Consider the following 54,800-nt stretch of genomic DNA (forward strand, 5'->3'; position numbering starts at 1 on the left):
AAGGTTTAGGTGAGGCTATTGCCACACAATTGTTAGAAAAAAATACAACTGTCATCTCTATTTCTAGAAGAGAAAATAAAGAGCTTACGAAACTCGCAGAACAATATAATAGCAATTGTGTTTTCCACTCTCTAGATCTTCAAGATGTACATAATTTAGAAACGAACTTTAACGAAATCATTTCATCTATTCAAGAAGACAGTGTATCTTCTATTCATTTAATTAATAATGCGGGTACAGTTGCTCCTATGAAGCCGATTGAAAAAGCTGAAAGCGAACAATTCATTACGAACGTTCACATTAATTTACTTGCTCCAATGATTCTTACATCTACTTTCATGAAATATACGAAAGAATGGAAAGTAGATAAACGCGTTATAAATATTTCATCTGGCGCAGGAAAAAATCCTTATTTCGGATGGGGCGCTTATTGTACGACGAAAGCTGGCGTAAATATGTTTACACAATGCGTTGCTACTGAAGAAGTGGAAAAGGAATATCCAGTAAAAATCGTCGCTTTTGCGCCTGGTGTTGTTGACACTAATATGCAAGCACAAATTCGTGAAACAAATAAAGAAGACTTCACAAATTTAGACCGCTTCATCGCATTAAAAGAAGAAGGAAAGCTATTATCACCTGAATATGTCGCGAAAGCTATTCGTAATTTACTAGAAACTGAAGACTTCCCTCAAGGCGAAGTTATTAGAATTGATGAATAACAAAAAGGCGCGCTATTTTAGCACGCCTTTTTGTTCTACTTCTCTAAAAATATAAGCACAGACTCCGCAATTTGTTCATAACCAATTTCTTGATAAATTTTATTCGATGTTGGATTTGCCAGGTCCGTATATAATGTCGTTGTTTTGTAACCTTCATCTAACATACGTTGACTAAGTGTCGCTACACAATTAGATGCGTATCCCTTTTTCCTTTCTTCTTTCGGCGTATATACGAAATTAACTGTTATATTATTTTTAGTTGGACGTGTTTTTGCTGCTACAGAAACAAGTTTTCCATCTACTTCTAGACCAAATAAACGATGATTAGTAATTAATGTATGTGCCGTTTGTTTTGCTTCCTCTTTCGTAGTAGGAAGATTCACATCTTCGCAAAATTGGTATATCCACTGTTCTATTAATGTTAGCTCATCACTACTTACTTCTCGAAAAAAAACATCCTTGCCCGGTTTCTTCTTCACTTCTTTCAACTCATATACCCCTTGCTCCATTACCACATTCGTTTTCTTATTTTCTAACACCGCAATCTCTTCTGCTAAGTGCTGTACAACTTTCTTATCACCAATTAACCCAGGAATATCCGGATATATTTTCGTTAACTCTTTTGCAAGCTCCTTGATAGCTACCCCCGAAATTTCAGAAGTTGCAACAATAATTTGTTTCTTCTCTTCTGTTTGAAGAAATACAACCGCAATTTCTTCTCCTTGTTTCGCTATCCCCATAAATATCGGTTGGTGGACCATTTGTAATACGCCTAATATGAGATTATTTTCCTGCTCATTCTTTTCTAGAAATGGTGTAACCTCTTCTTTAAAATTAACAATCTCTTCATATACATGCAATTGAATCATCGACAATCTCTTCTCTCTATTTATAGTTTTATTAAGGTATTGGCGATTAATTCACTAAATCCCTCTTTTACGATTCAATAATATTCGAAGCTAACGTATTCAAATTATTTTCAGCTTGTAAAATTCTCTGTTTTTCCTTTTCAAATACCTCTTCTTCTTGTCGAAATGACTCTTTTCGATTGTTAATCATGCGCTCCATTTCTTTTTTACTCGGCCCACCGTATACATTTCTTTTTTGTATAAAAGCTTCTGGCGATATAATTTCTTTCCACTCTTTTTCTAATAAAGTTATATTAAGTTTTTCTTGTAAGTACATATTCACATCTTTTAAATGTAATTCATGAAGCTCCTTTTTCTGCTCCAATAACATATTTGCAATAGCACTCGCTGCATGATGCGCATGCCGAAATGGAATGTCATAGTTTTTTGTTAAAGCATCTGCGAAATCAGTTATCGTAATTGCATGTTTATAGGAACGATTTTTCAACGTTTCTTCCTCAACCTTCATCGTTCGAATAACTGCATTCATAATAGAAAAAACACGAATAGTCTTTTCAATCCCTTTATATAAGTATGGCTGCAAGTCATCCTCTGTATCAACAATATCACCAAATGGTGTATTATGAATCATTTGAAATACTGTAAATGCTTCTCCTAAAGCACTACTCGTAATTGCACGGGCGTGTTCAATGGAAACTGGATTTCGCTTTTGCGGCATAATACTACTAATTTGCACATATGGCTTCGCCACAGTAATACCATCATATTCTTTCGTCGCTAATAGTAAGAAGTCATGGATCCATCTGCTCGTATTCGTCATCATTACCATAAGTAAAGAGCTAACTTCTAATAAATAATCCGCTCCAGCAACAGCATCATATGAGTTCTCAATTACATTTGTAAACCCAAGTAACTCGGCAACTCGCTCTCGTTTAATTGGGAAACTTGTTGTAGCTAGCGCAGCGGCTCCCATTGGGGACTGATTTAAAAGTTTGTACGTTTTTTTCATGCGTTCTAAATCTCTCTGCATCGTATCATAAATCGCTAACGTATAATGACCAAATGTCGTTGGCTGCGCTGGTTGTGTATGGGTATAAGCTGGCATAATCGTTTCCTTATGATCAGCAGCAAGTTGCAATATACTCTCTTGCAATAACAAATGATGTTCCATTAATCGTAATACATACCGTCTTAAACTCATGCGATACATCGTGACACCCATATCATTTCTACTTCTACCAATATGCATATTACTTACAAAATTGCTTTTTGCTTCTTGAGAAATTAAATGTTCCACTAAAAAAAAGAGATCTTCATGCTGCTCTGTATAGAGCAATTGCTCTTCTGGCATTCCCTCTACCTTTTTTAACGCGTGTAATATAACTTTAGCTTCTTCCTTTTTCATTAAATTTTCTTCCATCAGCATCGTAATATGCGCTTTATGCACTTGAAACATATCTTTCAATAAGTAATTTCGTTGAAAATGAAATACATGTTGTAATACACAATCCACATATGTTTTCCCAGGGAAATCAGCGCCTTCACTCTTTATAAACTCTTCTTTACTTTGTTTCATCACCTTTTCCCCTCTCACCTAAGTATTACTACCCATCATACCCAGAGATAGCAAAAAAGTGCTTGTACACAAAAATAAACTCGGTGCTCTCTGCACCGAGTTTATTTAATAAAAGTCGCATCATACTTATCACTTTGCAACACTTGGAAATGCAAGTTTGCTAAATGTTTCCGTATTTCTGCACTGTCGTCCTCATTTAAATTATTTGCTAAAAACACTATTTCTGTACAGTTCCCCCGTTTATCCATAGCATAAACTGCTTTTGTAACTGTCCATGGCGTATAGCCGTTTTTTTGCCCTGCATGTCTAAATGTTTTACGGTATTTCTTAGCGCTCATATCTGTTTCAACGATGTTAGCCCATACTTTTTCTTCTGCTTCTGTCAGTCCACCCTTATGATTTGCCTTTTGAAGCAGTACCATATAATCGTTTGCAGAAGCAGCTGGCAATCGATCTGACCAAATTTTATCGTAACGTTCCTCTAAATAAAGAGGAATTTCCTTCTGTAATAATGGTCCCTTCTTTTTTAAGCGCTCATGAATAATCATCGCATATTGACGATATTGCTCTTGAGACATTTCTTTTAACTTTTTCTCTATTTTATATTTCGGAACGTGTAGTTCTTTATGCAAATATCCTGGAATGTATAAAGATGAAACGATTGGAAATAGCGGCTGATGTGCTGGAAGCGATAAACTTTGTAAATTCCGATTAATATTATCTAATCCTAACACTTCCATTAAATATTCAGCATTCGCATTCGAACTAAACTTAACCATTCCTTTTGCCACTTCTTCTAAAGAAATCGCTCCTTCAGTTATCTTACCTGTCTTCTCCAAATACCTTTGCCATCTATCTTGCGCACCACCATCTGTATTCGGTACATAATACCGATTCACATCATTTATGGAAACAAAACTAGACGAATCAATTTTCCCTTCCGTAACTTGTTTCGTAAATTCAAGCGCCACAATTAATTTCATTGTACTAGCAACTGGCAATACAACATTCGGATTTACAGAATAAACGACTTTATCATTTCTTTTTACTAGAAGCGCGCTATTTTTTTCATCTTTATGTTCTTCAATAAAGGATGCGATATACTGCGCATCATCATTATTCGAACTCCAAACTTTTTTCACTAAAAAATTACCCGATATTAGCAAAACGAAAATACCCACAATCACTGCGCATACTATAGTTTTTTTCAAGTAAAATTCCTCTCCTATTGTGTAGCTCTTCTCTATCTATCTCTTACAAACAAAATAATGGAGATGATTATTTTAGTAATCATCTCCATTATTTTAACTTGTATTCTCCCATTATGTCTACGTCATAATTTTAACGAAATCTTCGAGGAATTTTTTATAGTGTAACGACCAACCAATTCGAACCCAATTCTTTAAAGCTTTTGCATCAGGTTGAGGACGAAAATCAGCAATACTCTCTCCTTTTGCAATCCCTACTGTATCTACATCGACACGGCGGTATACATAGTCCAAAATAGAGGGATTTGCCGCAACCATCATTGTAACGACGTCATGTACTGGACTCCCTGTTATTTTCGGATTTAATTTTCTATAAGCTTTATAATAATACGTAAAAATCGGTTCAATTAATTTATTAAAACTCGTTTTAGAATGTTTCGTAATGTACTTTACCATCTCTGGCGTAATTATAGCTTCAGATGTAACATTAAGCGGCACCAATGTCACATTCTTGGCATTTTGCATTACTAATTGTGATGCAATAGGATCACCATGAAAATTCGCTTCTGCGACTGGTGTCACATTGCCAGGCATTAAAAAAGCACCGCCCATTATATAATATTCCTTCACATACTTCATCAATGGTTTTTCTAAAATAAATGCTGTCGCAAGTGTCGTTGACCTACCAGCATCAACTATAATTAATTCTCCTTTATATTTTTCAAGTATGTCAAAAAACTCACAAAAAGGCTTTATATTTGGAGAAAGATTTTTTGGCGGTCGAATTGGTCCTAAACCTTCCGCCCCATGAATTTCTGGATAATACGTTGTAATATCTCCAGATAAAGGGATTTTCGCACCATTAATAACAGGTATGTCTTCCCGCCCTGCCAGTTGCAATAAATATGCCGCATTACTTGTCGCCTTTTCTTGCGTTACATTTCCATATCCAGTTACTACACCAACAATATCAATATCAGGATGTAACAATCCATACATAATTGCCAAAGAGTCATCAATTCCCGGGTCTCCTAAAAACAATACTTTTTTCATCACCCTCAACTCCATCCCCTCAATTGTTATTAATTTATGAATATTCACAGGATTACAGAATAAAAAGAACAAATTTATACGAAAAAACGCAGTCCTCTAAGGACTACGTTCTCCCACTAACCTATACTGTTTTCTTTACAGCACTCATACTTCCAACGATATAAGCGATAAGCGCAAAACAAATTGGGAAGACAACTGTATGTATACCGAACGGATTTGGATAGAAAAGATGGATACACATATATGAGCTTACCCCAACTAAAATAGATGCAAGCGCTCCTGTTGCATTTCCTTTCCTCCAATATAACCCTAATACGATCGGCCAAATGAATGCTGCTTCTAATCCACCGAAAGAAAATAAATTCAACCATATTAAAAAATCAGGTGGTTTAATTGCTGCTGCATAAACGAGCAGTCCTACGATAGCAGTAATCCATAAACTTCCTTTTCTAATCGTACTATCTGCCGCATCTTTATTTATGTAATTTACGTATATATCTTTAATGATTGATGAACTTACAAGTAGCAATAACGAGTTTACTGTAGACATAATCGCTGCCATTGGTGCAGCTAAGAAAACCCCAGCTAACCAAGGTGGCAACACTTCCATCGCGAGTAGCGGCATTACTTTATCTGGTACCGTTATACCTGGAAGTACGACTCGTGCGAACACACCCGTTAAATGCATACCAATCATAATTGTACCGACAACAATCGTACCAATTATTAACGCTTGATGCATCGCTTTTGAATTTTTATAAGACATGGCACGCACACTAATTTGCGGTAAACCGACAACGCCAATTCCAATTAAAATCCAAAATGATGTCACATATGATTTCGTTAAACTGCCATCCGCTCCAAATGGTGTAATTAAATTCGGATTGATTTGAACAAGTTCCTGCATAATCTTTTCAATTCCGCCACCAGCAACGACAGTAGCGATTAAAATGATTGTCGTTCCAACTAACATAATGATACCTAATAACGTATCTGATAAAGCAACTGCACGAAAGCCACCAATTAATACGTACACAAGTACAGAAAAAGTAAATAAAAATAGTGCTGTTGTATAAGAGAGACCCGTTAGTGACTCAATTAATCGACCACCGCCGACCCACTGAGCTACTGTTGCTGAAAATAAAAAGATAATAATACATAACGCAGAAAGTATGACGACTGCTTTATTATTGTATCTTCCCTTTAAATAATCAATAAGAGTAATAGCTTCCATCTTCCTAGCGATAATTGCAAACTTTTTACCGATAACTGTTAAAACGATATACCCTGTTACAACTTGAATCGCAGATAACAATACCCATCCAAGCCCCATATTGTATGCTATACCAGGGCCACCAATGAAGCTACTAGCACTACCGTACGTAGCAATCATTGTCATTGCTAATAATAAACCACCGAGCTCACGCCCACCTAAAAAATATTCTTGCAAAAATTTATTATGGGCAGTCGCTTGTACACGTCTTGAAGCATATACACCAATTAAAAATACAACGATAAACGAAATTATCATTGGAATGATTACATACCAATTCATCTATTATTCCTCACTTTTTTCTTCCTCATCGAGTGAAATATCTTGAAATACAAAACGAACAACTAAACTAAGTAAAATAACCATAACGATAAATCCAACGATACAGCTATAAAAAAACCATGCTGGAAAACCAAATACATATGTATATTCACTTGGATTTTTACTACCAAGCCCATAAGCAAATCCGTACCATATTATAAAATTGATAATAGCAAGTCCAAGACCAATTAACGCTTCTCTATGGGCGATTCGAAAGCGTGGATCATCATGATAATTCTTCATTTTTCTCCCTCCTCTCACGATGTATTATTGTACCATTGTTCTTCTAGTTTTTCCTACTAGAAAGCAAAAACAAGCAGGATTTTTTATAATCATATAGAAGACTTTCTTACATTACATATTTTTTACAATTGTAACACAAATGAAATTTGAATTTTCAGTATTTGTTAATTATGATTTTAATTAGAGGCTTTCCATCTAGTTTCCACATCCTTGATTTCGGAATAAACGCCGTCTCGTACTGCGTTTACATTATATTTTCAAGGGGGTTATACAATGAGTCAACTAGCTGTAAATCTTCATGAAAAGGTAGAAAAGTTTCTTCAAGGTACAAAAAAGTTATATGTGAATGGATCCTTTGTTGAAAGCGCTTCCGGAAAAACGTTTAACACACCTAACCCAGCAACTGGCGAAACACTTGCCGTCGTTTCTGAAGCTGGTCGCGAAGATATTCATAAAGCTGTAGTCGCAGCTCGTATGGCTTTTGACGAAGGTCCTTGGTCTCGTATGAGCACTGCTGAGCGAAGCCATCTTATGTACAAGTTAGCTGATTTAATGGAAGAACATAAAGAAGAGCTTGCACAGCTCGAAACATTAGATAACGGAAAGCCAATCCGTGAAACAATGGCAGCAGATATACCACTCGCAATTGAACATATGCGCTATTATGCCGGCTGGGCTACGAAAATCGTTGGTCAAACAATTCCTGTTTCCGGTGATTACTTTAACTATACACGCCATGAAGCTGTTGGTGTCGTTGGTCAAATTATCCCTTGGAACTTTCCACTTCTTATGGCGATGTGGAAAATGGGAGCAGCGCTTGCTACAGGATGTACAATCGTTTTAAAACCTGCAGAACAAACTCCACTATCTGCCTTATACTTAGCTGAATTAATTGAAGAAGCTGGATTCCCGAAAGGTGTTATTAATATCGTTCCTGGATTCGGTGAATCAGCTGGACAAGCTCTTGTTAATCATCCACTCGTTGATAAAATTGCATTTACTGGTTCTACTCCAGTCGGTAAGCAAATTATGCGCCAAGCATCTGAAACATTAAAGCGCGTTACACTTGAGTTAGGCGGTAAATCACCAAATATCATCTTGCCAGATGCTGATTTATCTCGCGCGATTCCTGGTGCACTTTCTGGTGTTATGTTTAACCAAGGACAAGTATGCTCTGCTGGATCACGTTTATTTGTTCCGAAGAAAATGTATGATAATGTCATGGCTGACCTTGTCCTTTACTCTAAAAAATTAAATCAAGGTGCTGGCTTAAGTCCAGAAACTACAATCGGTCCTCTCGTTTCCGAAGAACAACAAAAACGTGTAATGGGCTACATTGAAAAAGGAATTGAAGAAGGTGCTGAAGTACTATGCGGAGGAAGTAATCCATTTGATCAAGGATACTTCGTTTCCCCTACTGTATTCGCTGACGTTAATGATGAAATGACGATTGCAAAAGAAGAAATTTTCGGTCCAGTTATTTCTGCTATACCGTTTAACGATATTGATGAAGTAATTGAACGTGCAAATAAATCACAATTCGGCTTAGCAGCTGGTGTGTGGACAGAAAATGTTAAAACAGCACACTACGTTGCAAGTAAAGTACGTGCTGGTACAGTATGGGTAAACTGTTATAACGTCTTTGATGCAGCATCTCCATTTGGAGGATTTAAACAATCCGGTCTTGGTCGTGAAATGGGATCTTATGCATTAAATAACTATACAGAAGTGAAGAGCGTTTGGCTTAACTTAAATTAAAGAGAAAGAACCTGACCTATCCGGTCAGGTTCTTTTCATTATGTATGTATTTAAACTTGCAGTCCCCCACTCACATTTAATACTTCTCCTGTAATATAGGATGCGTATTCTGATGCTAAGAAGGCAGCTGCGTTCGCAATATCTTCTGGCGTTCCAATTCTACCAACCGGAATCGCGCCGACCATCTTTTCTTTCACTTTATCTGGTATCGTTTTTGTCATATCTGTATCCATAAATCCTGGGCAAATCGCATTACACGTAATACCGAAATTTCCAACTTCTTTCGCTGCCGTTTTCGTTAAACCTACAACGCCTGCCTTCGTAGCTGCATAGTTTGCTTGACCTATGTTTCCTTCTCTACTAATTGAAGATATATTAATAATACGTCCATACCCTTGTTGTCTCATGTAAAGCAGCGCTGGTTGCATACAATAAAAAACTCCAGTTAAGTTCACTTGTAATACTTGTTCCCAAGCAGACTTCTCCATTTTATGTAACATTGCATCCCTTGTAATCCCAGCGTTATTCACCAAAATATGTAATGTTCCGAATTTTTGAACCGCATATTCAATTAGCGACTTTGCTTCATTTTGATTACTCACATCACATCCATATAAGCTCACTTCATATCCTTCATCCAAGAACTCACGTGTCGTTTTTTGTAATTTCTCTTCATTTACATCGCTAATTAATACTTTCGCCCCTAGTTTTGCATAAACCCTTGCAATCTCTTTTCCAATTCCCTGTGCAGCTCCTGTTACAACAGCTGTTTTCCCATTTAAAAACTCCATCCCTATCCCCCATTTCTATTACTTATACTGTATATTTCGGCTTTTTCCTTTCCAATTCCTCTTTGCATAAAAAAGTCTATTTGTGTCAAACTAACTTTGCAACGTCGCATAAAGTGCAAGGAGATTGTGTCGAATGAACAAAAAAAATTTCAAACAAAACAAAGCTACTGATGGCATTGATGTAGAGTTCTCTCGTGAACTTGCTGACCACAATGACTTAGAAGCAAACGCACGTGCAAATGCCGCTGATGCACGTCAAAAACGCCAGTCAACAGAAAAATAAGGAAGCACAACCTTATTCTTTTCAACAGGGAACTACTACCGGGCAAAATAAACCGAGAGATATCTCTCGGTTTATTTTCTATATTTTTTTATATAATGTGCCAAAGTAAGTAAGGGATATATATGGGCGTAGCTATGATATCTAATATAAAACGCACCTGGTAAACCTGTTCCAGTAGGATATCTTTCATTCACATAAGGATTCGAAAGCAAATATGAAACACCTTTTCGAATAGCTGGCGTTTCTGTATCATAGTAAGAAATGAGAGCATCTAACGCCCATGCAGTTTGGGATGGTGTACTAAATGGTAAAGTAACGAACCTTTTCTCCACACTACTGTGGCATGATTCTCCCCAACCACCATCTTCATGCTGTATATGTTCAAGCCATAAAGATGCTCGTTTCAATGAAGGATTGCTAGACGGAATTCCGAGTGACCGTAAACCTGTCATAACAGCCCACGTACCATATATATAACAAATCCCCCATTTCCCATACCATGATCCATTTTCCTCTTGTGCATTCATTAACCAATTTATCGCACTTTGTTTTTGTTTCTCAGGTAATTCATTTTGCGTATATGTCCCGAAAAGCTCTAACACTCTTCCTGTAATATCTGGTGTGGAAGGATCTGTAATCATATCACTTGCATTTTCGATTGGTAAATTTGCTAATAATTTGCTCGTCACACCTTTTTCAAACGCTCCCCAGCCCCCATCATTATTTTGTAATCCTTTAACCCAATCAATCCCTTTCTGCCAAGCATTATTTACCTTTTCATTCTCTCTACTTCTTGCCAACACTCTTAGTACAGCGGTTGTATCATCAACATCTGGAACTGTCGTATTTACATCCGAAAAACCCCAACCGCCAGGAGTAAGTGCGGGAGCATGTACGCTCCAATCAGCTTTTTTTGTATGCTGTTTTTTTAATAAATATGTTATTGTCTGTTGAATCATCTTGTGATCTTTCGGAACGTGTGCCTCTTGTAACGCATAGCTGAGTAAAGCCGTATCCCATACAGTTGAAGGAGAGTTTTGCAAGTGACTCCCTCTTTCCATCTTCCATATATAAGATGTTATCCCAGCTATAGCCTTTTGAATCAGTGATGATTGAAGAGAATGCCCTAACGCAAGTAAAGCATAAATCATATAAAACGAGGCAGTTGCGTAACTATATAACGTTCCATTTTCATCAATACGCGCTTTCATAAATCGTTCGACTTCCTCATACCCTTTATGATGTAACGAGAGTGGATACGAGATAATTTGTTTTACATCACTTAATAACGTTTGAAACAACGGAGACCGATCCTCCCGAAACCATTCCCCGCCCCCGCCCGCAATGTGATTTAAATTTGGCAATAACTTTTTCCCTACTCGAAACCTTTTATTTAAACACAGCATCATCGGAATTAAATGGATACGTGCTGAACTACTCAATTCAAATATACTGAGGGGGGAATCATTCTGTAGAAACATGATTGGTGTTGGTACATGAAAGAGTGAAGGATATTCATATTCTCCATGAATTGCTAATAAAAACTTCGTCATAAAATGAGCACGCGCCACGCCTCCGCGTTCCTTAATAAAATTTTCCGCTCGCTTCATATTCGCATCTTCTTTTGTATATTTTTTCGATGCGAGTAAGGCGGCATAAGATTGAATGGTAGCTGATAAATTCCCTCCCACTTCATCTTCATACAATTTCCACGTTCCTTCATTTGTTTGAAGTGATGCTAATCTTTTTACAAACGGTTCTATCTCTTTATCTCTACCTAATAATTTTAATAAAAAAATCATATGGCAATCTGTTAATGGAGCTCCTTCAAAACAAAATCGCCACGTACCATCTTGCCGTTGCATCGTTTGAAGTGCAGTTGCTCTTCTCGCTATTTCTTCATGCACTTTTTCATATAATAACAAGTTACTCACCCACCCTTTCGAAATCCGTATAACGATATTCAAGAAAGTAGCTGAATATGTATGAATACAAAGAAAAGCAGAACATATAAGATGCTCTGCTTATAAACAATATCCTACTCCGACAATAATCCCTAATAAAGCACCAACTACTACTTCATACGGCGTATGCCCGACAAGTTCATTTAACTTCTTATATTCTGTTTGTCTACCGTGAAAAAACTCATTCAATATTTTCGCCTGTTTACTTACTGCCAGCCTTACTCCTGAAGCGTCATACATAACTATAATGGCAAAAATAGCAGCAATTGCAAATAAAGTACTTTCCACACCTTCCACAACGCCAACACCTGTCGCCAGTGCTGTAACAGTTGAAGCATGAGAACTTGGCATCCCACCTGAAGCGAAAAACTTTGCAAAATCAAATTCACCCGTTTTAAATAATTTAAAGACTACTTTCGTTAATTGTGCTAAAAACCATGAAATTACAGCGGCCATAAGCGGATCGTTATGTAAAATCGTTTCCACGTTCTCAGCTCCCTACTAGCTATAATGGAAATCCTATAGTATCAGTATAAAGAAAAATGCGTAGAAAATACTACGCATTACGATACTTTTGCTGATTTATTTTTTATAAATTTCGGTTGTTTCTGCACCAAGAACTTTGTTTTCGCTACCGAGAATACAACTAATGCAACCCATATACAGAAAAATGCAATCATATGAGTAGATGTGAAATGTTCACCAAATACGAATACACCTAAAATCAAACTAATTGTTGGTGCAATATATTGTAAAAACCCTACCATATAAAGCGGAATAAGTTGGGCTCCTTTTGCAAAATAAAAAAGTGGCAATGCTGTAACAATGCCCGCCCCTATTAATAGTAATGTCGATAACATTGAAATCGAGCCAAATGAGCCGAAACCATGTACTCCTGTCATTACTAAATAAATAATCGCAAACGGCGTCACTAACATCGTTTCCATCGTAAGTCCAATTGTCGCATCATAGTTTAACAATTTTTTCGTTAATCCATATAATCCAAATGAAAGGGCAAGTGATAAAGAAACCCATGGAATAGCCCCGAAACGTACTGTTAAAATGATAACCCCTACTCCAGCTAAACCAACTGCAACGTATTGCCAAAAGTTTAACTTTTCCTTTAAAACGACTGTACCAAGTAAAATACTAATAAGCGGATTAATATAATAGCCAAGACTTGCTTCAATGACATGATTATGATTAACGGCCCATATGTAGACAAACCAGTTTCCGCTAATCAAGACTGAAGCTATTGTTAACGACATTAATAATTTAGGTCGTTTAAAAAGATTCACGAACTCTCCAATAAACTGACGAAATCTCTTCGTAACACCTAATACGATTAACATAAACACGAATGCCCAAACGATGCGGTGTGCTAATATTTCATCTGCTGGGACTTCCTCAACCCATTTCCAATAGATTGGTAGTATTCCCCACATCGTATACGCACCAGCCGCATATATAATCCCTTTTTTTTGCTCTGCTGATTGACTCCCCATCTTCCTTTTTCTCCTCTTCTCATTTTTTCTCCATTATACGTTCCCACGTGCTCACTTTACCAATAATCAATCTGCATTTCTTTCGACATTTCTCATGCAACGAATAATAAACATACCGTTATTACAACAAGTAACGGTATGCCGAAAACAAATTTCTTTTTATGAGTTTTATGATGAAACATATACATACCAATCCAAGCTCCAACTGCTCCCCCAGCTGCTGCTGATAAAAACAACGTACTTTCTGGCGTTCTCCACTGCTTCTTCTTCGCTTTTCGTTTATCAAGCCCCATAAGGCTAAAAGCTATAACGTTAATCATAATAAAATAAATCCATTTCATCGCTTTCTCTCCCTATGAAAAATTCGCTTAATGGTAACATGAAAAAACGATGGAAACAACTGAAGAACACTTTTTATTAATTCGTTACCTTCATATTTACATAGCCAATCAAAAGACTAATTATAGCTATTAAATAGAAAGATGTTATGGGCAAGATCCTTATATTTCATTCCCTTCACCCACTACCATAGCATCGAAAAAACTTCTCTCAATCACTTTTTCATCAAAGTGAAGAACTACAATTAGCCCTACATATAAAGAAACGAAATTTAAAAACCATTCCCCATTATCATCCTTATTAGCTAAACATTTAAATATCTCTTGAAATTGCATACGCTCGTCTATAGCAACAACCGGTCGCACACCAAAATATTTCAATACGAAATGTAAATCAAGCTGCACGGATAAGGATAAAATATACTTTAATAGCTCCGTATAATGAGCAACATTTTTTTCACTATATAACTTCACAAGCTCTTGATGTAAAGTAGAAATCGATAATTCTTCTTTAGTCACTTTTGTTGCTTCTATCATTTCAATCATCTTTTTCATATTCATTACATTTACCCCTCCTGTTGCAAAACAAAAGCCAAAGTGTATTTATTTTATAATCAGCAATAATTGAGTATTTCTCGCCTCTCTTTCTTCTTCTTCACTAACTAAGTCATACTTTTTTAGAAGATGAAAGACATCATTTAATATTTCCTGTGAATGATTACCTTGCAAAAATCCCTTTACCTCTTTAAAAATCACTTCCGGTAAAAAACTCTTTTGGCTCTCAAGCTTATTCATTACATCTTCAATAGAATGATCGATATTACACGCCATAAAAAATTCCTCCTCTATCCTTTATAAATAATATCTTCTGCTAACGATGTAAACACTTCTCCAACAAGAGAATCTTCATCATATACAGATGAACCGCTATTTTCTTCACGTTTTGCAAAAGGTACTTGTGCGATTACTTCTGTTTGCAATTGTTCTGCTAACATTTCCCCGCCGCCTTTTCCAAACAGATAATTTTTCGATCCATCTTGTTCTTCATAATAAGCCATGTTTTCCACAATACCTAAAATCTCGTGTTTCGTATGTTTTGCCATTACGCCTACTCTAGATGCTACGAATGAAGCTACATTATGTGGTGTTGTAACAATAATTTCTTTCGCCTGCGGAATCATTGCTGCAACATCAATAGCAACATCTCCTGTACCAGGTGGTAAATCAAGAAGTAAATAATCTAATTCTCCCCAGTGCGTATTCGCAAGGAAATTTTGAATCCATTTATTTAACATCGGTCCGCGCCACATAACCGGATTATTTCCTTCTGTAAAAAATCCCATCGACATGATTTTAACACCGTGACTAATAACTGGAATTGCTGTTTGATCAATCATCGTTGGTTTTTGATTCGTTTCCATCATAGCTGGAATGCTAAAACCATATATATCTGCATCTAATATCCCCACTTTTTTGCCCATACGAGCTAAAGCTGTTGCAAGATTAATTGTTACAGTTGATTTTCCGACTCCACCTTTTCCGCTCGTTACAGTAATAAATCGTACTCCTGAATCAGGACGAAGCATGCTCGGCATACCAGTTTCTGTTCTACTATTTTTCTTTAACTTTTCTGTTAGCGCAGCTCGTTCTTCTTGTGTCATAGAACCAAACGTCAAATCTACTTTAGATGCACCTATTGCATGCAGAGACTCTTCCACATCTTGTTGAATTTTTGCTTTTAACGGACAACCTTGAATCGTTAGCACTACTTCAAGTTTAACCTCTGTTCCATTCATTTGTATATTTCTAACCATGTTTAACTCTACAATACTTTTGTGTAATTCTGGATCCTCTACATGTTTTAACGCATTCATTATTTGTGCTTGAGTAAGCATAGAACTCATCCCTTCTCGTATTCTAATTTATCCGACTTTAACTAATAATCAGTGGGGGATGAAGCCCCCCCCACTGATTAAAGTTTCACTTTATATACAACATCTTCTTGTCATTGCGAGAAACACTTATTATCCACCACTAACAGGCGGGATAAATGCGACGATATCTCCAGCTTGTATCATCTCGTCATTCGTTACAAACTCTTCATTAACAGCCACCATCACTCTATCAAGCGATTGTAAACTATAGTTTGCTTTGAGCCATTCTTTTAATTGCTGCACTGTCATTTCTTGTTTTTCGGAAATTACGAATCGATCTAATCCGACTTCCTCACGCAAATTTGCAAACAGTAAAATTGTAATCATTTTCTCATTCTTCCTTCTTCGGTTTTCCTGCTGGATATGGTGTATTTTCAAGTTGATCGCCAATCCACATCGTCCCATCTTCCCAAAATTCTTTTTTCCATATTGGGACGATTCGCTTTATACGTTCAATTGCGTATTCATTCGCTTCATAAGCTACTTTACGATGCGGTGATGAAACTGCAATGACTACCGCAATATCCATTATTTCTAGCCGGCCTACTCGGTGAGTAATTGCTACTTTTGCATCCGGCCATCTTTCACTAATTTCTTCACCAATTCTCATAAGTTGCTTTACTGCCATCGGTTTATATGCTTCATACTCTAAATGTAGCGTTCGTTTTCCTTTTGTTAATTCTCTCACTGTACCAATAAAAGTTGTAATCGCACCTGCGTCTCTTCTTGCAACCTTATTTGTTACTTCTTCAACTACAATCGGTATATCTACAATTTCAAATAGCACTTGTCCCATTAGAATCACCTCTCACTTTATAAAATGTCCAAGGCCATTCACTACCTTCGTTATCTTCCAACAAGAGAACATCTACGAACATATCTTTTTTATACCCTCTCGTACCACCTGGAAGTACAATAAATATATTTGTCTCTGCTAGGGAAGAAACTGAGCTAGATTTATCAAACCCTGACGGATAAGCGATTAACTGCCCTTCGTTATATGTTAGTTTTCCTCGTACAAATCTTGTAAATGGATTTGGCTTTAAAAAGTCTTCTCCTAATAACGCTTTTTCTCTTTTTACATATGCTTTTTCACTAAACATATACGTTCGAATACAAGGTCTTACAAACAATTCAAATCCTACGTAACAAGCAGATGGATTTCCTGATAAACCGAATAATAACTTGCCATTTAATTGCGCTACAGTCGTAACACTTCCTGGCCTCATTGCAACTTTATTGAAAAGAACTGATGCGCCTAATTTTTCATATATAGCTGGCAAATAATCGTAATCCCCTACTGATACACCACCTGTTGTAATGAGCATATCTACTTGGCTTAATGCTTCTTTTACAGCTGTGAAACATGTATAAAAATCATCGCTAAACTTCCCAAAATATTTTACTCTTCCGCCTGCTCTTCGGATTTGAGACAATATCATATACGTATTACTATTTCGGATTTTCCCTGGCTGTAATGAATTGTTTACATCCAGTAATTCACTGCCAGTCGCTAATAGTCCAACTACAGGCTTTCTCGCAACTGGCACCTCGCTATACCCAAACGTAGCAAGAAGAGCTGAAATACCTGGATTAATGTATGTTCCTTTCTTTGCAAGAACCGTTCCTTTACGAGCATCTTCACCTTGAAAAGAAATATTATCGCCCGTTTTGAATGACCGTTTCAATTCCATATACTTACTGCCAGCCTCCTCATATTGACGAGTCAGCTCTAGCATAACAACCGCATCACATCCACTCGGAATCTGTGCTCCCGTCATAATTCGAACTGCTTGAAACGGACCTACTTTCTCATCGAATAGCGATCCTGCACCAATTTCACCCACTACTTCAAATACAATTGGCGTTTCATAACTTGCTAAATTCGTATCTTCTGCTCTAATAGCAAATCCGTCATACGGGGAACGATTGAATGAAGGTACGTCATGGTCAGCTACTAAATCCTCCGCTAATACACGTCCGTAAGCTAATTCAATAGGTAGTAGCTCCTTTAAGCCGTTATGAGCAAATCCCATCACTTTACGAACAGCCTCTTCAACTGTGATTGGTACTCTTCTTTCCATTGTTGACAACCCTTTCTATTAGCCGAATACGCGATAATATAGTTGTTTCGCTTTCGAAATATCATTTGTGCCATGAATAAAAACACGACCATCCCGAAAAACAACGATGCGGTACTCATCTAATTGGCAAGATAGTAAATACGGATTCCGATCTACTTCCCCCACTTTTTTTAATACTTTTTCTATATCATCAAAATTGTATTTTCTATTGTCTACTGGTCTAATTTGAACTGTATTTCTTCCGCATAAAGCAGCTACCTTCGTTTGATTTTCGTATAATAAATAAGGATAAATGCGATTCAAACCGCATGAAGAGCAATTGTCTGTCTTGATTTTCCCTAGTTTTATAAAATGGTTTTGATTACTCCATATATCAAATATGAAAAATGTTTTTCTAATTGCTGCAAAATCTTCTACTAAAATTTTGAGTGCTTCCGCCACTTGATATGCTGCGACGATTTGTACAGTCGGGCTAATAATTCCAGCTGTATCACACGTCACACCTGTAACTGGAACGTTCTTCAGCACACAATGTAAACACGGTGTCTCTTGCGGAATAATTGTACAACTCATACCGTACGAGCCAACGCAAGAACCATATACCCACGGGATATTATGTTTTTGTGATAAGTCATTTATTATAAATCGGATATCGAAATTATCTGTTGCATCAACGATTACATCGACATTTTCTAATAGCCCTTCCAAGTTTTCTACACACGCATCCATTACGAAAGCATGTATTTGTACTTCCGAATTAAGTTTTTCTAGCCGATTTTTAGCAGCGATTGCTTTTGGCAATTTCTCTCTTGCATCTTGTTCAGAGTACAATTGTTGCCTTTGTAAATTACTCCATTCAACGTAATCACGATCTATGATCGTCAACTTACCAATACCTGCACGTACGAAACTTTCGGCACTTGCACTTCCTAATGCGCCTACTCCTACAATTAACACATGTTTATTTCGAATTTTTTCTTGCCCTCTACTCCCAATTGGTTTAAACAAATGTTGTCGTGAATACCGCTCAGCCATTACATACCCTTCCTCTCACAAACTCTATTTCATATTAGAATGTTGTTTTTGATAACAAGCAAAGTACGCAAATCCAACAAAACCAGCTCCGCCAATTACATTTCCGATAAAGACAGGAACAAAATTTTTAGCAAGATCCATCCATGTGAGATGACCTGCAAAAATAACTGCTGAGATGACAAACATATTTGCTACCACTTGCTGAAATCCAATCACTACAAATGCCATTATTGGAATCCAAATTCCGATTATTTTTCCGACAAAATCACTCGTCCCATAAGCGAGCCAAAGCGCCAAACAAACGAGCCAATTACACCCAATTGCTAAAATTAAAGTTCTCCCAAATGATTCGTGTAACTTGCCTTCCGCTATCGCTACTGTTTTATTTAAATAATCCCCTTCTGTTAATCCGCCAAGATGACCGAAACAATACGCTACGAAAATAGCTCCTACAAAATTCATGAAAGTAATCCAAATCCAGTTATTTAGCACACTAACCAATGTAATTTTCTTTGCATATAGCGCCATAGACAGTGACATCATATTTCCGGTAATTAATTCTCCTCCCGCTAATACAACGAGCATGAGTCCAACAGGAAAAACCGCTCCTCCTAAAACATTTACTAAACTCCCCCAGCGCTCAGGCAAATTACCTAAAACGCGAATGTTAAGTAAAAAACCTAGCGAAATAAACGCTCCTCCTAAAAAACCGAGAATAAGCATTGCTGGCAAGGTCTGACTTACTTTTTGAACACCGGCCTCAATAACAAGCTCAGCAATTTGTTCCGGTTTATGAAATGCCATTACCAATTCCTCCATTTTCTCCAAATAAAAAAGCAGCTTCAAAAAACCTCCTCAAAATAAAGGTTTTTGAATGCTGCTTAATTTCTCTGCACATCTTTTACAGAGAGATCAACCATCACTTTTACTATAAAATAGAAAATCTACAACCGTTGCACATCTTCCATTTTGTATATACTTCATCATATTGTCACTTATATATATCAACCACCAATATGTGACATTTCAATTTTAGGTGCTCTTTTTTTACTTGTATGACTTAAGCGTTCATCTGAATAACGATCTTCTCGTTTGTTCCATATATCGCGTACGACATCTGTTATTTCCTCGTCAGTGTATTCTGATCGAAGCAGTTCTCTCAAATCATTTCCTTTAGAAGCGAACAAACAAGTATATAATTTTCCTTCTGCAGAAATACGAGCTCTCGTACATGAGGAGCAGAAGGAGTCTGTTACTGATGAAATAACACCTATTTCTTCATCACTTCCAATATAACGATAGCGAGTCGCAACCTCTCCTGCATAATTCGCTTCTATTCGTTCTAATGGCATAACTTGATGAATCGTATCTACTATTTCTTGTTTAGAGACAACCTCTTTTAAATCCCAACCGTTATAATTTCCAACGTCCATATACTCAATAAAACGAAGAATATGTTTATTTTCCTTAAAGTATTGCGCCATCTGCAAGATATCCTGTTCGTTTTTCCCCTTTTGAACGACCATGTTTATTTTAATTTTCATACCGACTTCAGCTGCAGCTTGTATTCCTTCCAGAACCCTTTGTACTTTGCTTCTATTACCATTCAAATAGAAAAACCGCTCTTCTTCTAAGGAATCTAAACTAACTGTCACACGTGATAAACCCGCCTTATATAAATCAGGAGCAAACTTTTTAAGTAACGATCCATTAGTTGTTAAACCGATATCCTCCACACCATCTATTTTATTCAGGCGCTCGATAAGCTGCGGAAGACCTCTTCGAAGTAAAGGTTCTCCGCCTGTAATCCGTAATTTTCTAACACCTAAAGAAACGAAAATACGCGTTATCCTTTCAATTTCATCAAAAGATAAAATTTTATCATTAGACAAAAACGAGTAATCAGGACCAAATATTTCTTCTGGCATACAATATCGACAGCGAAAATTACAGCGATCAGTAACTGAAATACGTAAATCCTTTAACGGACGTTGTAGTTTGTCTAATGTGACAGATTTCATATTTATTGCCTCGCTTTTACTTATTTTATATTTAAAACACGCTCCGGATGCGTATATACATTTAAGGATTCATTCCGAATAAATCCTATCGTAGTAATACCTAATTCTTCAGCTAGCTGTAAAGCCAACTCAGTTGGAGCTGATTTTGACAGTATAATTTCACAACCAATTTTTGCAACTTTCAATAATATTTCCGAAGAAATACGACCGCTAAAAACAATGATTTTATCTCTTATAGAAATATTATTTTTTAAACAATAACCGTAAATTTTATCTAACGCATTATGCCTTCCGATATCCATTCGACTTAAAAGAATACCATTCACATTGCACAAAGATGCATTATGAACGCCCCCTGTATGACGAAATGTCTCCGCAGATTGCTGCATTTCTTTCATTAATCGAAAACAGTCTTCTGCAGTAACCTGTACATGGACGCCATTCATTTTCTTTGCACTTAGTGCATCATTTGCAAAAACAAACCCTTGTCTACTCATACCACAGCATGAAGTAATATAACGTTTATTTTGCATTTGTTCGTAATACGGATTTACTTTTGCCGTCGTGACATGTACAAATCCTTCTTTCTCTTGTACCCATATGTCATCAATATCTTCATACTTCCGAATGATTCCTTCAGATGCTAAGAAGCCTATTACCATATCTTCTATATATTCTGGAGTACTAACCATTGTAACAAACTCCTGTCCGTTCATTTTAATCGTGACTGGAAACTCTGTTACAATGCTGTCCTCTATATGTTTAAACGCCCCTTGTTCATAACGAAAGATTTCTCTTTCTACCTGTATCGGTTTCACGATCAGTATCCTTCTCTCACGTTATATTTTTATCAAAAACAAATACCGAAACTGCAATATCTTCTTCTACTTTCATATCTGAAAACAAATTCACTAATTTCGCTCCAACAAGTTCCTCCAAATGTTCACGGGAATTTGCAGCATACACTTCTTGAATCATTTTCGTTCTAGCCATATGAACCATTTCCGCACCGTCCATCGTACTTGAAATGAATTTTTCAGTAGGTGTTAAGTTTCCGTAAAGAGTCGCAATCGCCATATTTTCAGCGAAAACAGTATGAATTCGTTCTGGCCCTTTTCCGAAAAGTTCCTTTCGAAGTTTTCGAATCATATCATTAAACTCATGTACTTTTTTTGACATACAATTATACCTCCCAAAAAAACCTCATTTTACTTTATTATATATTTTACCAAAATGAGCCTTCCGCCCAAACTATTTCGTACAAACATTTGGGCGAAAAGGTTCACTTCATGAAGTTTATTCTTCTTGTAATCCTTTTCCCATACCTTTTAAGAAATGAAGCCCAAACCCGATAGCACGGTTAATATCTGGGTCTTTCAATACTTTCATAAGATCGAATACCCCTACTTTTTTATTACTCTCTAGATGTTCATTGCCTTTTTCTAGCCCTACTAATAAGCTACCTATAAGCTTTTTCGTAAGCTCCGGATCAAGTTCTGTTAAAGCACCCGCAGCCCCCATCATATTATTAATTAAATTTGTAACGGGCTCACGAGTCACTTGACCAAGAACAATCTTTGCGATTGGTTCTTTCGCCTTTAGCATAGAATTTGCTGCTTCTAACATGCCAATATCATTCAATTCCCCTACTATATTAAACATTTGATTTAGAGCGTCTTCATTATTAGCTAGAAGCTCTTTTAAATCATCTAATTTTTGCTGTTTTACTTCTTCCTCAGTTAATTCTTGTTTTTGAATCATTTTTATAGGTGCAGCCATATTTTTCTCCTCCTACTTATCCGTTAAATGCACATACCCTGGACGTGCCCACTTACGATGTACCTCAATACCAGATTGAGGATGACGTTTTTTATTACGCGGGTTCGCTTTTGGCATCGGATTTTCGCCATCAACTTCCAGCACTTCCATACGCACTTTCGTCTGTTTATAAGCAGGTGTGTTCGTACGCGTATCAACGGCAGGACCTGTTAAGAAATTAATTGCTGTTTCATTATCTGTAGAGTTCATCGGTAAATATAACTCATTCGCTTTTACACGATCTGTTACAAGTGCACGTAATTTTAGCGCTCCAAACGGAGAGACAAGACGGACTAATGAACCAGTTTTTACTCCACGTTCTTTTGCAAGTGCTGGAGAAACTTCAACGAAAACGCCAGGCACTTTCGTTTGAATACCTGTTGATTTATTTGTCATATTCCCTTCATGGAAGTGCTCAAGCATACGACCATTGTTAATATGAAGGTCGAACTCAGCTGGGAATTCAGCTGGGCGCACCCAGTCAGCAATCGCAAAACGAGCTTTTTTATCCGGGAAGTTAAATCCATCTTGGAAAAGAAGCGGTGTATTCGTTCCATCAAAACTTCCCCAATGGAAACTATTCCATTCTTCCAATACTTCATAGTTTGCTTGTGAAAATAGTGGTGATAAACTTGCCATTTCAGCAAAAATTTCACTTGGATGACTATAACTCCAGTTTGCACCTAATTTATTCGCAACTTCCTGCACAATCCACCAGTCTGGCTTCGCATCTCCAAGCGTAGGAAGAACTTGATATAGTCTTTGAACACGACGCTCTGTATTTGTGAAAGTACCTTCTTTTTCAAGAGATGGCGCTGCTGGTAATACAACATCTGCATATTGAGCCGTTTTAGATAAGAAAACATCTTGCACAACGAAGAAATCAAGGCTTGATAATACTTCATGTACATGATTCGCATTAGAGTCTACAAGAGCCATGTCTTCTCCGACAAGATACATAGCTTTCATTTTCCCTTCGTCAATCGCGTGAAGCATTTCAATATTATTCAGACCTGGTTCGCTATTAATTTTCACTCCATAAGCCATTTCAAATTTCGCACGTTCTATATCGTTCGTAACGTGTTGATATCCAGGAAGCCATCCTGGTAAAGTACCCATATCACAAGCACCTTGTACGTTATTATGACCTCGAAGCGGATATGCACCAGCGCCTGGACGACGATAATTACCTGTTGCAAGTAGTAAGTTTGAAATCGCAGCGGAAGTATCAGATCCACCTGTATTTTGCGTTACACCCATTCCCCAAAGGATACATGTACCATCTGCATCACGAATCATTTCAGCCATTTGAATCAGTGTTTCTTTTGAAATACCAGTCATTTTTTCTGCATATTCAAGTGTATATTCTGCAAGGCTCTCTTTGAAATCTTCAAAGAAATTTACATTCTCATCAATAAATTGTTGATTGTGCCAGTCTTGATCAATCATATATTTCGTAACAGCCATTAACCATACTTGATCTGTTCCTTGTTTTGGACTAATAAAGACATCTGAACGCTCTGCCATTTCTGTTTTACGAAGATCAGCTACAATTAATTTTTGTCCGTGTAATTTATGTGCACGTTTAATACGTGTAGCTAAAACAGGATGACCTTCTGTCGGATTACAACCTACAATAATAACAAGACCAGATTGTGCAATATCTTTAATCGTTCCAGCATCTCCGCCCATACCAATTGTACGGAATAATCCGTCTGTCGCTGGTGATTGACAATAACGTGAGCAGTTATCAATATTATTCGTTTCAAATACTTGTCGAGCTAATTTTTGAATCACATAATTATCTTCATTCGTAATTTTAGATGAAGAAATAAAACCGATAGCATCTTTACCGTACTCTTCTTTAATCGATCCTAATTTACTTGCAACTACATTCAACGCTTCTTCCCATGTAGATTCAACAAACGTTCCATTTTTACGAATTAAAGGTTTCGTAATTCGTTCTTTAGAATTTACGAAGTCCCAACCAAATTTTCCTTTGACACAAGTAGAAATTGCGTTAACTGGCGCATCAGAAGAAGGTTGTACTTTAAGAATTTTACGTCCTTTCGTCCACACTTCAAATGAACAACCTACACCACAAAATGTACATACTGTTTTCGTTTTCTTCGTACGAGTATCACGCATGGCCGCTTCCACTTCTGATACCGCAAAAATACCGCTATATCCAGGCTCTACTTCTTTAATTAAATCTACCATCGGTTCAAGAATATCTGGCTTTAGTCCCGTCATAAATCCAGCTTCACCGAGCATCGTTTTCTCCATTAAAGCGTTACAAGGACAAATGGTTACACATTGACCACAACTAACGCATGAAGAATCATTAATATTTACTCCTTCATCCCAAATCACTCGTGGGCGTTCCGCTTCCCAGTCTATCGATAATGTTTCATTTACTTGTAAGTTTTGACACACCTCTACACATTGACCACATGCAATACATTGATTCGGGTCATAACGATAAAACGGATGCGTCATATCAACTTCACTTACATCTACTTTCGGTTCATAAGGATATTTTTGATGTTCAATTTCCATTAATTCTGCTGTATTATGCAGTTTACAGTTCCCATTGTTGTTGTCACATACTGTACAGTATAATAAATGATTTTCTAATAACCGATCCATCGCCTCTGTTTGTGCTTCTTTCGCACGAGTAGAGTTACGTTCAATGTTCATACCTTCTGTCGCTACTGTCGAACAAGAGCGCATTAACTTTCCGTCAACTTCTACAATACAAGTGTCACACGTTTGAATAGGATCTACTTCTGGCACGTAACAAATTTGCGGATGTTCAATCCCGTTCTCATTTATAACACCCAATATCGTTGAACCGGGCTCCGCTGTATACTTTTTTCCGTCAATTGTAATATGAACCATGTTGTTATTCATGGCCTTTCCCCCTTTTTGAGAATAAAAAAACTCCACCACGAAAATATACGCACCACATTTCGGCACGTTATTATCATGGTGGAGTAGTTTATTAGCACATCTTGCTAAAATACCAATCCATTTATTCATAAATAAAACGATAGAGTCATAACAGGTCATATCACGATTCCATCTTTAACACTATAATTATAGCGTTAAAGTTAAAAATATACAATATAAAATTTAAACTACGCATATGTCCTTATGGAACTATCCATAATAACCCATATAAAGTGAAACTTTAATCAACCCTCACCAATCAGGATAAAACATAACAAGGAGTAAGCAAACAAATGGGGTCTTTTAATAAATGGATTCGTGGTGAAAAATCTTTTTCTACCCAAGAGCAAGCTGATCACACATTAAATAAATCTATTTCTTCTTCCCTTTCCCTTAATTTAAAGCACTTGTCCAAACTGTTTAGCGGTATTCCAGAATTAATAACACGCAATTTTCCATTAAAAAACGGACAGGAAGCTGCACTTATATATATGGAAGGACTTGTAGACAAAACTGTTATTAACGTAAACATCCTTCGTCCTCTCTTATTTAAAGAGTGGAATGAAGACGATTTTTGGGAAGCCTCTGTTTTTATCGGAAATATTAAAAAGATTGAGCAGTGGACAGACATTGAACAATCTCTTTTACACGGCAAAAGTATTTTATTTATAAACGGACAATTATCCGCTTTAGAGCTTGATACGCAAGCGGCACCAAAAAGGAGCATTGAAGAGCCTACAACAGAGAGCTCCATAAAAAGCTCACACGAAGGATTTAATGAAGTAGCGAGCGACAGCCTTGCACTTATTCGTCGATATATTCCAAATCGCGAATTGAAAGTGAAGAAATTCACTGTTGGTGAACGAGCTACTTCAAAGGTTTTTTTGCTTTATCTAGCAGATGTTGCGGACGAAGATGTCGTAAAAGAAATGGCATCCCGTATCGAATCAGTAAAAGTGGATGCGATTCTTACTACTGGTGAATTAGAGGGGTTTGTTGAAGATAATTCCTTTACTCTCTTTCCGCAATTATCAATAACTGAACGCCCTGACACAACAGCACATCATATTCTAGATGGGCGAATTGCTGTTGTTGTAGATCGTTCACCAGGCGTATTAATTGGACCCATGACCTTTTCAGCTTTTTTTCAGACGATAGATGATTACAGCTTCAGGCCAATGATTCCATCTTTTATACGATTACTTCGTTTCACTGGATTATTTATTGCAATTTTTGCTCCTGCTCTTTATATTGCTATGATTTCCTTTCATTATGAAGTGATTCCACTTAAATTATTGTTAACAATTGGAGAATCTCGAGCTAAAATTCCTTTTCCTCCTATATTAGAAGCACTTTTGATGGAATTAGTACTTGAAATGCTACGCGAAGCTGCAGTTCGGCTTCCTGGTCCCGTTGGACAAACGATTGGCGTCGTAGGAGGGATTGTCATCGGACAAGCTGCAGTTCAAGCAGGAATAGTAAGTAATGTCATGGTTATCGTCGTATCTATTACTGCAGTCGCTTCTTTCATCATCCCTAACCTAGAAATGTCTGCAGGAATTCGACTTCTTCGCTTCCCAATGATGATCATTGCCTCTTTATTTGGTGTCATTGGTATTATGGTTGGGATGGCAATCATTATTATTCATATACTTTCTATGGAATCTCTCGGTGTTCCTTATGGTAGTCCTTTTTCTCCGTTATTTGCTTCGGATTTAAAAGATATTCTTATACGTTTACCATGGAAAATAATGAAGAAGCGCCCACTATCCCTTAACTTAAAACAAGAGAATCGACAACGCGATATAGAAGGAACGGAGGAAGAGAAGTGACAAAGCGTGCAAAGAGGGAGATTAGTTTATTTCAATACATTTTAACAATTAGTGGTGTTCAAGTAGGATTCGGTGTCCTTACACTGCCACGTGAAGTTGCACAAGGTGCGAATACAGATGGCTGGATGTCTATTATTATCGGATGCGCTATCACTACTTTAGTCAGTTTATGTATTGTAAAAATTATGGAAAAGCATCCTGGATATACTTTACTTGATGTGCTGACTCGTTATCTTGGAAAGTGGCTAGGAAGAATAGGAATGATTTTTTGGATTTTATATGCTGTACTTGCAGCAGTTTCCTTAGTTTTTTCCCTCCTGTATGTTATTCACATTTGGATTTTACCTAGATCTCCTATGTTTTTAATTATGATTTTGCTTTCTATTCCAATGCTTATGCTTGCATGTAAAGGTGTACTTATTATTAGTCGCTTTGCCGTTTTCACTGTGATTTTTACCCTTTGGATGCCATTACTATTGTTTATTCCTCTTAAAGATGGTCATTGGATATATCTTCTTCCCTTTCTAAAGGAAGGATGGATACCAGTTGTAACCACAGTGAAATCAACTATCATTGCGTTTCTCGGATTCGAGTTTGCATTCGTCCTTTATCCCTATCTAACTAACAAATCAGCTGCAAAAAAAGGAATCGTTATTGCAAATATGATTACGTTATTTGTTTACCTACAAGTCACGTTCGTTTCTTTCGTTTATTTTAGTCCAGACGGAATAACAAAGTTTTTATGGCCCACTCTTTCTCTTGTTACACCATTTCACTTTTCATTTCTTGAACGGTTTGAAATTATTTTTTTATCTTTTTATCTCTTCATTATTTTTGATTCTTGCATTCCTTACATTTTTACTGCTTCAGATGGAATCAATCAATTACTTAACAAAAAAGGGAGTTCCTTACCTATTTGGTTTTTATTATTCGGGTGTATTGTTGTCTTATTCTTTTATATCCCTTCCTCTTACCAAATAAGTGCGTTGCGAGAATTTTGGGGAACTGCCAGTTATTTTATCGTTTTTCTATTCCCAGTCGTATTTCTCTTATACATGACACTTTATCAGCATTGGAAAAGGAGAAAAATTTAAATGAGACGCTTTATTCATTTCACTATACTTTACTTTCTCATAACCTTTTTAACAGGCTGTGGAGATCGGCTAGACTTAGAAAAACAATCCATTTCATTAATTTACGGCTTTGACGCAAAAGCAAAAGGAAAATTAATTGTGTACCACGTAAACCCTATTTTTAACGAAGACGTAGAAAAAAAGTACGAAACACATGAAGCGAAAGTACGTACACCTCGAGAAGCAAAAGCAACGTTTAATAGTTCAAGTGGCGGTTTAGTATCTACAGAAAAGTTACAGCTCATTTTATTTAGCACAAATTTTTTAAAACAAGAAGGGGCTATGCCTTACCTTGATGTTTGGTATCGTGATCCTAAAAACACTGGAAACATGCGTATGGTTGCAGTAGACGGTCCAATTTCTTCAGTTATATATAATAACTTTAAAGATAAGCCTGCCCTTCCCGAGTATTTAACAGATTTAATTAATACGAACAAACTGTACAATCGGACCGTTTTTACGACATTCCATGAATTTCATAGGCAAACTTTTAATAAAGGTATAACACCTGCTATTTCAGAAATAAAAAAAGGTAAAAAAGATGTTATCGTTACCGGTTCCGCGCTATTAACTTCTCGCGGAATTTATAAAATGTCATTAAATCGTTATGAAAGCGCCCTTCTTCTTTTGTTACAAAAGAAAGCGAATACACCGGTTTCGCTTACATTGAAAATCCCTTCTACTTCAGTTGAAAGTAATAGTGATTTAAAAGATACCGATGGCGGTGATTTCGTAACAATAAATGTTCTTAGCATGAATCATGATATCCATACAGACTATAGCGATAAACATTTCAAATTTAATGTTAAAATGGATTTTAAAATTGCCGTATCTGAACTTACATTTAATATGGATATAGATACAGATAGAAAGAAATTAACTTCTCTTATTACAAAACAACTAAACAAAGATTTGAACGATTTAATCCACAACATTCAAAAACATCAGCTTGATCCATTCGGATTTGGTGATTATGCGAGAGCGTTTCAATATAAAGAATGGAAAAAAGTTGCCGACGATTGGCCGAGTGCCTTTTCAAAAGCTAACGTAAAAGTAGCACCTACGATTAAAATTTTAGAAAATGGGATTATTAAATAGCAAAACACGCTACTTGTTCTTATACGTTTAAAGAACAAGTAGCGTGTTTTCATTTTTATTTTGAAAATTCCTGTATAGTTACGCTTCTGTTTCCGGTTCTTCGTTTTCCACTTCTTCCAATCTTTGCTGCTCCGCAAGCTCAGCTGAAATCATTCCATAATAAATTTCTGGATACAATCCAAATATTTGATATACACTTCCTAAAAACGGCATCGGAATCCCTCTTTTCTAAAGTTGTATTGCCACTTTTAAGGATTCCCTATTCATTCATTATACATTCGTTTTTGGCGTTTCCTCTTCATCATGAACGCTTAATAAATTTTGCCACTTTTTATAAGGAGCACTATTTGGATCTACATAACCTTTCGCGTACGAACGATCCCACAATTGTTTAATAAACATTTCTTTCTCTTTCTTTGCAACCATATCGGCACCTGTACCGTAATAGTTTTGGAAATATAACTCAATTTCATCAAGGAATAACCTTAATAATTCATCAGAAGTTTCTTCTAACGTTGGGTCATACTTTGCTTCACGGTCATACATTAAAATCATATCTAAAATATTATGGACATGCTCTTTACGAAGCCATCTAATATCTTGCGCACCTAATACAAATGGATGTGTATATAAATGTCCACCTTGTATCATCGCCTTTTCTTGTTCTTCTTCAAATCTGGATAAGATATTTTCATAAATGAACGGATTATGAAGCAACGCTCTATGCAATTTGTAACTTTCGCTTGAAATATTTTTCCCCATCGACTGAATTAAGAAACTACGTCCAACGCCGTTATATTGATACACGAATTGACCATCAACAGCAACTAAACTAATCCAGCGATACATATACGCGTATAGAAGAGCTCGATTACATTTATCATAATCTAACTTCGTTTGCGTTGCATTTAAGTCTGGCATGAATGCTGGTAAGTGCCAATACTTATCTAAATGCGGTGTTAAACTAGATTTTTTACTATTCAACTTGTTTACACGGCGATAGTACGACTGAAAATAATCACCTTTATCATTCATAAATCCATTTGCAATATGTCCAGACGAAAGCTTAGGAAAGTCTTGTAGTGATAAACCGTAATGTGCACGATAACAAATGACTTCAAATGGCGAGAAAGCTTCATTTACTGTATCTTTTTCTTTAAACATTTCTTGCATTAATTCCTCTTGCAGTTCTTTCTTTAAAGATGGATGTATGCCCCAATATTGTAATTCCCTATGATGAGAAACTTTCGGCACGAATGGACTTGCTAAATGGAACAAGTCTTCAATTTTTTCACGAACATATTCATCACGATCACGATTCTTATAATCCGCTTCTTTTCGTAATGCTTCAACGATGTTCAGCTCTAATTTATCGCGATAGCGTATTTGTAATTCATCGTAACAATAGTTTAGTATGTGCTCACGATAAAAGTCTTCTACCTTTTTCGATTGAATTTCTTCTGTTTTCGCATCCCGGCAATATTCCCCGTATAAGCTCATATAAATTTCTGCTGATATATCTTTCGGTAATACACCTAAATTTAAATGTTGTTGCATATCTTGCCATATCTTTTCTTGCAACTTCTCTTCAGCTAATACGTATACATTCGTTGGGTTTGTTTTTCCTTCAAATTCCTTGCTTCGTTTTTGAATTTCGAACAATAAATTTTCACGTGTTTCATGTAAATTATCAAAAAACCTTTCCCAATATTGAATCATTTTATTAACTGCTTGATATAGCGATTGATACACGAGTTCTAATAGCATTTCTTTACGGTATTCGTTTAATTTGTGTACGTACTGCGTTACAATATCTTCAAATTCCTTTTTAAATAAACGCTGCTGGTTATTAATCATTTTTCCAAACCAGCCTTGTTGCTGCGCAATTTCTACTCGACGTACAGCTGTTACCGTTCCATCAATGTTACTCACATTAAATTTCTTATCGTAATTTTGAATTAAATTACGCTTTTGTTCATTATTTTCATGTAGTCGATTCATTTTTTCCACTAACTGCTTTCGAATTTCATACAACATAAAACGAGCTGCTACTGGATGAACTGGATCTGTTTTCTTTAAAAACCATGTATTTAATTGATATGACTGGCCTTCAGAACCACTCGGTGAAAAACGGTCTGATTCAATCATGTCATATAAAAGTGTCGTTACATGTTCATGTACACGGCTCGGAATCGCATACGCATATAAACGAACCGCATGATCGACCCTTGCTACTTCACCTTTCATTTGTTCCGTCATTTTCAGCTTGGCAGCCGAAATTTTACACTCATGCTGCAGACGATTTAATTCCTCGTCTTTTTGTACCGTACGCTGTACATAACTTTCTACAGCTTCTAAAAACAGTTTAGATTTCGCAACACCAACCTTGCCACCTTCTGCTCCTTCACGCGTTTCATTGTACATTTGTCTATAAAAAATATGAGCCTGCTCTGGACGAGTAGCAAGATGTTCTAAATCTTCTAAATAACTTTTCCCGCGCTCTGGCTTTTCACGCTGCATACCACGTTTTACATCTTGGTCATATCTATGCTTCTTCTCTTGAAACAATTGATCTAAATGAAGCCACGATTCATCTAAACCTTGCACGGCCCATTTTAAAGCACAATATTTTAACACATGCTCATATGGATAAATAATCTTTGCCGTTCCGGCCCCGCAATATCGCCCTTTCCCGCTTGATTCTGCTAATTGCTGAATTTGATTATCTTCCTGTGCAAAATGATTTGCAGACATCGGACTAAATAATTGTAAATAAATCGTATTTGCCATTTGCTCCATATAATCTGATAAATTATGCAGATGGTGTCCATGTAAATTTTCGTAATCGTATAAAAAACAATAATTGTACGGTAAATGGTGTTGTTTAATCGTGTGATTTGTTCTCCCATCCTCATCTACTTGATCCGGTCGATACTCTAATTCAATCGTAACCCCGCCGCGTTTGGATAGTTCTCCTGTAGAACCGAGCGTAATGGCATGTAATTCTTTTAACGAGGCATAGCCGTTTGCTTGCACCGTTTCAAACTCTTTCGCACTAACTGTTCTCGTCTTCACTAACACATCCGGCATTAGAAACGCACCACGTATTAAAATGTTGTGATGTTGCAGTTTTTTCCGAAGCATTTCACGTAAATATAATGCAATTTGTAGAAACATTCCTGAACCTGTTCCGCCCGCTAGTGATGTTACGATAATGACACGCACTCCATATTCTGTTTGATCGCTCGTAACTGGAAAAATCTTCTCAATTTCTTGCCAAAAGGACGTGAGTTTATCTTCTTTCATCGCAGCACGTAACGCTAAACGGGAAATAACGCGTAACTGTCCTGCCCCTTCTGTCAGTGGTTTATCAAGTATAGTCGGGTCCATCGGAAACCATTCTGGAATCGTTGGATCTCCTGCAATATACTCCCTAGGCGTTTTGCTCGAACTCGTTTGCGTCTTAAACTTTCGAATATGATCAAATTTACTCAATGTATTCACGTCTGTATCAAATACGTGCATTGCTACCTTTTTTCGACGCTCCTCAGGCAGTCTTTCATATATTTGATGTGTCACAGTACTACCGATTCCACCTAAACCAATTAATATCGTTGGAACTTGTAACGTCATGTGAACCACCTTCCTATTCTTGCTTGTTTGAAAAGAGGAGGGAAAGATAACATTCTCCTCTTCTCCCCACCTACTATTCACACTCGTATTTGTAAATCTCCTTACCATATCCTCTATCAATTACTAAAAGTTCATTTGGATATAGTGTCTTATGTTCCATTCCAACCTCATCCTCTGTTATAAACATCCCATCAATAATCATTCCTACTACTTGTGACTCTTTCGCTACAAATATCGATTTTGATCCTTTCTTCGCTATAAACGTAACGGATTGCACAGTCTTTCTTTCTGCCCTAAACGGAATACCAAAATAATGCTTCCACCATTTATTTTTCAGTAATTCTGGCTCAGATTGATATAACCAATCTTTCGCTACCTCTTGATCCCATTCGTAATACAATAGTGCTTTACGGTGAAATCTCGGACGGACAATCCATCCTAAAACGATTATTCCTACTATTAACAGTAATAAAGTGATAGGAATAACAAACTTAAAAATAAGCGCATACTTTTCATAAAACGGTGCATCTTGAATGTGGAGTTTTATGTTTTTCTTTACTTCTTGTAACTTTGAATCCTGCACTACGATGGTAGCTTCTACGGTGCCGGTATCTGTAAAATTGAACGTGTCGGAGTAATGAGGTCGAGGATAAATATAAATTTGATTACCATGTTGTTTTATTTCATAGTTGATGGATTGTTTAGATGTGACACCAGTAGATTTTAATAGTTTTTTTACAGCCTCTTCTGTCATCGGCTTATCATCTAACTGTGGTTGTATAATAAATGGTTTACTACTCTCTAAATTCGTTACTTTTTCTTCATAATCTTTCGTGACAGTTCGAAGAGATAATTCAGGCTTTTTCGTTGTTTCGATTTTAAATTCTTTCGTCTGTCTGTAAAATCCTTTTATGTTCATATGAACTTTCCCGCGTACTAATCCTTTAGTAAGCTTCGTTTCGTAATAAAATACATGTCTTTTATCGTCCCACTTCATCGCATATTGCTTTCCGCCTATTTCTACTTCTGCCTGAAAGTAAGAAGACTGAACTGGCAACTCAGTAGGTTTTGCTTCAATAACAGCTGTCACACCTTCATACATTTCCTCAACATTTTTTCTATCCTTATCCTCTTTGTCATAAGTAGAAACAGTATAATTAAGCGCCGGTTCGACTAGTACTTGTAACCCTTCTTTCTCAATATCTCGATCCACTTCTATCGTATACGTTCCTGGTTTAATAACTTCTTCATTTTCCGTACTGATATGAACTATATTTCCGAACAATTTCGCTTCACCTGGTGCATGTATGGAAAAAGAAGATTGTAATTGTAATGGTTTAGAAATTTGTGTGACCTGATAATTAGACAAAGAAGGCGATTGTCGCACAAGCGTCATACGTTTTAACGGAAATGGTGTTGTAATCTCTACTTTCTTTCCTACCACTTTCGTTTTCACAATCGATTCAACAGAGGAGAACGGATCACGATTTGCAACTAATGCCGCCACTTGATTGACGCTTTTTACAATACCATCCTCTCCACTAGATGGCATCGTAACTCCATTTATCTCTTTTTTCCATATTTCTTTAAACGTATTTAGTTGTGCCTTTTCTTGCTGTCCTAAATCCTCTTCCATCGTAATTAAAATTGGATGTAACGATATCTTTTTTGCATCCATTTCTTTCTTAAACTGTGCTAACTTTTGTGTAATTTGTTCTTTTCCGCCAATCTTATCTTTCTCTAAATCATTAAATGCCCCGTCAGTTAAGACAATAAGCCAAAATTCACGTTTCCCATCTATATCTGCTTCCTTTTTTATAGATTGCATCGCCGTTTCTACTGCGCTAAACGGAGTATTTAAATACGTTTTCCACGCTCCAATTCCCTCAATTTCCGTTTGTCTCTTATCCTTCGTTAACGAAATGTTTAATGGATCATTCGGCTTGCTCATTGGAACGTAAGAAAATTTATCTTTTTCATCTAATAGCGCAACTAAACTTTGCAAAGCATAATTGGCATATTTCCAGCGATCGTTATTTCTCATGCTGCCCGAATCATCATATACAAGTGAAACGACCCTTTCCTTTGCCTCCTCTCCTTTTGCAAAAGTCCAAAAAGGATGTAACCATATAAATAGAAACAACATGAATGTGGCACAAATTCGAATTTTCATGATGAGGCTTCGCCACCTTTGTAGACAAATTCCTATGTTTAAATTTATGAGAGGATACAAGATATATGACTTGTATTTTAGGACAACGAACACAGCATAACTTTATTATGTAAACAGTTATAAAAGCTGAATATGATTCCTTCTAGCGTTTTCTATCCGATACTATAAGTAAAAAAGCCTGTTTAAGCTCTACACTTAAAACAGACTTTTCCTACTTTTTATTTTAAAAACACATAGCAAAAAGTTTGATTTTTGACTTAACACATCACTTCTATTGTAAATCCACCAGGTGCTTCAACGTAAAACGTATACGCATGTGCACGTTTAGGAGCCTCAACCAAAAATCCATCTTCCTTCAATCTTTGATTTATCTTATTTACTTGTTCTTCACTTTCTTGCGGAAATCCTACATGAAATGTTTTTGGATACTGAACTTCGTTTCCTTTCATTAAAGTTAGTATAAATCCATCATTATCACGCATAACTGCAAAGCCATTTCCCTTTGTTCCGCTACAAGTTAAGCCAAAATACTTTTCTAAAAACTCTCTCGCAGCTACTACATCTGCAACTGTTAAATTAAGATGTTTAATTTTCAAACCATCACCATCTTTCTTAATTTTCTAACATTTTATCATATAAATAAAAAACACGCCTTCACAGCGTGTTTTATTGCTTCACATACACTTCAACAATTGGATTATCTTTATGATCCGCATGTAAGCGTATATTCTCTTCACTTGTACGATAAATGCTAGCTAATAACATAATTGTTAACACGTTAGGAGTTTTGGCATCGCTCCCGTATTTCCTTTCCAGCGTTTCCTTATACTCAAAATCCAAGTCCCCCTGCACATATGTATACACCTCAAAACCATCTTCTAAATTGCAAACGACTGTATCAATAATATCTGCCCCTACTTGCTTCTTCATTTCCTCTCTCAACGCTTTAATAAACTCTTCCCACGGTACTTCGTATGTCTGAAACTGATCTGTCGATTTCATGCTTTTTCCTCCTTATATATCCTCTTCCTATATTTCCCCTTTCCTATAACAATTATGATAGATAGGGCATTCGTACAAGCCGCACTTGTCCCCTTTACATATCGTATTACTGTAATGCGGAAGGAGAAGAAACATGCATAGACAAAAATGTTATGATACGTGCCGACGTTATTTCGGTAAAGTTGTTCGAATTGAAGACATTGATGGTCGTATTCATTTAGGTAAAATAATCGATGTGACAAAAGATTCCGTATGGATTGAGCCCATGCAACAGCATTCATCTTTTGATACAGGATTCGGATACTATGACGCATATGCAAACGGTGGCTGTGACCTTTGCGGTGGCCTTAGTAGATGTGACAGCTGTGGATTCGGTTGCGGCGGTGGATTCAGTGGTTGCGGTTGTGGTGGTCGAGGTTGTGGTAATTGTGATGGCGGCGGTTGTGGCTGGGGCGGCGGTTGCGGCTGGGGTGTTGAACTCGGATTTGGTTTTATCTTCGGAATTACATTAGCTGCATTATTTTTCATTTAATATAAGTAAAGAGTTGACTATTTTTAGCCAACTCTTTTTCTTCATTTTTCACATATAAAAATACGATGCCCTAAAATGTGTTGGTACATAAGCCTTATATTTTCATGTTGCACCCATGCCTCATATAACTCATTCGGAATAAATTGTGATACATTCCATTCCGGCTCTTCTATATAAGCAGTGATTGTTTCTGCAATTGTACCACCGCCAGCAATAGTAACCCGCTTAAAATTTGCTTTCTGAAATAATTGTACCCACTCACTCTCAGTTAATAGCTCTTTCATCCCGTATAATTGAGCGATTTTCTCTTCCTCACCCTTACCAATATGCCTACCAATAATCATTTCAATGACAACAAGCTTACCGTCTTTCTGTAGTACACGATAGCACTCCGAAATAACCCTTTCTTTCTCTGTAAAAGCAAGTATCGATTCTCCGAGTACCAATTCAAATGAGTTATTCAAACACGGTAAATTCTCTACATTTTCTTCAATTAATTGTATATCTAATCCTTCAAACGACCATCTATCTTTCGCCTTTTGAATCATAATTTCATTCTTTTCCACCGCTGTTACTTTATATCCAAAATTTTTTGCCATATATGCTGCGGTTTTTCCCGTGCCGCAACCTATCTCAAGAACATTCGCTCCATGTCTAAAAGGAAGTTGTGCTAACAGTTGTTTTGTTAACGTAAAACCACCAGGATGAGCACTCCCTATTCCGTAATAAGCCAGGAAATCGATGTAAGTATTTCGTTCCATAAAATTCTCCTTTAAATTTTCTATAATACATATATTCACCCATCAATAAATAGTGCACATAAAAAAGCATTTCCAAGTGCAATACCGCAACTTGAAAATGCTCTTATCTTTTTTATTTCTCTTCTACATACGCCCATTTGAAACTATATTCCGGACTAATATTATGTTTCACGATTCCCTTTATATTTGGTTTCATTACATATGATCTAGCATTTTGATATAATGGTACAAGCGCTACATCGTCTTCAAGTAATATTTTTTCAGCCTTCCCTAACTCTGTCCAACGTTTTTTTGCATCAGCCATCCATTCTGTCTTACTTTTATTAATAATGTCATCATATTTTGAATTTGAGTAGCTCATCTGGTTTTGCGAATTTTTTGTTTCAAACATATCAAGATATGTCATTGGATCCGCATAATCTGGATTCCAGCCACCATATGAAAAATCATAATCTTGGTCTGATTCTAATTTTAGTTTTTGCTTAAATGGTTGCAGTTTAATATTTACTGTCACGCCTTTTAGGTTTTTTTCAACTTGATCTTTTACATACTCCCCAACTTTTTTCGCATTACCAGTATCATAATTTAATAACTCTATCGTCACTTGATCTTTTCCTAGTTCTTTTTTCGCTTCTTCCCAGGCTGCCGCTGCCTTTTTGGAGTCTTGTTTTAAACCATTCTTGAACGTTTCTGCAAAATCTTTACCGTCTGGTCCACTCGCTAAACCTTTTGGTACTAAGTAATCCACTGGTTTTGAACCATCATTTAAAATAACATTCGTTAAAGCTTTCTTATCAATAGATAATGCAATTGCTTCACGTAGCTTTTTGCTCTTTAACGGTGTATCTTGCCCACCACGTTTTTGATTTAAACGTAAGTAAAACGTACTTGTTTCCGAATATGCGCCAAACTCTTCTTTATTATTTCTATACTTATCAACAAATTCACCTGATAGAAGCGCGAAGTCAATTGCACCTGTATCATATAAATTCACTCGAGTAGCCCCTTCTTTTACTACACTATAGTTAATTTCATCTAATTTTACAGTCTTTTTGTCCCAATACTGATCATTTTTCTTTAATTTCCAGCCTTGCTCATGTTTCCAATCAGTAAGCACAAATGGACCATTATAAAGCGTTGTATCAGACTCTAAACCAAATTTATTTCCTTTTTCCTTTACAAACTTTTCATTTAATGGATAGTATGAAGCAAATGCCATTAAGTTCAAGAAATATGGTACAGGTCTTTCTAGTTCTACTTCAAGCGTATAATCATCTACCGCTTTTACCCCTAATGTCGAAACTTCTGCTTTTCCTTGATTTATCGCTTCTGCATTTTTAAGATAGTATGCAATAAATGCATACTCAGCAGCTGTTTTTGGATCTACTAGACGTTGCCATGCAAATACGAAATCTTTTGCTGTTACAGAATCACCGTTTGACCATTTTGCATCTTTCCGTAATTTAAATGTATATTTTTTACCATCCTCGCTTTTTGTGCTAGATTCCGCTACAGCTGGGATTGGCTTATTATCTTTATCAAGGCGATATAAACCTTCCATTGTATTCCCTAAAATTTGTGAACCAAGTGTATCTGTATTTTTGGAAGTATCCATTGTCGGAATTTCATTCGTTTCTGTACGATTTAACACTTGCTTTGCTGCATATTTAATATCAGATTTCTTCTCTTCCCCACCATTATTAGACGTTGTAGTCGTTTTTTTCTCCCCACCAGAAGATCCAGAACATGCCGTTAAAGCCATACTCATCGCTAAAACTGGTGCTACAACTGCCGTAAATTTTTTCATCTTTTTCTTCATTCTTATACCCTCCCTAATTATATGTAAAAAACTAACTTTGAGAGATGTTCTATGAACTTAGTTATTAATACCTTTTCACTAATTAACATCCTGTTAATTATCCTCATTTTTGAAGTTTCACTTATTTTATTTTTATAGTAACTAAGTATTTTACTATTACTACTATACGAATTCTCCCCCATCTACTATATGTCAGTACCACTTTTCTTATTCTTCTCTATTTAATTTAATAGAAAAAGAGCGTGTTAAAGGTAATTATCTTTTAACACGCTCCTTTTTATTATTTGCCTTCCGTTACATAAGCCCACTTAAAGCTATACTCTGGACTAATGTTATGTTTCACAATGCCTTTTATATTCGGTTTCATTACATATGCTCTACCTGTTTGATATAAAGGTACCATCCCTGCATCTTCTTCAAGTAATAATTTTTCTGCTTTACCTAACGTTTCCCAACGTTTCTTCGCATCAGACATTAACTCATTACCTGCTTTTTTCACCATTTCATCATATTTCGGATTCGAATAACTCATTTGGTTATATGGGCTCTTCGATTCGAACATATCAATAAATGTCATTGGATCCGAATAATCTGGGCTCCAACCAGCAAATGAAATTTCATAATCTTGTGCTGATTCTAATTTTAGTTTTTGTTTGAACGGCTGAATTTTCGTATTAACCGTTACACCTTTTAAGTTTTTCTCAATTTGATCTTTAAAGTAGTCAGCAATTTTTTTCGCTGTTCCATCATCATAGCTTAGTAATTCAATTGTCACTTGATCTTTTCCAAGTTCTTTTTTCGCTGCTTCCCAAGCTGCTGCTCCTTTTTTCGGATCATATTTCAGACCATTTTTAAATGTATCTTGGTAATCTTTACCGTCAGGTCCTGTCGCAAGCCCTTTTGGTACTAATTGATCTGTTGCTTTTGAACCGTTATTTAAAATAACGTTTGCTAAACCTTTTTTATCAATTGATAACGCGATTGCTTCACGTAGTTTTTTGCTCTTTAACGGTGTGTCTTGTCCATTACGTTTTTGATTTAAACGTAAGAAGAATGTACTTGCTTCTGAGTACTCACCATACTCTTCTTTGTTCGATTTATATTTATCAACGAATTCTCCTGATAATAGTGTGAAATCAATCGATCCTGTATCATATAAGTTTACTTTCGTCGCAACTTCTTTTACTACACTATAGTTAATTTCTTCTAATTTCACAGCCTTATTATCCCAATACTTATCATTTTTCTTTAGCTGCCATCCTTGTTCATGTTTCCATGAAGCCATAACGAACGGTCCGTTATACAACGTTGTATCTGCTTCTAAACCGAATTTATCTCCTTTTTCTTTTACGAACTTTTCATTTAAAGGATAATACGATGGGAATGCCATTAAATTCAAGAAATACGGCACTGGTTTTTCTAATTCTACTTCTAGCGTATAATCATCTACCGCTTTTGCCCCTAAATCTGTTAGTGGCTTTTCACCTTTATTAATTGCCTCTGCGTTTTTAATATAGTAAGCGATAAACGCATATTCTGCCGCTGTATTTTTATCAAGTAAGCGCTGCCATGCGTATACGAAATCTTTCGCTGTTACTGGATCACCGTTTGACCATTTTGCATCTTTACGTAGTTTAAATGTATATTTTTTGCCATCCTCGCTTTTCGTACTAGATTCTGCTGCAGCTGGGATTGGCTTATTATCTTTATCTAATCGATATAAGCCTTCCATTGTGTTCCCTAAAATTTGAGAACCTAATGTATCAGTAGATTTTGAAACATCCATCGTCGGAATCTCTTGATTCTCTGTACGATTTAACACTTGTTTCGCTGCGTATTTAATTTCAGATTTTTTCTCTTCCCCACCACCGCTAGACGTCGTAGTTGATTTCTTCTCCCCACCAGATCCAGAACAAGCTGTCAACGCCATACTCATCGCTAAAACTGGCGCTACAACCGCCGTGAACTTTTTCATCTTTTTCTTCATTTTTGTACCCTCCCCAATTATATGTACGAAACTATTTTTGAGAGATTTTCTAATAACTAGTTATCAGAAAATTCTTATTAATTAATATTCTACTAATTTTTCTGGTTTTGTAAAGTTATTTTTAAAATATTCTAAAAATTATTTTTTTGTGATAGTAACGAGTATTCTTTACAATTATCACGATACAAGTTCTTTCCTACATCTATCTATTTATTCGCATGTATTCTCATAATAAAAGAGCATTCCAAAAGTAAATAGTCTACTTTTAGAATGCTCTATCATTTTATCTTTCTATAGTGGATAATGAGATTCTCACTACAAAATAAGCTAAGAAACCTATATACATCCACTTAAACATAGCCTCACTGCTTAAAAATTATTTTCCATCTTTTTCAGTCATGTACGCCCACTTGAAGCTATACTCTGGGCTAATGTTATGGTGAACGATGCCTTTTGCATTTGGTTTTTGAACGTATGCATCACCACGTTGGTATAAAGGTACAAGTGCTACATCTTGCTCAAGAAGTAATTTCTCAGCTTTTCCTAGCTCTTCCCAACGTTTCTTCGCATCACCCATTAATTCTCCGCCAGCTTTTTTGATCATATCATCATACTTAGGATCAGCGAAGCTCATTTGGTTATGAGAATGATTAGACTGGAACATATCTAAGAATGTCATTGGGTCAGCGTAGTCAGGTCCCCAACCAGCATATGATAAATCATAATCTTGCTCTGTTTCTAATTTCAGTTTTTGTTTGAATGGCTGAAGTTTAATATTAACAGTTACACCTTTTAAGTTTTTCTCAATTTGATCTTTTACATATTCCCCAACTTTTTTCGCATTACCAGTGTCATAGTTTAATAGCTCAATTGTAACTTGGTCTTTTCCAAGCTCTTTTTTCGCTTCATCCCATGCAGCAGCTGCTTTTTTCGCATCTGGTTTAATACCATTTTTAAATGTTTCTTGGAAGTCTTTGCCGTCTGGTCCAGTTGCTAATCCTTTCGGTACTAAGAAGTCCGCAGGTTTAGATCCATCATTTAAAATAACGTTTGATAGATTTTTCTTATCGATTGAAAGCGCGATTGCTTCACGTAATTTTTGGCTCTTTAACGGTGTATCTTGTCCGCCACGTTTTTGATTCATACGTAAGAAGTAAGTACTTACTTGTGAGTATGTGCCAAACTCTTCTTTATTATTTCTATACTTATCAACAAATTCTCCTGATAGAAGTGCAAAATCAATTGCATTTGTATCATATAAGTTTACTCTTGTAGCTACTTCTTTTACTACGCTATAGTTGATTTCATCTAGTTTTACAGTCTTTTTATCCCAATATTGATCATTTTTCTTCAATTTCCAGCCTTGCTCATGCTTCCAATCAGTAAGTACGAACGGTCCGTTATATACTGTTGTGTCAGACTCTAAACCGAATTTATCTCCTTTTTCTTTTACGAATTTCTCATTTAACGGATAGTACGATGGGAATGCTACTAAGTTTAAGAAATATGGTACTGCTTGTTCTAATTCAACTTCTAAAGTAAGGTCGTCTACTGCCTTTACTCCTAATTCTGCTACAGGTTTTTCACCTTTATTAACCGCTTCTGCATTTTTAATTGGGAATGCGATAAACGCATACTCAGCAGCTGTTTTTGGATCTAATAGACGTTGCCATGCATATACGAAATCTTTTGCTGTTACAGGATCACCATTTGACCATTTTGCATCTTTACGTAGTTTAAATGTATATTTTTTACCATCCTCACTCTTCGTGCTTGATTCTGCAGCAGCTGGGATTGGTTTGTTATCTTTATCTAATCGATATAAACCTTCCATTGTGTTCCCTAAAATTTGAGAACCTAATGTATCTGTATTTTTAGAAGTATCCATTGTTGGAATCTCATTTGTTTCTGTACGGTTTAGCACTTGTTTCGCTGCTAATTTTTCTTCTGATTTGCTATCTCCGCCAGAGCTAGAATTTGTGCTTGTCTTCTTATCTCCACCTGATGTAGAACATGCTGTTAATGCCATACTCATTGCTAAAACTGGTGCTACAACTGCTGTTAGTTTTTTCATTTTTTTCTTTTTCACTTTCTGTACCCTCCCTAATTCTTAACGCTCTCATTTAAGAATTTTCTGATAATTCTGTTTTTCTTTATATATTTATCAGAAGATTCTTATTAACTATTATTCTACTAATTTTTTGAGTTTTGTAAAGTGTTATTATTGAAAATTTTTAAAAAATTATTTTTTTACAGTAATATTTATAAAAATCCTATAATCTTTCGAAACACTATACCTCATTGAATCTTAAGTATTGATTTAATAGTCTTTATATCCCTCCACTATAAATCACCTGTAAATTATTGTTAATAAATAATGTATATCATAACAAACCTCTTTTCTACAAAAATAAAAAAGTCAGCAAAGCTGACTTTTTATCCGGCCATTTTCTCTTTTTTCATTTCCTCTATTACTCTCGTATACTTCTCTTCATCAAATTCATTTTCACTTTTTGCAACAACTACAGTCGCAATGCCATTACCAATTAAATTAACGATAGCACGTGCTTCTGACATGAAACGATCTACACCAAGTAATAGCGCTAACCCTTCTAGTGGGATAACATTCATTGCTGACAAAGTAGAGGCTAATACAATAAATCCCCCGCCTGTTACTGCCGCTGCTCCTTTAGATGTAACTAATAAAATAGCTATTATAGTTAATTGTTGACCTAGTGAAAGATCGACGTGAAAGACTTGTGCTAAAAATATAGTGGCCATCGATAAATAAATTGTTGTTCCATCTAAATTAAAAGAGTACCCCGTCGGAATGACTAAACCTACTACCGGCTTCGAACATCCGAAGTCTTCCATCTTTGTCATCATTCGCGGTAATACTGATTCTGATGATGATGTCCCAAGAACAATAAGTAATTCTTCTTTAATATGCGCTAAATATTTCCACAAACTAAATTTATAAAATTTACAAATGAAATTTAAAACAATAAAAACAAATAATGCCATTGTTGCATATACACAAATCATTAATTTACCAAGTGGAATAAGTGTACTTAAACCATATTTTCCAATTGTAAATGCCATTCCACCGAATGCTCCAACCGGTGCTAATTTCATTACAATTGATAAAATGTTAAAAAATACTTTCGATAATCTTTCAAAAAAGTCGATTACCGGTTGTCCATTTTTCCCTAACATCGTTAACCCTGCACCGAATAAAATGGAGAAGAACAGCACTTGTAAAATATCACCTTTTGCAAATGCTTCAAACATGTTAGACGGCACAATATGTAAAAAGAAATCCACCCACTTCATTTCTTGCCCGCTTTGTACATATTGTGAAACATCTCCGCCCTTTAGCTTTGAGGGATCTAATCCATCTCCGGGACGTACAACATTCGCTACGATGATACCAATAATTAAAGCCGCAGTTGTAACAATTTCAAAATATAATAATGCCTTCCCACCAACACGACCTACCTTTTTCATACTTCCCATACTTGCAATACCAAGCACAATTGTTAAAAAGATAATCGGTGCAATAACCATTTTAATCATATTGATGAACGTTTCACCAATTGGCTTCATCTCTTGTCCAACACTCGGCCAAATTGCCCCTACTGCAATACCACAAATAATGGCCACAATAACTTGAAATGTTAAATTCTTTATGATTCTCATTTTTGATACTCCCCTGTTTCTTTCATTTCTCCCATACTATTTCAATAATTGCTAATGATATATTCTATGTAATAGCCCCCCTGTTATTTCACTTAAACCACAATTTTATGTTACACTATTATCTTAAATCTGAAAATAGTATATAACATTTATATATAAACGACATACTATTTAACATAATAAAAAAGCAGACATTACGTCTGCTTTAATTCTCCTCAATCTGTTTTTCACTTAATCCTAAATGTGTTCTAAGCATATTACTCAAACTCTGCAAATCTTTTTTATTAGGATTATAATAATATACACGTTGCCCATTTGGACCATTAGGTAAGTATAAATCATCACCTGCTAATTGAATTTTTTCAATCGAACAATTTAAACCGTATTTATAAAAAGATAAAATATCATCCATTGCTAAATTTGTTTTAAAATCACCTTCAACCGCCTCGACTATTTTTTCTAGCTTCGTAATCGATCCTACACTTTTTAATTTACTTAAAACCGCTTCCATAACAAGTTGTTGGCGCTGCCCTCTCATTGCATCACTATCAATATGACGCGTTCTTGCTAAGGCAAGTGCTTCTTCCCCTGTTAATTTTTGTAGTCCTTTTTTCAAATGAATCGCCTCAGGTTCATCTTTACTATTTTGCTCCGTAAATTCAACTGGGACATCTACTTCAATCCCATCTAACCCATCAACAATTTTAGTAAATGAATTAAAATTAAACTTTACAAAATAATCAACAGGCACTTGTAATAACTTTTCTACCGCTTCCACTGAAGCTTGCGGCCCTCCATCTTTACCATTTTTAACGAAACCACTTCCATATGCATGCGTTATTTTATCTTTTTTCTTTTCAACCGGAACATATGTGTATGTATCACGTGGTATACTCGTTAATTTCACAGTCTTATCATCTTTATTAAAAGTAGCTAACAGTAGTGCATCTGTATGAAATGCACCATTATACTCCTTTTGTCGTTCTTGATTTTCATCAATTCCCATAATTAAAAGTGAAACATTATTCGTAATCGGTTTTACAGTTTCCTCACGTAAATTCGATTTTTCACCACGTGCTAAATTCAAACTAGATTTTTGTACGAGATTAGAAGTTTTCATATATATATAAGTACCATATCCAACTCCGCCAAATAGTAATACTACTAACAGTACACTGATTATCATTGTCTTCTTATATTTTCGTTTATTTTTCTTCTCTCTTGAAGAAGAGGTATTCTCCATATCGTTCCCTCCGTTTTCTATTCATCTAATATATTTTTCAATTTTTCATACTTAGCGCTATCCTTTTGAAATGTATTCTCTTTCAATCCTTTGTTTATTTGTATCCATTCTGTTGTAATCGAATATTGAATCATACCTTCGTGGAAACTAAGGAATTTTAGCATAATCCCTGTATTTTTCTCTACAACCATTTCAAACTTCCCTCTTAAATCTTCAGATGTACTTACAGGCATTTCTATATTTATTGTCCCTTCTATTTTGTAGCAATCCAGTCCAAGATACTTCGTTTCTTTATAATTCCAATCTTTATATCGAATTAATAGATCAGCAAATTCGGATTGAATACTATACTTCGCGAATCCCACATATTCATCATCATATCTTTTTTTCTCACCTGATTTTCTCAATAACCTTCCCGTAGGATTTAATTTTAATAGTTCACAGTTTCTTTCTTTCGGGCTCCATTTTGTTTCTTTGTACGTATACTTCTCATCATCAAATTCTTTTTTCTTGCCCTCGTTATATATAATGGTTCGTTTTTTCGTTAGCTTGTCTTCTTTTGAAGAGATTCCTCTTTGTTGCTCCGTATCAATCGCATATTTGTATGTTGTAGCAATTCTTGACGAACTAGAATATTCCTCAAATTGTCCTGAAATATTATTAAAATGATCAATGGAATCTAGCATCTTTTCATGAATCTTTTCCTTATCTGGATAATTTACATTTGATTTTATTTCCTCTTCATTTTCATAATCAGAAAATGCCTTTTTCTTTACATATTCAAACACTCCGCCGTTTTGAGCAAAAATTTGATCAGAAAACTCCGACATAGACACAATTGAGAGCACTAGGACAGCAGCACTTATAACCATCATATAAACTCTGTAACCTTTCTTTTTTACCGGAAGATTATGTAGTGTACGATTAATCTTTTCATTTAACTCTGGCGGCACTATTACATTCTCTTCGTTTATTCTCTTTTTTAATTTCTCATCAAATAATTTTTCATCATCCATCCTTTGCACCCCCTATTCCATCTTTAATCGTTTCTGTAGTTGTTCCCTCGCACGTGCCAATCTCGATTTCACTGTTCCTTTTGGTACTTCTAAAAGCTTTGCTATACTCTCTTGATTCATATCTTCATAATAATAAAGCACCGTAACAGCTCTTAACTCTTCATGTAACGATTGAATCGCATTACACAAATCTATATCTTCATACTGATCGCACGCACTCATATTGTAATCATTCTCTTCTGTCACAATTATCTTTTTATACGTTCTAATAATGTTGTTACATTCATTCATTAAAATTCGAATTAACCAAGTTTGAAAAAACTCTTCTTTCTTTAATTTTTTTATATTTTCATAGGCTTTTAAAATTGTTGTTTGTATCGCATCCTCTATATTTGTCTCATCACGTAACATAGCCTTTGCAATGCGATACATCTTCATTTTTTCCGTATGTATAAGCGCCATAAACGCTTCATGATCACCTTTTTTCGCTAAAGAAACATCGGTTTCTTCTTTTACAATCATTTTATATAAAGGGATTACTTTCACAATTGCTCCTCCTGTTTCATCCTCACTTCAAATTTAACTTTACATGTATTAGACGGATGAGCCTAGAAAAAGGTTCACTTTTTTGAATATTTTTGTAATTAAAAAGATAAATATCCTTTATAAGTATGCAATAAACATACTAGTTTAAATTTACAAATAAAAAAAGCCCACTTTCTCAGTGGACTTTCTACTTTATAACGGTAAATCCCTCTTCTTAAACACTACAACCGCTACGATAAAAATACAAAGCGCTCCAGCAGTTAAACCTATACTTACCGGCCATATATTATACGTTCCTTCAGCAATTTCTTTCGGACGAAACAGCGTAAATAATGATAGGTTTTTCATCCATTCTAACTTATCACTTAACTTCCCTACCATATCTAATACGAAAAATAAGATAGTTAAACTCGCTGAATAACTTAGTGCTTTTCTTTCGTCATTACATATACAAGAAAAGAAAAATGAATAAGCACTAACGACTAAAAATATGAGCCCTCCGACTACATTTATCTTCAAAAATAATTCTTTATTTAAGTTATTATCTTGTAAAAACCATTCTGCACCTACTAACCCAGCTACATACGTAACAGATACAATAATCAGAAGTCCCAATATGAGAACAGCAGCTTGTGTAATCGCAATTTGCACTCTAGATACAGGTGTTGCTAGCAAGTATGCCATTGCTCCTTTATCTACATGACGAGCAATTAAATGTGTCGCAACTGTTACGCAAAAAATTGTTAAAATGATAATAAACAATAGACTATAGTATTCACCAGCTAAAAAATCCATTACGTTTTGAATCGGACTTTCCATACCAACGATTTTTTTCACACTATCAGGCATGGCAGCTATTAATTCATTTAGCCCTTTCGCTGATACCATTGACGGGAATATCCAAATTAATAACCACAAATATAAAGCCGCACCAGACGCATAACTCAAAATACTTTTTTGTGTTTCTTTCAAACTAGCTAAAAACAATTGCTTATTCATGCGTTATCCCTTCTTTCTTATCGTAATAATGCATAAATAAATGTTCTAAATCCATCGCTCTCGTTTGAAGTGCCGTTACATTATAGTTTGAAAGTATTTGTAAAACAGCTTGATAGTTTCCTTGTACAATGATAGATGCCTCTCTGCCTTTTACCGCTTCAAATTGCAAATTACATTGCGCGAGAGATTCAATCTCTTCCTCTGATGATACGGTTACATCTATCACTTGTCGTCTCATACTTTGTAAATCATGAATATTTTCAACCGTTACAAGGCGACCATCTTTAATAATCGCTACTCGGTCACATGTACGTTCAATTTCAGTAAAAATATGCGACGACATAAGAATTGTTTTCCCTCTTTGCTTTTCCTCTACTATTAAATCTATAAATACTTGCTGCATAAGTGGATCGAGTCCTGAAGTCGGTTCATCCAAAATTAACACTTCTGGATCATGCATAAAAGCAGCAACAATCCCTACTTTTTGTTTCATTCCTTTAGACATTTTTCGAATCGGTGTTTTCACATCGAATTGTAGACGTTCTATTAATTCATCTCGTTTTTTCGTATCCTTTAAACCACGCATTCCTTGCATTAACTTTAAAAATTCTAATCCATTCATTCCGTCAATAAAAGAAATTTCTCCTGGTAAATAACCAACTTCCCTTTGAATCTTCGCGGCATCATTCCAACAATCTAATCCGAAAATGGAAGATTTTCCAGCTGTCGGTTTTATAAATCCCATTAAATTACGAATCGTTGTGGATTTCCCGGCACCATTTGGTCCTAAGTAACCGAATACTTCTCCTTCTTTCACTTCAAATGTAATATGAAACAAGCCTTTTCCATTTGAAAACTGTTTTGTAACATTTTGAACTGAAATCATAATTCCACCTCATTTTTTGAAATATTTTACTTGTGATATTTCAAAATTATTGTACTCCTCATCTTTCATATTCGCAACAACTTTTTGAAATATTTATATGTCCATATTTCAAAAATATTGTTTTCCATTATTTTTTCTTGTATATTTTAATTGAGGTGATTGCATTGAACGGCTTTGAAAAAGTGAAAGAAAAGAAAAAACGTGCCATAAAAGAGGCAGCCTTCTTATTATTTTCAGAACGTGGATTTAATGAAGTGAAAATAGAACATATTGCAAAAGAAGCAAACGTTTCTCAAGTTACCATTTATAATCATTTCGGAAGTAAAGACGCGTTATTTAGAGAACTTATACAAGAATTTATAACATCTGAATTTCAATATTATAAAGAGCTTGCTGAAGAGAAATTACCTTTTCATGATATGATGCAAAAAATGATTGTAAGAAAAATGAATACTGGCGGATTATTTCAGCCTGACATGTTGCTACAAATGATGCAAAGAGATGAAATTCTCCGAGAGTTTATTTATAGTTATCAAAACGAAAAAATCTTGCCTTGGTATTTAGAAATATTAGAACAAGCACAGCAAAAAAATGAAATTAACCCTCACCTTACTAAAGAAATGATGTTGCTATACATTCAAATGTTTACTAAATTAGGCGATGATTTTGGAGCCAAGCTTCTTGAAGGAGATCGCGAAAAACATATACAAGATATCGTTACGATGTTCTTTTATGGACTATCCGTCCCAACAAAATAATGTTTCTATAGAAAAAATAACATCACAAAAAAAGCCCTTTGGATATTTTAAATCTCAAGGGCTTTTTCATGTCAAAAATAACTAAAACTAACTTTATCTTAAAGAAGTTAAATGCTGCTTTAAAGATAATACCTTATTATAGATTAACTCTTTTAGCATCACAGGCTGAATTGAAATAATCGTTTCACCGAAATTTAGAAAATAACTTGAAATAAACTCAACTTCTTGCTTGTTAAAATAGCCTGTTATACTATAATTTTCATTTTCTTTTTGTATCCTCATGGAAGGATAATTCTCTTTATCAAAAATATCTTTTCCTTTTTGATTAACAATGACACTAAAATCAATTGCATCAGGTTTTCTGTGAAAGTTTGTAAGATAACTTAATAGTTCTTCAAGATTTTTTGAATTCGTATTGCTTGTTTCCACAATAGAAAGAATTTTATCACATCTAATTATTTGAACATGATTTGTCTCAAAATTAAAGATTTTAGCATACCACTGGCCAAATTTAGATTCTATTCGAATAAATTGTGCGACCAATACTTTCTCCTCATCTTTTTTTAAATATGTTACATAATAAACTCGCTCAGCAAAAATCCCCTGCAAAATTTCTTTTAAGAACGGACTAAAATTACTATGATTTGTTACTTCAAAAGAAAGCGTTCGTTCCATAATTGAAATATTTTTACGCACATTATCAGGTAAGACATGTTTAAATTTATTTTCAAGCGCAATACTTTCTATATTAAATGGTTTTGTCTTGTATCCATTTAGTGTAAGAATTGAAAAGTATAACGCATACATTTCATCCACACTAAAATAAATTGGAGATAATATACTATTTTCTATAATTTTATAACTTCCATTTCTACCTAGTTCAGAATATATTGGTACACCTATTTCTTCCAATGATTGAATATCTCGTAAAGCTGTACTTTTAGAAATATCATATCTAACCATTAAATCTTTTAAATTAAAATATCTTTTATTATTTAAGAAAATAAGCATATCATTTATTCGTTCCGTTTTTTTCATATTCCCCTCCCGAAAGGTGTCATGTATTGAAACCTTTTTAGTCTATATTATAATTATTAACGAATAAAGGAGTTGTGAATTTATGACATTAGAAATAGCTATTTTTCTCTCAATGAATGGGCAAGCAAAGGAGGCAATTCATTTTTATACACGTAATTTAGAAGCCAAAAAGTTAATGATGGTTACGTATGAAGAACTGGCGAAAAGAGATCGTTCTTTCAAAATTACAAGTGAAAATAAAGATCATATTGCTCACTCTGTTTTACAAATTGGGAATACAAAGCTAATGATAGCAGAAGATACAATGAATCCTAATGAACGTTATAACGTTGGAAATAACATGTCACTTTGCATTCAAAGCGCTAATCTAGAAGAAATACAAAGATTTTATAATAATTTAATTTCCGATAAGCATGTGAAAATAATCTCTCCGCTGAAAAAAAATGTATTTAGTGAAGCATACGGGATTATTGAAGATCCTTATGGCATACAAATCCAATTAATGTATGATAAACGACTAAACTAATTAATTAATTAATTAATCATATTCACATATTCCTAATAAAAAAGACACGAAATTCGTGTCTTTTTATTTTATAGAAATGACTCTACCCGTTTCACTACTTTCAACCGCTAATTGAATCAGCTTGATTACTTCTAAACCTTCTTGCGCTGTTACAGGTGGTTTTTCACCATTTATAATGCTATCTCTTACACCGTTATAGTACATGTCATAACAGCCGACTTCTGTTGGAATACGTACTGACTCTTCTTCTGTTTCTAGAGTAACAAAATTCTCTTCAGCGTCTACTCCATAACCGTTATCGCCTGGCTTCATTCCATTTTTTAATTGTTCTTCCTGTGAATCCATACCGTATTTCACGATAGAACCTTTATCTCCATGCAGTGTAAAGTGTGGACCGGCTTTTTTCACATAACTGCTACTACGTAAAATGACACGTTTAACTCCGTAATGAAGTACTATGTGGAAATAATCATCAATTTCTGCACCTGGTCGTTGTTTGATTACATCTGCACTGATTGCATTTGGTTTCCCAAATAATGATAATGCTTGGTCAATTAAATGCGAGCCTAAGTCATATAATATACCTGATCCTGGTAAGTTCTTTTCTCTCCATCGATCACGTACATGTGGACGGAAGCGATCGAAATGCGCCTCATATGCGTATACATTCCCTATTCTATCCTCTTCTAATAATTTCTTTATCGTTAAGAAATCATTATCAAAACGGCGGTTATGATATACACTTAATACCACATTATGCTGCTCTGCTAATGAAATAAGCTCTTCTCCTTCTTCAATTGAAACAACAAATGGTTTCTCTACAACAACATGCTTACCGTTTAATATTGCTTCTTTTACATATGGAAAATGAGTTGTATTTGGTGAAGTAATAACAACTAAGTCAATATCAGCTCGCTTCACCAATTCATCAATTGTACTCACGACGTTAGCATTCGGTAATGTTTCTTTTACTACCTCTTCTTTTGAAGATAATACGGCACGAATATCGTATTCTTCTATCGTTTGTAATAATGGGATGTGAAATGTTGTACTAGAAAATCCAAACCCTACAATCCCTACACCTATTTTTTTCATGTTGCCCCTGGTTTAAAATTCTTATAAAAATCTATAAATCGTTGGCGAACCAAGTCAAATGCCAACTACCGAAAAGGAATCTCACCTTTTTCCTGTCCGTAAGGGTTGTGACCTTTTCATCCACCTATTGTGAAAGAATGACGGCAGGTTCCTGTTAGGAACGATCTGTCCTTGCATACTACCATTCATCCAAGTCAGTAGCATGCAAGAGGTTATAAGAAATAAACCAGTACCCCCTTCTCATTTAAATTTTAAATACGAATTGTTGATTGCTCATATAAACAGTTTTGTGAAGAATGCTCCACAATTTCCAATTGTGATATTCTTTCCACGTTTGAATTGTTTGTAACCATTTTTTATATACTTTTTTCGTATTCTTTTTACTTTCTTCCATGGAAGCAACAAGAATACGCAGTTTTGTTGTAATTTGGTTTTTTAATAATAATATAATCTCTTTTGGTACTTGTTCTTGCAATTCTAATCCACGTCTTGCGATCGTGAATGCGGCTGCTTCATGAACGCTAATACCGAAATTTTTACTGTATTTTAATTTTCCAATCACACTTGTATAAGCGGGGTTTACCGTTTTAATAGAAAATCCGTTACGAAGAGCCATACGAATTAAACTGTTCAACATCTTTTTATACGTAAATTGATGGAAATTACGATTACTGTATGTATCAGTATCATGAGATTGTTGAAACTTTAAATCTTCTAAAACAATTCCACCTACATTGTTTTCCAATAACCATGTTTTAATTTGTTTTACGATTTGTCCAATTATCGTTGCACGTTTGTTTGTTGAAAATGTATTCAGATTGTGTAGATAAAAAATTTTTGAACCTTTAAAATTACCTTGTTTTGTACATAAACTAACTGCAATGCGGTCCGGATTTACATCAATTCCTGCAATTACATCTGATTGTGGTGTTTCCTTGAAATCTAGTACACGACCTATTTCTGTTTCATTAAACGTAATATTTACATAAAATTCATTTTGTTTACGAATGATTTCTACACTATATTTTTGATGCTCTATAATCGGTTTTCCTTTTGGATTTACACCGATTTGCTTTCCCATAACGACATTTGTGATTTGATGATAAAAATGATATGGAATGATAATCGGAACTTTGATTCGTGGGCTTTTTGTTTTTCCATTTGTTCTTCCTAATGGATTTGCAATTTCTAACCATCCTTGCCCACAGTCATCAACTGTAATGCGCATGTTCAAATTCCCTTTTTTGCTTTTATCTCCACGAGAATATAATTGTCGTGT

General features: G+C 35.5%; 51 protein-coding genes (1 of these 51 only partly in view). 9 read left to right on the forward strand and 42 right to left on the reverse strand.

The genetic code is table 11. The features are described from left to right. Positions 1–719: the 3' portion of a (S)-benzoin forming benzil reductase gene (locus ACTFSI_RS23210; protein WP_044793354.1), read on the forward strand. The gene continues 31 nt to the left of window position 1, outside the view; only the last 719 of its 750 coding nucleotides appear in the window; its start codon lies off the left edge, out of view; its stop codon occupies positions 717–719. 35 nt (positions 720–754) lie between these two features. Here the strand turns inward: ACTFSI_RS23210 and ACTFSI_RS23215 are convergent, their stop codons facing one another. The 6 genes from ACTFSI_RS23215 to ACTFSI_RS23240 all read right to left on the reverse strand — a co-directional run bounded on the left by ACTFSI_RS23215 (position 755) and on the right by ACTFSI_RS23240 (position 7,262). Continuing rightward, positions 755–1,588 carry a GNAT family N-acetyltransferase gene (locus tag ACTFSI_RS23215; RefSeq protein WP_044793355.1) on the reverse strand — a complete coding sequence of 278 codons (834 nt, stop codon included), beginning with the start codon at positions 1,586–1,588 and terminating at the stop codon, positions 755–757. 67 nt (positions 1,589–1,655) lie between these two features. After that, positions 1,656–3,164 carry an argininosuccinate lyase gene (gene argH, locus ACTFSI_RS23220; protein ID WP_044793357.1) on the reverse strand — a complete coding sequence of 503 codons (1,509 nt, stop codon included), beginning with the start codon at positions 3,162–3,164 and terminating at the stop codon, positions 1,656–1,658. 101 nt (positions 3,165–3,265) lie between these two features. Beyond that, a complete protein-coding gene (locus ACTFSI_RS23225; protein WP_000751358.1) occupies positions 3,266–4,375 on the reverse strand; it encodes a serine hydrolase in 1,110 nt (369 codons plus the stop codon). A gap of 117 nt (positions 4,376–4,492) precedes the next feature. Continuing rightward, on the reverse strand, positions 4,493–5,440 hold the full coding sequence (locus ACTFSI_RS23230) for a nucleoside hydrolase (RefSeq protein WP_155005152.1): 948 nt from the start codon (positions 5,438–5,440) through the stop codon (positions 4,493–4,495). Positions 5,441–5,546: 106 nt separating this feature from the next. Then, on the reverse strand, positions 5,547–6,980 hold the full coding sequence (gene panF / locus ACTFSI_RS23235) for a sodium/pantothenate symporter (RefSeq protein ID WP_001104830.1): 1,434 nt from the start codon (positions 6,978–6,980) through the stop codon (positions 5,547–5,549). A 3-nt stretch (positions 6,981–6,983) separates the two neighbouring features. Then, complete coding sequence (locus tag ACTFSI_RS23240) at positions 6,984–7,262, reverse strand: YhdT family protein (RefSeq protein WP_000800722.1); 279 nt, start codon at positions 7,260–7,262, stop codon at positions 6,984–6,986. 273 nt (positions 7,263–7,535) lie between these two features. On the opposite strand from ACTFSI_RS23240, the gene dhaS reads away from it, so the two are divergent. Next, on the forward strand, positions 7,536–9,020 hold the full coding sequence (gene dhaS, locus ACTFSI_RS23245) for an aldehyde dehydrogenase DhaS (RefSeq protein WP_000080302.1): 1,485 nt from the start codon (positions 7,536–7,538) through the stop codon (positions 9,018–9,020). A 50-nt stretch (positions 9,021–9,070) separates the two neighbouring features. On the opposite strand, the gene fabG is transcribed toward dhaS, so the two are convergent. After that, positions 9,071–9,811 carry a 3-oxoacyl-ACP reductase FabG gene (gene fabG, locus ACTFSI_RS23250; RefSeq protein WP_000395019.1) on the reverse strand — a complete coding sequence of 247 codons (741 nt, stop codon included), beginning with the start codon at positions 9,809–9,811 and terminating at the stop codon, positions 9,071–9,073. A 133-nt stretch (positions 9,812–9,944) separates the two neighbouring features. Here fabG and ACTFSI_RS23255 point away from each other — a divergent pair, with 133 nt between their 5' ends. After that, complete coding sequence (locus ACTFSI_RS23255; protein ID WP_001035808.1) at positions 9,945–10,094, forward strand: YfhD family protein; 150 nt, start codon at positions 9,945–9,947, stop codon at positions 10,092–10,094. Between the two features lie 71 nt (positions 10,095–10,165). Here ACTFSI_RS23255 and ACTFSI_RS23260 read toward each other — a convergent pair whose 3' ends face one another. The 17 genes from ACTFSI_RS23260 to fdhF form a co-directional block, all read right to left on the reverse strand. Continuing rightward, positions 10,166–12,019 carry a terpene cyclase/mutase family protein gene (locus ACTFSI_RS23260; RefSeq protein ID WP_044793359.1) on the reverse strand — a complete coding sequence of 618 codons (1,854 nt, stop codon included), beginning with the start codon at positions 12,017–12,019 and terminating at the stop codon, positions 10,166–10,168. A gap of 99 nt (positions 12,020–12,118) precedes the next feature. Next, entirely contained in the window at positions 12,119–12,544 is a 426-nt protein-coding gene (locus ACTFSI_RS23265; protein WP_000447815.1) for a divergent PAP2 family protein, read from the reverse strand. Between the two features lie 77 nt (positions 12,545–12,621). After that, positions 12,622–13,563: an EamA family transporter RarD gene (gene rarD / locus ACTFSI_RS23270; protein WP_000535532.1), complete on the reverse strand. Its 942-nt coding sequence runs from the start codon at positions 13,561–13,563 to the stop codon at positions 12,622–12,624. A 92-nt stretch (positions 13,564–13,655) separates the two neighbouring features. Then, positions 13,656–13,904 carry a DUF1294 domain-containing protein gene (locus ACTFSI_RS23275; protein ID WP_000871341.1) on the reverse strand — a complete coding sequence of 83 codons (249 nt, stop codon included), beginning with the start codon at positions 13,902–13,904 and terminating at the stop codon, positions 13,656–13,658. A 159-nt stretch (positions 13,905–14,063) separates the two neighbouring features. Beyond that, positions 14,064–14,462, reverse strand: a complete 399-nt coding sequence (locus ACTFSI_RS23280; RefSeq protein ID WP_001056279.1) for a hypothetical protein — start codon at positions 14,460–14,462, stop codon at positions 14,064–14,066. Positions 14,463–14,504: 42 nt separating this feature from the next. Next, positions 14,505–14,732: a hypothetical protein gene (locus ACTFSI_RS23285; RefSeq protein ID WP_440045673.1), complete on the reverse strand. Its 228-nt coding sequence runs from the start codon at positions 14,730–14,732 to the stop codon at positions 14,505–14,507. Between the two features lie 14 nt (positions 14,733–14,746). Continuing rightward, positions 14,747–15,796, reverse strand: a complete 1,050-nt coding sequence (locus ACTFSI_RS23290) for a P-loop NTPase (protein ID WP_000957438.1) — start codon at positions 15,794–15,796, stop codon at positions 14,747–14,749. Between the two features lie 129 nt (positions 15,797–15,925). Further along, positions 15,926–16,162 carry a molybdopterin converting factor subunit 1 gene (gene moaD, locus ACTFSI_RS23295; protein ID WP_000628476.1) on the reverse strand — a complete coding sequence of 79 codons (237 nt, stop codon included), beginning with the start codon at positions 16,160–16,162 and terminating at the stop codon, positions 15,926–15,928. Between the two features lie 4 nt (positions 16,163–16,166). Next, complete coding sequence (moaE, locus tag ACTFSI_RS23300; RefSeq protein WP_000531873.1) at positions 16,167–16,631, reverse strand: molybdopterin synthase catalytic subunit MoaE; 465 nt, start codon at positions 16,629–16,631, stop codon at positions 16,167–16,169. After that, positions 16,612–17,919, reverse strand: a complete 1,308-nt coding sequence (gene moeA, locus ACTFSI_RS23305) for a molybdopterin molybdotransferase MoeA (protein WP_440045674.1) — start codon at positions 17,917–17,919, stop codon at positions 16,612–16,614. The genes moaE and moeA overlap by 20 nt, the downstream gene beginning before the upstream one ends. An 18-nt stretch (positions 17,920–17,937) precedes the next feature. Next, positions 17,938–18,954 (reverse strand): molybdopterin-synthase adenylyltransferase MoeB, encoded by a 1,017-nt coding sequence (locus ACTFSI_RS23310; protein ID WP_139896347.1) that lies wholly within the window; start codon positions 18,952–18,954, stop codon positions 17,938–17,940. Positions 18,955–18,978: 24 nt separating this feature from the next. Continuing rightward, a complete protein-coding gene (locus ACTFSI_RS23315; RefSeq protein WP_000864003.1) occupies positions 18,979–19,758 on the reverse strand; it encodes a formate/nitrite transporter family protein in 780 nt (259 codons plus the stop codon). 200 nt (positions 19,759–19,958) lie between these two features. Continuing rightward, positions 19,959–20,975 carry a GTP 3',8-cyclase MoaA gene (gene moaA / locus ACTFSI_RS23320; RefSeq protein ID WP_440045675.1) on the reverse strand — a complete coding sequence of 339 codons (1,017 nt, stop codon included), beginning with the start codon at positions 20,973–20,975 and terminating at the stop codon, positions 19,959–19,961. Positions 20,976–20,995: 20 nt separating this feature from the next. Further along, on the reverse strand, positions 20,996–21,793 hold the full coding sequence (gene fdhD / locus ACTFSI_RS23325) for a formate dehydrogenase accessory sulfurtransferase FdhD (protein ID WP_277616654.1): 798 nt from the start codon (positions 21,791–21,793) through the stop codon (positions 20,996–20,998). Positions 21,794–21,809: 16 nt separating this feature from the next. Next, positions 21,810–22,154 (reverse strand): DUF2294 domain-containing protein, encoded by a 345-nt coding sequence (locus ACTFSI_RS23330; RefSeq protein WP_000039582.1) that lies wholly within the window; start codon positions 22,152–22,154, stop codon positions 21,810–21,812. Positions 22,155–22,271: 117 nt separating this feature from the next. Further along, positions 22,272–22,754, reverse strand: a complete 483-nt coding sequence (locus ACTFSI_RS23335) for a DUF1641 domain-containing protein (protein WP_044793370.1) — start codon at positions 22,752–22,754, stop codon at positions 22,272–22,274. Positions 22,755–22,766: 12 nt separating this feature from the next. Beyond that, on the reverse strand, positions 22,767–25,706 hold the full coding sequence (gene fdhF, locus ACTFSI_RS23340) for a formate dehydrogenase subunit alpha (protein WP_440045676.1): 2,940 nt from the start codon (positions 25,704–25,706) through the stop codon (positions 22,767–22,769). Between the two features lie 332 nt (positions 25,707–26,038). Here fdhF and ACTFSI_RS23345 point away from each other — a divergent pair, with 332 nt between their 5' ends. From ACTFSI_RS23345 to gerSC, 3 genes are read left to right on the forward strand one after another with little or no spacing between them, the layout of a single operon-like run. Further along, positions 26,039–27,577, forward strand: a complete 1,539-nt coding sequence (locus ACTFSI_RS23345) for a spore germination protein (RefSeq protein WP_440045677.1) — start codon at positions 26,039–26,041, stop codon at positions 27,575–27,577. Then, positions 27,574–28,671, forward strand: coding sequence for an endospore germination permease (locus tag ACTFSI_RS23350; RefSeq protein ID WP_440045678.1), 1,098 nt, complete (start codon positions 27,574–27,576; stop codon positions 28,669–28,671). The genes ACTFSI_RS23345 and ACTFSI_RS23350 overlap by 4 nt, the downstream gene beginning before the upstream one ends. Next, positions 28,672–29,808: a spore germination protein GerSC gene (gene gerSC, locus ACTFSI_RS23355; RefSeq protein ID WP_440045679.1), complete on the forward strand. Its 1,137-nt coding sequence runs from the start codon at positions 28,672–28,674 to the stop codon at positions 29,806–29,808. It begins immediately after the preceding gene. Positions 29,809–29,886: 78 nt separating this feature from the next. On the opposite strand, the gene ACTFSI_RS23360 is transcribed toward gerSC, so the two are convergent. From ACTFSI_RS23360 to ACTFSI_RS23380, 5 genes are all read right to left on the reverse strand, one after another. Next, positions 29,887–30,021, reverse strand: coding sequence for a hypothetical protein (locus ACTFSI_RS23360; protein WP_001116175.1), 135 nt, complete (start codon positions 30,019–30,021; stop codon positions 29,887–29,889). A 57-nt stretch (positions 30,022–30,078) separates the two neighbouring features. Then, positions 30,079–33,441 (reverse strand): tubulin-like doman-containing protein, encoded by a 3,363-nt coding sequence (locus ACTFSI_RS23365; protein WP_000175140.1) that lies wholly within the window; start codon positions 33,439–33,441, stop codon positions 30,079–30,081. Positions 33,442–33,514: 73 nt separating this feature from the next. Beyond that, a complete protein-coding gene (locus ACTFSI_RS23370) occupies positions 33,515–35,614 on the reverse strand; it encodes a vWA domain-containing protein (protein WP_000702086.1) in 2,100 nt (699 codons plus the stop codon). Positions 35,615–35,871: 257 nt separating this feature from the next. Continuing rightward, entirely contained in the window at positions 35,872–36,210 is a 339-nt protein-coding gene (locus tag ACTFSI_RS23375; RefSeq protein WP_138321349.1) for a VOC family protein, read from the reverse strand. 70 nt (positions 36,211–36,280) lie between these two features. Next, positions 36,281–36,616, reverse strand: a complete 336-nt coding sequence (locus tag ACTFSI_RS23380) for a hypothetical protein (RefSeq protein ID WP_044793382.1) — start codon at positions 36,614–36,616, stop codon at positions 36,281–36,283. 133 nt (positions 36,617–36,749) lie between these two features. Here ACTFSI_RS23380 and ACTFSI_RS23385 point away from each other — a divergent pair, with 133 nt between their 5' ends. Further along, positions 36,750–37,148 (forward strand): hypothetical protein, encoded by a 399-nt coding sequence (locus tag ACTFSI_RS23385; protein WP_000554981.1) that lies wholly within the window; start codon positions 36,750–36,752, stop codon positions 37,146–37,148. Between the two features lie 41 nt (positions 37,149–37,189). Here ACTFSI_RS23385 and ACTFSI_RS23390 read toward each other — a convergent pair whose 3' ends face one another. The 10 genes from ACTFSI_RS23390 to ACTFSI_RS23435 form a co-directional block, all read right to left on the reverse strand. Continuing rightward, on the reverse strand, positions 37,190–37,909 hold the full coding sequence (locus ACTFSI_RS23390) for a class I SAM-dependent methyltransferase (RefSeq protein ID WP_000440859.1): 720 nt from the start codon (positions 37,907–37,909) through the stop codon (positions 37,190–37,192). A gap of 112 nt (positions 37,910–38,021) precedes the next feature. Beyond that, positions 38,022–39,728 carry a peptide ABC transporter substrate-binding protein gene (locus ACTFSI_RS23395; protein WP_000728473.1) on the reverse strand — a complete coding sequence of 569 codons (1,707 nt, stop codon included), beginning with the start codon at positions 39,726–39,728 and terminating at the stop codon, positions 38,022–38,024. Positions 39,729–40,008: 280 nt separating this feature from the next. Beyond that, on the reverse strand, positions 40,009–41,715 hold the full coding sequence (locus ACTFSI_RS23400) for an ABC transporter substrate-binding protein (protein WP_440045680.1): 1,707 nt from the start codon (positions 41,713–41,715) through the stop codon (positions 40,009–40,011). 376 nt (positions 41,716–42,091) lie between these two features. Further along, positions 42,092–43,804, reverse strand: a complete 1,713-nt coding sequence (locus ACTFSI_RS23405; RefSeq protein WP_000727520.1) for a peptide ABC transporter substrate-binding protein — start codon at positions 43,802–43,804, stop codon at positions 42,092–42,094. 347 nt (positions 43,805–44,151) lie between these two features. Beyond that, complete coding sequence (locus ACTFSI_RS23410; RefSeq protein ID WP_001220191.1) at positions 44,152–45,414, reverse strand: dicarboxylate/amino acid:cation symporter; 1,263 nt, start codon at positions 45,412–45,414, stop codon at positions 44,152–44,154. A gap of 205 nt (positions 45,415–45,619) precedes the next feature. Next, positions 45,620–46,657 (reverse strand): LCP family protein, encoded by a 1,038-nt coding sequence (locus tag ACTFSI_RS23415; protein ID WP_070806666.1) that lies wholly within the window; start codon positions 46,655–46,657, stop codon positions 45,620–45,622. 17 nt (positions 46,658–46,674) lie between these two features. Next, positions 46,675–47,673: an anti-sigma factor gene (locus tag ACTFSI_RS23420; protein WP_440045681.1), complete on the reverse strand. Its 999-nt coding sequence runs from the start codon at positions 47,671–47,673 to the stop codon at positions 46,675–46,677. A 12-nt stretch (positions 47,674–47,685) separates the two neighbouring features. Further along, positions 47,686–48,219 carry a sigma-70 family RNA polymerase sigma factor gene (locus ACTFSI_RS23425; protein WP_044793395.1) on the reverse strand — a complete coding sequence of 178 codons (534 nt, stop codon included), beginning with the start codon at positions 48,217–48,219 and terminating at the stop codon, positions 47,686–47,688. A gap of 192 nt (positions 48,220–48,411) precedes the next feature. Beyond that, on the reverse strand, positions 48,412–49,218 hold the full coding sequence (locus ACTFSI_RS23430; RefSeq protein ID WP_001041431.1) for an ABC transporter permease subunit: 807 nt from the start codon (positions 49,216–49,218) through the stop codon (positions 48,412–48,414). Further along, positions 49,211–50,104 carry an ABC transporter ATP-binding protein gene (locus ACTFSI_RS23435; RefSeq protein ID WP_000626608.1) on the reverse strand — a complete coding sequence of 298 codons (894 nt, stop codon included), beginning with the start codon at positions 50,102–50,104 and terminating at the stop codon, positions 49,211–49,213. Before ACTFSI_RS23435 ends, ACTFSI_RS23430 begins: the two co-directional genes overlap by 8 nt. A 155-nt stretch (positions 50,105–50,259) precedes the next feature. Here ACTFSI_RS23435 and ACTFSI_RS23440 point away from each other — a divergent pair, with 155 nt between their 5' ends. Continuing rightward, complete coding sequence (locus tag ACTFSI_RS23440) at positions 50,260–50,862, forward strand: TetR/AcrR family transcriptional regulator (RefSeq protein ID WP_240458524.1); 603 nt, start codon at positions 50,260–50,262, stop codon at positions 50,860–50,862. A gap of 93 nt (positions 50,863–50,955) precedes the next feature. Here ACTFSI_RS23440 and ACTFSI_RS23445 read toward each other — a convergent pair whose 3' ends face one another. Continuing rightward, the gene (locus ACTFSI_RS23445; RefSeq protein ID WP_000750576.1) at positions 50,956–51,900 is read right to left on the reverse strand and encodes a helix-turn-helix transcriptional regulator; all 945 of its coding nucleotides are present in this window, start codon (positions 51,898–51,900) and stop codon (positions 50,956–50,958) included. 82 nt (positions 51,901–51,982) lie between these two features. Between ACTFSI_RS23445 and ACTFSI_RS23450 the strand changes: the two genes are divergently transcribed. Continuing rightward, complete coding sequence (locus tag ACTFSI_RS23450) at positions 51,983–52,426, forward strand: VOC family protein (protein WP_000171335.1); 444 nt, start codon at positions 51,983–51,985, stop codon at positions 52,424–52,426. A gap of 63 nt (positions 52,427–52,489) precedes the next feature. On the opposite strand, the gene ACTFSI_RS23455 is transcribed toward ACTFSI_RS23450, so the two are convergent. Continuing rightward, positions 52,490–53,521, reverse strand: a complete 1,032-nt coding sequence (locus ACTFSI_RS23455; protein WP_000719755.1) for an oxidoreductase — start codon at positions 53,519–53,521, stop codon at positions 52,490–52,492. A gap of 244 nt (positions 53,522–53,765) precedes the next feature. Further along, a partial coding sequence (locus ACTFSI_RS23460; protein ID WP_440045682.1) for an IS200/IS605 family accessory protein TnpB-related protein occupies positions 53,766–54,800 on the reverse strand: 1,035 nt, incomplete at its 5' end.

Origin of the sequence: Bacillus cereus group sp. MYBK101-2 (assembly GCF_051918845.1) — a bacterium.
GTDB lineage: Bacteria > Bacillota > Bacilli > Bacillales > Bacillaceae_G > Bacillus_A > Bacillus_A paranthracis.

What these genes read in the sequence shown, in the direction of transcription:
- moaD (WP_000628476.1), bottom strand. Translation starts at nt 16,162, where the DNA reads ATGATTACAATTTTACTGTTTGCAAATTTGCGTGAGGAAGTCGGATTA.
- ACTFSI_RS23275 (WP_000871341.1), bottom strand. Translation starts at nt 13,904, where the DNA reads ATGAAATGGATTTATTTTATTATGATTAACGTTATAGCTTTTAGCCTT.
- ACTFSI_RS23390 (WP_000440859.1), bottom strand. Translation starts at nt 37,909, where the DNA reads ATGGAACGAAATACTTACATCGATTTCCTGGCTTATTACGGAATAGGG.
- ACTFSI_RS23385 (WP_000554981.1), top strand. Translation starts at nt 36,750, where the DNA reads ATGCATAGACAAAAATGTTATGATACGTGCCGACGTTATTTCGGTAAA.
- ACTFSI_RS23215 (WP_044793355.1), bottom strand. Translation starts at nt 1,588, where the DNA reads ATGATTCAATTGCATGTATATGAAGAGATTGTTAATTTTAAAGAAGAG.
- argH (WP_044793357.1), bottom strand. Translation starts at nt 3,164, where the DNA reads ATGAAACAAAGTAAAGAAGAGTTTATAAAGAGTGAAGGCGCTGATTTC.
- ACTFSI_RS23285 (WP_440045673.1), bottom strand. Translation starts at nt 14,732, where the DNA reads ATGGCGTGTAATATCGATCATTCTATTGAAGATGTAATGAATAAGCTT.
- ACTFSI_RS23430 (WP_001041431.1), bottom strand. Translation starts at nt 49,218, where the DNA reads ATGAATAAGCAATTGTTTTTAGCTAGTTTGAAAGAAACACAAAAAAGT.
- ACTFSI_RS23230 (WP_155005152.1), bottom strand. Translation starts at nt 5,440, where the DNA reads ATGGAGTTGAGGGTGATGAAAAAAGTATTGTTTTTAGGAGACCCGGGA.
- ACTFSI_RS23395 (WP_000728473.1), bottom strand. Translation starts at nt 39,728, where the DNA reads ATGAAGAAAAAGATGAAAAAATTTACGGCAGTTGTAGCACCAGTTTTA.
- ACTFSI_RS23290 (WP_000957438.1), bottom strand. Translation starts at nt 15,796, where the DNA reads ATGCTTACTCAAGCACAAATAATGAATGCGTTAAAACATGTAGAGGAT.
- ACTFSI_RS23410 (WP_001220191.1), bottom strand. Translation starts at nt 45,414, where the DNA reads ATGAGAATCATAAAGAATTTAACATTTCAAGTTATTGTGGCCATTATT.
- ACTFSI_RS23280 (WP_001056279.1), bottom strand. Translation starts at nt 14,462, where the DNA reads ATGAATATGAAAAAGATGATTGAAATGATAGAAGCAACAAAAGTGACT.
- ACTFSI_RS23360 (WP_001116175.1), bottom strand. Translation starts at nt 30,021, where the DNA reads ATGCCGTTTTTAGGAAGTGTATATCAAATATTTGGATTGTATCCAGAA.
- fdhF (WP_440045676.1), bottom strand. Translation starts at nt 25,706, where the DNA reads ATGAATAACAACATGGTTCATATTACAATTGACGGAAAAAAGTATACA.
- ACTFSI_RS23420 (WP_440045681.1), bottom strand. Translation starts at nt 47,673, where the DNA reads ATGGATGATGAAAAATTATTTGATGAGAAATTAAAAAAGAGAATAAAC.
- ACTFSI_RS23330 (WP_000039582.1), bottom strand. Translation starts at nt 22,154, where the DNA reads ATGTCAAAAAAAGTACATGAGTTTAATGATATGATTCGAAAACTTCGA.
- ACTFSI_RS23255 (WP_001035808.1), top strand. Translation starts at nt 9,945, where the DNA reads ATGAACAAAAAAAATTTCAAACAAAACAAAGCTACTGATGGCATTGAT.
- ACTFSI_RS23380 (WP_044793382.1), bottom strand. Translation starts at nt 36,616, where the DNA reads ATGAAATCGACAGATCAGTTTCAGACATACGAAGTACCGTGGGAAGAG.
- ACTFSI_RS23445 (WP_000750576.1), bottom strand. Translation starts at nt 51,900, where the DNA reads ATGAAAAAAACGGAACGAATAAATGATATGCTTATTTTCTTAAATAAT.
- rarD (WP_000535532.1), bottom strand. Translation starts at nt 13,563, where the DNA reads ATGGGGAGTCAATCAGCAGAGCAAAAAAAAGGGATTATATATGCGGCT.
- ACTFSI_RS23345 (WP_440045677.1), top strand. Translation starts at nt 26,039, where the DNA reads ATGGGGTCTTTTAATAAATGGATTCGTGGTGAAAAATCTTTTTCTACC.
- gerSC (WP_440045679.1), top strand. Translation starts at nt 28,672, where the DNA reads ATGAGACGCTTTATTCATTTCACTATACTTTACTTTCTCATAACCTTT.
- dhaS (WP_000080302.1), top strand. Translation starts at nt 7,536, where the DNA reads ATGAGTCAACTAGCTGTAAATCTTCATGAAAAGGTAGAAAAGTTTCTT.
- ACTFSI_RS23240 (WP_000800722.1), bottom strand. Translation starts at nt 7,262, where the DNA reads ATGAAGAATTATCATGATGATCCACGCTTTCGAATCGCCCATAGAGAA.
- fabG (WP_000395019.1), bottom strand. Translation starts at nt 9,811, where the DNA reads ATGGAGTTTTTAAATGGGAAAACAGCTGTTGTAACAGGAGCTGCACAG.
- ACTFSI_RS23400 (WP_440045680.1), bottom strand. Translation starts at nt 41,715, where the DNA reads ATGAAGAAAAAGATGAAAAAGTTCACGGCGGTTGTAGCGCCAGTTTTA.
- ACTFSI_RS23435 (WP_000626608.1), bottom strand. Translation starts at nt 50,104, where the DNA reads ATGATTTCAGTTCAAAATGTTACAAAACAGTTTTCAAATGGAAAAGGC.
- ACTFSI_RS23315 (WP_000864003.1), bottom strand. Translation starts at nt 19,758, where the DNA reads ATGGCATTTCATAAACCGGAACAAATTGCTGAGCTTGTTATTGAGGCC.
- ACTFSI_RS23455 (WP_000719755.1), bottom strand. Translation starts at nt 53,521, where the DNA reads ATGAAAAAAATAGGTGTAGGGATTGTAGGGTTTGGATTTTCTAGTACA.
- moaE (WP_000531873.1), bottom strand. Translation starts at nt 16,631, where the DNA reads ATGGGACAAGTGCTATTTGAAATTGTAGATATACCGATTGTAGTTGAA.
- ACTFSI_RS23365 (WP_000175140.1), bottom strand. Translation starts at nt 33,441, where the DNA reads ATGACGTTACAAGTTCCAACGATATTAATTGGTTTAGGTGGAATCGGT.
- ACTFSI_RS23310 (WP_139896347.1), bottom strand. Translation starts at nt 18,954, where the DNA reads ATGGCTGAGCGGTATTCACGACAACATTTGTTTAAACCAATTGGGAGT.
- moaA (WP_440045675.1), bottom strand. Translation starts at nt 20,975, where the DNA reads ATGAAATCTGTCACATTAGACAAACTACAACGTCCGTTAAAGGATTTA.
- ACTFSI_RS23415 (WP_070806666.1), bottom strand. Translation starts at nt 46,657, where the DNA reads ATGGAGAATACCTCTTCTTCAAGAGAGAAGAAAAATAAACGAAAATAT.
- panF (WP_001104830.1), bottom strand. Translation starts at nt 6,980, where the DNA reads ATGAATTGGTATGTAATCATTCCAATGATAATTTCGTTTATCGTTGTA.
- ACTFSI_RS23450 (WP_000171335.1), top strand. Translation starts at nt 51,983, where the DNA reads ATGACATTAGAAATAGCTATTTTTCTCTCAATGAATGGGCAAGCAAAG.
- moeA (WP_440045674.1), bottom strand. Translation starts at nt 17,919, where the DNA reads ATGGAAAGAAGAGTACCAATCACAGTTGAAGAGGCTGTTCGTAAAGTG.
- ACTFSI_RS23370 (WP_000702086.1), bottom strand. Translation starts at nt 35,614, where the DNA reads ATGAAAATTCGAATTTGTGCCACATTCATGTTGTTTCTATTTATATGG.
- ACTFSI_RS23335 (WP_044793370.1), bottom strand. Translation starts at nt 22,754, where the DNA reads ATGGCTGCACCTATAAAAATGATTCAAAAACAAGAATTAACTGAGGAA.